This is a genomic window from Actinocrinis puniceicyclus, from assembly GCF_018283645.1.
GTDB classification, from domain to species: domain Bacteria; phylum Actinomycetota; class Actinomycetes; order Streptomycetales; family Catenulisporaceae; genus Actinocrinis; species Actinocrinis puniceicyclus.
In genome coordinates this window covers 1-55760 of the sequence record NZ_JAGSXH010000025.1, presented here as the reverse complement: position 1 = coordinate 55760, position 55760 = coordinate 1, and the positions used below count along the sequence as shown (strand labels likewise).

The 55760-nt window shown below is 71.3% G+C and carries 55 protein-coding genes (1 of these 55 running past the window's edge); 22 read left to right on the top strand and 33 right to left on the bottom strand.

From position 1 onward, the window contains the following. Positions 1-152, bottom strand: partial view of an amidase gene (locus tag KGA66_RS10030; protein WP_211467034.1) — the 5' portion only. Its footprint begins 1252 nt before the window's first position; the window shows 152 of its 1404 coding nt (coding positions 1-152); its start codon is at positions 150-152; the stop codon falls past the left edge of the window. A 97-nt stretch (positions 153-249) separates the two neighbouring features. On the opposite strand from KGA66_RS10030, the gene aroQ reads away from it, so the two are divergent. Beyond that, positions 250-750: a type II 3-dehydroquinate dehydratase gene (gene aroQ / locus KGA66_RS10025; RefSeq protein WP_211467032.1), complete on the top strand. Its 501-nt coding sequence runs from the start codon at positions 250-252 to the stop codon at positions 748-750. Between the two features lie 65 nt (positions 751-815). On the opposite strand, the gene KGA66_RS10020 is transcribed toward aroQ, so the two are convergent. The 4 genes from KGA66_RS10020 to KGA66_RS10005 all read right to left on the bottom strand — a co-directional run bounded on the left by KGA66_RS10020 (position 816) and on the right by KGA66_RS10005 (position 5271). Beyond that, positions 816-1985 carry an acyl-CoA dehydrogenase family protein gene (locus tag KGA66_RS10020; RefSeq protein ID WP_246507357.1) on the bottom strand — a complete coding sequence of 390 codons (1170 nt, stop codon included), beginning with the start codon at positions 1983-1985 and terminating at the stop codon, positions 816-818. A 90-nt stretch (positions 1986-2075) separates the two neighbouring features. Continuing rightward, positions 2076-2954: a carbohydrate ABC transporter permease gene (locus KGA66_RS10015; protein ID WP_211467030.1), complete on the bottom strand. Its 879-nt coding sequence runs from the start codon at positions 2952-2954 to the stop codon at positions 2076-2078. A gap of 4 nt (positions 2955-2958) precedes the next feature. After that, a complete protein-coding gene (locus KGA66_RS10010) occupies positions 2959-3963 on the bottom strand; it encodes a carbohydrate ABC transporter permease (RefSeq protein WP_211467028.1) in 1005 nt (334 codons plus the stop codon). A gap of 6 nt (positions 3964-3969) precedes the next feature. Continuing rightward, complete coding sequence (locus KGA66_RS10005; protein ID WP_211467026.1) at positions 3970-5271, bottom strand: extracellular solute-binding protein; 1302 nt, start codon at positions 5269-5271, stop codon at positions 3970-3972. Between the two features lie 132 nt (positions 5272-5403). Here KGA66_RS10005 and KGA66_RS10000 point away from each other — a divergent pair, with 132 nt between their 5' ends. The 3 genes from KGA66_RS10000 (at position 5404) to KGA66_RS09990 (ending at position 9931) form a co-directional block, all read left to right on the top strand. Further along, a complete protein-coding gene (locus tag KGA66_RS10000; RefSeq protein ID WP_211467024.1) occupies positions 5404-6408 on the top strand; it encodes a LacI family DNA-binding transcriptional regulator in 1005 nt (334 codons plus the stop codon). 96 nt (positions 6409-6504) lie between these two features. Next, complete coding sequence (locus KGA66_RS09995; RefSeq protein ID WP_211467022.1) at positions 6505-8892, top strand: beta-xylosidase/alpha-l-arabinosidase; 2388 nt, start codon at positions 6505-6507, stop codon at positions 8890-8892. 187 nt (positions 8893-9079) lie between these two features. Further along, entirely contained in the window at positions 9080-9931 is an 852-nt protein-coding gene (locus KGA66_RS09990; RefSeq protein WP_211467020.1) for an amidohydrolase family protein, read from the top strand. A 96-nt stretch (positions 9932-10027) separates the two neighbouring features. Here the strand turns inward: KGA66_RS09990 and KGA66_RS09985 are convergent, their stop codons facing one another. The 3 genes from KGA66_RS09985 to KGA66_RS09975 form a co-directional block, all read right to left on the bottom strand. After that, on the bottom strand, positions 10028-11026 hold the full coding sequence (locus KGA66_RS09985; protein WP_281416533.1) for a zinc-dependent alcohol dehydrogenase family protein: 999 nt from the start codon (positions 11024-11026) through the stop codon (positions 10028-10030). A 53-nt stretch (positions 11027-11079) separates the two neighbouring features. Continuing rightward, positions 11080-12039, bottom strand: coding sequence for a sensor histidine kinase (locus KGA66_RS09980; protein ID WP_211467016.1), 960 nt, complete (start codon positions 12037-12039; stop codon positions 11080-11082). A gap of 160 nt (positions 12040-12199) precedes the next feature. Then, complete coding sequence (locus KGA66_RS09975) at positions 12200-12442, bottom strand: DUF1737 domain-containing protein (RefSeq protein WP_211467014.1); 243 nt, start codon at positions 12440-12442, stop codon at positions 12200-12202. Between the two features lie 401 nt (positions 12443-12843). Between KGA66_RS09975 and KGA66_RS09970 the strand changes: the two genes are divergently transcribed. Continuing rightward, on the top strand, positions 12844-14151 hold the full coding sequence (locus KGA66_RS09970; RefSeq protein WP_211467012.1) for a chymotrypsin family serine protease: 1308 nt from the start codon (positions 12844-12846) through the stop codon (positions 14149-14151). 145 nt (positions 14152-14296) lie between these two features. Here the strand turns inward: KGA66_RS09970 and KGA66_RS09965 are convergent, their stop codons facing one another. From KGA66_RS09965 to KGA66_RS09955, 3 genes are read right to left on the bottom strand one after another with little or no spacing between them, the layout of a single operon-like run. After that, complete coding sequence (locus tag KGA66_RS09965; protein WP_211467010.1) at positions 14297-15178, bottom strand: sugar phosphate isomerase/epimerase family protein; 882 nt, start codon at positions 15176-15178, stop codon at positions 14297-14299. Beyond that, entirely contained in the window at positions 15175-16308 is a 1134-nt protein-coding gene (locus KGA66_RS09960; protein WP_312886840.1) for a DUF993 family protein, read from the bottom strand. The genes KGA66_RS09965 and KGA66_RS09960 overlap by 4 nt, the downstream gene beginning before the upstream one ends. Further along, positions 16305-17408: a Gfo/Idh/MocA family protein gene (locus KGA66_RS09955; protein WP_438822029.1), complete on the bottom strand. Its 1104-nt coding sequence runs from the start codon at positions 17406-17408 to the stop codon at positions 16305-16307. The genes KGA66_RS09960 and KGA66_RS09955 overlap by 4 nt, the downstream gene beginning before the upstream one ends. A gap of 334 nt (positions 17409-17742) precedes the next feature. Here KGA66_RS09955 and KGA66_RS09950 point away from each other — a divergent pair, with 334 nt between their 5' ends. Further along, positions 17743-18414: a fasciclin domain-containing protein gene (locus KGA66_RS09950; protein WP_211467006.1), complete on the top strand. Its 672-nt coding sequence runs from the start codon at positions 17743-17745 to the stop codon at positions 18412-18414. 166 nt (positions 18415-18580) lie between these two features. Then, positions 18581-20218 (top strand): molybdopterin-dependent oxidoreductase, encoded by a 1638-nt coding sequence (locus tag KGA66_RS09945; protein WP_211467004.1) that lies wholly within the window; start codon positions 18581-18583, stop codon positions 20216-20218. A gap of 16 nt (positions 20219-20234) precedes the next feature. On the opposite strand, the gene KGA66_RS09940 is transcribed toward KGA66_RS09945, so the two are convergent. The 5 genes from KGA66_RS09940 to KGA66_RS09920 all read right to left on the bottom strand — a co-directional run bounded on the left by KGA66_RS09940 (position 20235) and on the right by KGA66_RS09920 (position 23939). Continuing rightward, entirely contained in the window at positions 20235-20471 is a 237-nt protein-coding gene (locus KGA66_RS09940) for a hypothetical protein (RefSeq protein WP_211467002.1), read from the bottom strand. Positions 20472-20521: 50 nt separating this feature from the next. Beyond that, positions 20522-20986, bottom strand: coding sequence for a GNAT family N-acetyltransferase (locus tag KGA66_RS09935; RefSeq protein WP_211467000.1), 465 nt, complete (start codon positions 20984-20986; stop codon positions 20522-20524). A gap of 79 nt (positions 20987-21065) precedes the next feature. Next, positions 21066-21608 (bottom strand): hypothetical protein, encoded by a 543-nt coding sequence (locus KGA66_RS09930; RefSeq protein ID WP_211466998.1) that lies wholly within the window; start codon positions 21606-21608, stop codon positions 21066-21068. A gap of 55 nt (positions 21609-21663) precedes the next feature. Beyond that, on the bottom strand, positions 21664-23451 hold the full coding sequence (locus KGA66_RS09925) for a chloride channel protein (RefSeq protein WP_211466996.1): 1788 nt from the start codon (positions 23449-23451) through the stop codon (positions 21664-21666). Beyond that, positions 23448-23939, bottom strand: coding sequence for a MarR family winged helix-turn-helix transcriptional regulator (locus tag KGA66_RS09920; protein ID WP_211466994.1), 492 nt, complete (start codon positions 23937-23939; stop codon positions 23448-23450). Before KGA66_RS09920 ends, KGA66_RS09925 begins: the two co-directional genes overlap by 4 nt. Positions 23940-24093: 154 nt before the next feature. Between KGA66_RS09920 and KGA66_RS09915 the strand changes: the two genes are divergently transcribed. Next, positions 24094-24615, top strand: a complete 522-nt coding sequence (locus KGA66_RS09915) for a MarR family winged helix-turn-helix transcriptional regulator (protein ID WP_211466992.1) — start codon at positions 24094-24096, stop codon at positions 24613-24615. A 63-nt stretch (positions 24616-24678) separates the two neighbouring features. Here the strand turns inward: KGA66_RS09915 and KGA66_RS09910 are convergent, their stop codons facing one another. Continuing rightward, on the bottom strand, positions 24679-25080 hold the full coding sequence (locus KGA66_RS09910; protein ID WP_211466990.1) for a CopD family protein: 402 nt from the start codon (positions 25078-25080) through the stop codon (positions 24679-24681). Positions 25081-25445: 365 nt separating this feature from the next. Here KGA66_RS09910 and ctaD point away from each other — a divergent pair, with 365 nt between their 5' ends. Further along, complete coding sequence (ctaD, locus tag KGA66_RS09905; RefSeq protein WP_211466988.1) at positions 25446-27155, top strand: aa3-type cytochrome oxidase subunit I; 1710 nt, start codon at positions 25446-25448, stop codon at positions 27153-27155. Positions 27156-27237: 82 nt separating this feature from the next. Here ctaD and KGA66_RS09900 read toward each other — a convergent pair whose 3' ends face one another. Further along, complete coding sequence (locus KGA66_RS09900) at positions 27238-27729, bottom strand: MarR family winged helix-turn-helix transcriptional regulator (protein ID WP_211466986.1); 492 nt, start codon at positions 27727-27729, stop codon at positions 27238-27240. 199 nt (positions 27730-27928) lie between these two features. Here KGA66_RS09900 and KGA66_RS09895 point away from each other — a divergent pair, with 199 nt between their 5' ends. Next, positions 27929-29713 carry a glycoside hydrolase family 15 protein gene (locus tag KGA66_RS09895; RefSeq protein WP_211466984.1) on the top strand — a complete coding sequence of 595 codons (1785 nt, stop codon included), beginning with the start codon at positions 27929-27931 and terminating at the stop codon, positions 29711-29713. 35 nt (positions 29714-29748) lie between these two features. Here the strand turns inward: KGA66_RS09895 and KGA66_RS09890 are convergent, their stop codons facing one another. From KGA66_RS09890 to KGA66_RS09860, 7 genes are all read right to left on the bottom strand, one after another. Further along, positions 29749-30243, bottom strand: coding sequence for a LapA family protein (locus KGA66_RS09890; RefSeq protein ID WP_211466982.1), 495 nt, complete (start codon positions 30241-30243; stop codon positions 29749-29751). Between the two features lie 106 nt (positions 30244-30349). After that, a complete protein-coding gene (locus KGA66_RS09885) occupies positions 30350-31315 on the bottom strand; it encodes a sensor histidine kinase (RefSeq protein ID WP_211466980.1) in 966 nt (321 codons plus the stop codon). Next, a complete protein-coding gene (locus KGA66_RS09880; protein WP_246507338.1) occupies positions 31312-32142 on the bottom strand; it encodes an MEDS domain-containing protein in 831 nt (276 codons plus the stop codon). Before KGA66_RS09880 ends, KGA66_RS09885 begins: the two co-directional genes overlap by 4 nt. Positions 32143-32348: 206 nt before the next feature. Then, a complete protein-coding gene (locus tag KGA66_RS09875) occupies positions 32349-32603 on the bottom strand; it encodes an antitoxin (protein WP_211466976.1) in 255 nt (84 codons plus the stop codon). 120 nt (positions 32604-32723) lie between these two features. Then, positions 32724-32978, bottom strand: coding sequence for a DUF3040 domain-containing protein (locus KGA66_RS09870; protein ID WP_211466974.1), 255 nt, complete (start codon positions 32976-32978; stop codon positions 32724-32726). A gap of 147 nt (positions 32979-33125) precedes the next feature. Then, a complete protein-coding gene (locus tag KGA66_RS09865) occupies positions 33126-33986 on the bottom strand; it encodes an SDR family NAD(P)-dependent oxidoreductase (RefSeq protein ID WP_211466972.1) in 861 nt (286 codons plus the stop codon). 138 nt (positions 33987-34124) lie between these two features. Then, complete coding sequence (locus KGA66_RS09860) at positions 34125-35210, bottom strand: MGDG synthase family glycosyltransferase (RefSeq protein ID WP_211466970.1); 1086 nt, start codon at positions 35208-35210, stop codon at positions 34125-34127. A gap of 125 nt (positions 35211-35335) precedes the next feature. On the opposite strand from KGA66_RS09860, the gene KGA66_RS09855 reads away from it, so the two are divergent. From KGA66_RS09855 to KGA66_RS09815, 9 genes are all read left to right on the top strand, one after another. Next, positions 35336-36100: a polysaccharide deacetylase family protein gene (locus KGA66_RS09855; RefSeq protein WP_211466968.1), complete on the top strand. Its 765-nt coding sequence runs from the start codon at positions 35336-35338 to the stop codon at positions 36098-36100. A gap of 342 nt (positions 36101-36442) precedes the next feature. Then, on the top strand, positions 36443-37249 hold the full coding sequence (locus tag KGA66_RS09850; RefSeq protein WP_211466966.1) for a SigB/SigF/SigG family RNA polymerase sigma factor: 807 nt from the start codon (positions 36443-36445) through the stop codon (positions 37247-37249). Between the two features lie 139 nt (positions 37250-37388). After that, positions 37389-38261 (top strand): DMT family transporter, encoded by an 873-nt coding sequence (locus KGA66_RS09845; protein WP_211466964.1) that lies wholly within the window; start codon positions 37389-37391, stop codon positions 38259-38261. A 248-nt stretch (positions 38262-38509) separates the two neighbouring features. Continuing rightward, positions 38510-40333 (top strand): thiamine pyrophosphate-requiring protein, encoded by a 1824-nt coding sequence (locus tag KGA66_RS09840; RefSeq protein WP_211466962.1) that lies wholly within the window; start codon positions 38510-38512, stop codon positions 40331-40333. Between the two features lie 194 nt (positions 40334-40527). Next, positions 40528-40938, top strand: coding sequence for a hypothetical protein (locus KGA66_RS09835; protein ID WP_369015844.1), 411 nt, complete (start codon positions 40528-40530; stop codon positions 40936-40938). Next, positions 40935-41603, top strand: a complete 669-nt coding sequence (locus tag KGA66_RS09830) for a gluconate 2-dehydrogenase subunit 3 family protein (protein WP_211466958.1) — start codon at positions 40935-40937, stop codon at positions 41601-41603. The genes KGA66_RS09835 and KGA66_RS09830 overlap by 4 nt, the downstream gene beginning before the upstream one ends. A gap of 77 nt (positions 41604-41680) precedes the next feature. Beyond that, entirely contained in the window at positions 41681-43321 is a 1641-nt protein-coding gene (locus KGA66_RS09825) for a GMC family oxidoreductase (protein ID WP_369015843.1), read from the top strand. Continuing rightward, entirely contained in the window at positions 43318-44340 is a 1023-nt protein-coding gene (locus tag KGA66_RS09820) for an SDR family oxidoreductase (protein ID WP_211466954.1), read from the top strand. The genes KGA66_RS09825 and KGA66_RS09820 overlap by 4 nt, the downstream gene beginning before the upstream one ends. A gap of 119 nt (positions 44341-44459) precedes the next feature. Further along, positions 44460-44792, top strand: coding sequence for a hypothetical protein (locus KGA66_RS09815; RefSeq protein ID WP_211466952.1), 333 nt, complete (start codon positions 44460-44462; stop codon positions 44790-44792). 141 nt (positions 44793-44933) lie between these two features. Here the strand turns inward: KGA66_RS09815 and KGA66_RS09810 are convergent, their stop codons facing one another. The 4 genes from KGA66_RS09810 to KGA66_RS09795 form a co-directional block, all read right to left on the bottom strand. Continuing rightward, positions 44934-45824 (bottom strand): carbohydrate kinase family protein, encoded by an 891-nt coding sequence (locus tag KGA66_RS09810; RefSeq protein ID WP_211466950.1) that lies wholly within the window; start codon positions 45822-45824, stop codon positions 44934-44936. After that, positions 45825-46286 (bottom strand): NUDIX hydrolase, encoded by a 462-nt coding sequence (locus tag KGA66_RS09805; RefSeq protein WP_211466947.1) that lies wholly within the window; start codon positions 46284-46286, stop codon positions 45825-45827. It abuts the gene before it with no gap. Further along, positions 46213-46866 (bottom strand): radical SAM protein, encoded by a 654-nt coding sequence (locus KGA66_RS32040; protein WP_369015842.1) that lies wholly within the window; start codon positions 46864-46866, stop codon positions 46213-46215. Before KGA66_RS32040 ends, KGA66_RS09805 begins: the two co-directional genes overlap by 74 nt. Before the next feature lie 808 nt (positions 46867-47674). Next, positions 47675-48178, bottom strand: coding sequence for a PNPOx family protein (locus tag KGA66_RS09795; RefSeq protein WP_211466943.1), 504 nt, complete (start codon positions 48176-48178; stop codon positions 47675-47677). A gap of 156 nt (positions 48179-48334) precedes the next feature. Here KGA66_RS09795 and KGA66_RS09790 point away from each other — a divergent pair, with 156 nt between their 5' ends. Beyond that, a complete protein-coding gene (locus KGA66_RS09790; RefSeq protein ID WP_211466941.1) occupies positions 48335-48970 on the top strand; it encodes a TetR/AcrR family transcriptional regulator in 636 nt (211 codons plus the stop codon). A gap of 102 nt (positions 48971-49072) precedes the next feature. Here KGA66_RS09790 and KGA66_RS09785 read toward each other — a convergent pair whose 3' ends face one another. Further along, positions 49073-49924, bottom strand: coding sequence for an SAM-dependent methyltransferase (locus KGA66_RS09785; protein WP_211466939.1), 852 nt, complete (start codon positions 49922-49924; stop codon positions 49073-49075). Between the two features lie 196 nt (positions 49925-50120). Here KGA66_RS09785 and KGA66_RS09780 point away from each other — a divergent pair, with 196 nt between their 5' ends. After that, entirely contained in the window at positions 50121-50525 is a 405-nt protein-coding gene (locus KGA66_RS09780) for a type II toxin-antitoxin system VapC family toxin (protein ID WP_211466937.1), read from the top strand. A 67-nt stretch (positions 50526-50592) separates the two neighbouring features. On the opposite strand, the gene katG is transcribed toward KGA66_RS09780, so the two are convergent. After that, on the bottom strand, positions 50593-52839 hold the full coding sequence (gene katG, locus KGA66_RS09775) for a catalase/peroxidase HPI (protein WP_211466935.1): 2247 nt from the start codon (positions 52837-52839) through the stop codon (positions 50593-50595). A 32-nt stretch (positions 52840-52871) separates the two neighbouring features. Next, a complete protein-coding gene (locus tag KGA66_RS09770) occupies positions 52872-53309 on the bottom strand; it encodes a Fur family transcriptional regulator (protein ID WP_211466932.1) in 438 nt (145 codons plus the stop codon). Positions 53310-53416: 107 nt separating this feature from the next. Here KGA66_RS09770 and KGA66_RS09765 point away from each other — a divergent pair, with 107 nt between their 5' ends. Beyond that, positions 53417-55150 (top strand): aminotransferase class V-fold PLP-dependent enzyme, encoded by a 1734-nt coding sequence (locus KGA66_RS09765; RefSeq protein ID WP_211466930.1) that lies wholly within the window; start codon positions 53417-53419, stop codon positions 55148-55150. 273 nt (positions 55151-55423) lie between these two features. Here the strand turns inward: KGA66_RS09765 and KGA66_RS32035 are convergent, their stop codons facing one another. Then, positions 55424-55660, bottom strand: a complete 237-nt coding sequence (locus KGA66_RS32035; RefSeq protein ID WP_369015841.1) for a cellulose binding domain-containing protein — start codon at positions 55658-55660, stop codon at positions 55424-55426. Positions 55661-55760: the final 100 nt, after the last annotated feature.

Below are 55760 nucleotides of genomic sequence, written 5' to 3'. Positions count from 1 at the left end.
ATCACGCGGAACGCGCACAGCCGCGCGTTGAGCCGCTCGATCCGCTCCAGGTGCTCGAGCGCGACGTCACGGGGCTTTGCGCGGCCCGCACGCACGGCATCGGCGATCTGCTGCGCGCTGCGGCCTATCCACGTGTCCGGTTCGGTGTCCATTCCCGTAGGCTCGACCGGTCGCGCCGTCCCGTCAACGGTGCGGGCCCCCGGAGCCCGGATCTGTGCAAAGGCGGGCCGTTCGCGGGAGGATCTGGCCATGTCCTCGGTACTGATCCTCAACGGCCCGAACCTGAACCTGCTGGGCACCCGCGAACTGGGCGTCTACGGCGCACAGACGCTCGCCGACGTCGAGGCGCTGTGCCACCGCAGCGCTGCCGCGCTCGGGCTGGAGGCCGAGTGCCGCCAGTCCAACCACGAGGGTCACCTGGTGGACTGGATCCAGGAGGCCGGAGCCGAACAGCGCGCCGGCCGGCTCATCGGGGTCGTACTCAACGCGGGGGCGTATTCGCACACTTCGATCGCGCTGCACGACGCGATCAAGGGCGCGCGCACACGCGTCGTCGAAGTGCACATTTCCAACGTGCACGCACGCGAGGCGTTCCGGCACCACTCGTACATCTCACCGGTCGCCGCGGGGATCGTGGTCGGTTTCGGCGTGGAGGGTTATCCGCTGGCGATCCAGGGGTTGCGCCGGCTCGCCGAGGCGGGGGAACCCGAACAGCGCGGCGATTCACCGGCCGGCGCACTCACCTCCTGATCAACGCGGAACCTCGGCGGCCGGGCCGAGCCGGCGGTCGAGCCGGCGGGCCGAGCCGGCCGGGCTCAGCGGTAGGCGGCCCGGCCGGTCAGCGCCTGGCCGACCACCAGGGTGTGGATCTCCTCGGTTCCCTCATAGGTGAGCACTGATTCGAGGTTGTTCGCGTGCCGGATCGGGGGGTACTCCAGCGAGACGCCGTTGGCGCCGAGGATGGTGCGGCACTCGCGGGCGATCTCGATGGCCGCTCGCACGTTGTTGAGCTTGCCGGCGCTGATCTGCTCCGGCCGGATGCGCCCGGCGTCCTTGAGGCGGCCCAGGTGCAGCGCCAGCAGCATCGCGGTGTTCAGCGAGAGCGCCATGCCGGCCAGTTTGCGCTGGGTGAGCTGGAACGCGCTGATCGGCCGGCCGAACTGGACGCGCTGATCGGCGTAGCCAAGGGCGCTTTGCAGGCAGTCGCGGGCCGCGCCGACCGCGCCGAACAGGATGCCGAAACGCGCCTCGTTCAGGCACGAGAGCGGCGCACCGAGACCGCGGGCGTGCGGCAGGCGCGCCCGATCCGGCAGCCTGACCCCGTCGAACGCCAGCTCCGAGGTGACCGACGCGCGCAGCGACTGCTTGTTCTCGATGTCGCGGGTGGTGAAGCCCGGGGTGCCGCGCGGGACGAGGAAGCCGCGGATCCCGTCCTGCGTCTGCGCCCAGACCGTGGCCACGTCCGCGACGCCGCCGTTGGTGATCCACATCTTCGCGCCGTCGAGGATCCAGTCGCCCTGACCGTCGCCCTCCCGCACCGCGCGGGTGCGCATGTTCGCCGGATCGGAACCGAAATCCGGCTCGGTCAGGCCGAAGCAGCCGATCGCCTCGCCGGCGGCCAGCCGTGGCAGCCACTGCTGCTTCTGCTCCTCGCTGCCGTACCTGTGGATCGAGTACATCGACAGCGACCCCTGCACGGACACGAAGCTGCGCAGCCCCGAGTCCACCGCCTCGAGTTCGAGACAGGCCAGGCCGTACGCGGTGGCGCTGGTGCCGGCGCAGCCGTAGCCCTCCAGGTGCATGCCGAGCAGGCCGAGCGCGCCGAGTTCCGGCACCAGGTCGCGCGGGAAGTGCCCCTGCTCGAACCAGCGCCCGATGTGCGGCCGCGCGCGATCCGCCAGCAGATCGCGCACGGAGCGCTGGATGTCCCGCTCGTCCTGCCCCAGCAGGAAGGCCACGTCCAGCAGGTCGAGCGGGTCCGTCATCGGGCGCCGGGCTGCGGCGCCGCCGGGGTGCTTCATCGCGGTGTCGGTCACACACCCATCTGTATCACCGTGTGTTGACCGACGCGCGGGTCACCCCTTCACCGCTCCCGTCAGGCCGCCGACGATGCGGCGTTCCGCGACCGCCAGGAATGCCAGGGCGGGCACCATGGACAGCCCCGTGAACGCCAGGATCTTCGCGGTGTCCTGCGTGTACTGGGTCTGGAAGTTCGCCACACCCAGCGGCAGGGTGAAGTTGCTCTGGTCGTTGAACGCCAGCAGCGGCAGCAGGTACGCGTTCCAGCTGGTCACGAACGCCAGGATGGCGACCGTGATCAACGCGGGCCGGGAGAGCGGGAGCAGGATGCGCCAGAAGAAACCCAGCCTGCTCGTGCCGTCGATCATCGCGGCGTCCTCGATCTCCCCGGGGACGGCCCGCATGAACGGCCGCAGGATCACGATCGTGGCCGGCAGCGAGAAGGCCGCCTCCGGGATCGCCACGCCCCACCAGTGCTCCAGCATGTGCAGGTCGTGCAGCAGCAGGAACAGCGGCAGCGCCGCGACGCCGATCGGGAAGAGCAGGCCGATGACGAAGAACCCGTAGAACGCCTCGCTGCCTCGGAAGTTGTAGCGCGAGAGCGCGTAGGCCGCCATCGAGCCGACCCCGACCGCGACCGCGGTGGCCACCACGGCGATCAGCAGGCTGTTGTAGATGTTGCGCCAGAACTGCGCGTTGGTCAGCACACTGGTGTAGTTGGACCACACCCAGTGGTGCGGTATCAGCGCCGCCGGGTCCGAGTTCAGCTCCGCGTTGGTGCGGAAGCCGCCGAGGACCACGAACAGCAGCGGCACCACGGTGATCCCGATGACGACGATCGCCACCAGGTACGCCACCCAGGAGCGCCCTTCGCGCGGGCCGCGCCGGCGCCGGAGTGCGGCCGCCCCGGCCGTCGTGTTCACAGTCGCCGACATGCCGTCACCCCACCACCCGGGTCAGTGCGCCCTCGGTGTCGCGGCGCAGGACGAAGCGCTGGTAGACCAGCGCGAAAGCGAAGCAGATGATGAACAGGATCACGGCGACCGCGCTGGCGAAGCCGTACTGCTGCTGGCGGATGCCGAAGGTGTAGATGTAGGTCACCATCGTGTTCGACGCCTCGGCAGGTCCGCCGCCGGTCATGATCCACACCAGGTCGAACAGCTGGAGCGAACCGATCACGGACAGGAAGATCCAGATCCGGATGGTCGGGCCCAGCAGCGGCATCACCACGTGCCGGGTGATCTGCCAGGAGCTTGCGCCGTCGAGCGCGGCGGCTTCGCGCAGTTCGACCGGGACCCCCTGCAGTCCCGCGAGCAGCAGGATGATGCCGAACCCGATGTACTTCCAGGTGATCACCACGAACAGGGTGTAGAGCACCAGGCTGGTGCTGCCCAGCCAGTCGTGCACCTGACTGCCGAGGCCGAGCGAGACGAGCACCTGGTCGACGAAGCCGTTCGGCTGCAGCATCTGGTACCAGACCACGGCGGTGATCGCCTCGGACAGCACGTACGGCGCGAAGACCACCAAGCGCAGGAACGCGCGTCCCTTGATCCTGCGGTTGAGCAGCATCGCCAGGCCGATGCTCAGCGGCAGCTGGATGATCAGCGAGAGCCCGACGATGATCAGGTTGTGGCCGACCGAGTGCTGGAAGTTGGCGCCCCGGATCGCGCTGGTGTAGTTCGACAGGCCGGCGGAGGTCAGCGCCCCGTAGCCGTTCCAGTTGTAGAAGCTGTAGTACGCCGCCAGCGCCATCGGCGCCAGGACGAACGCGGTGAACAGCACCGTCGCGGGCGCCAGCAGGAGCGCGAGTTCGAGTCTTCTGCGCCGCCCGCCGGAGCGTCCCGCCCGCGCCGTGGCGGCGCGGGCGGGACGACCGGCGGTCCTGCCGCCCGCCACGGCGGGACCGGCCGAGGCCGCTCCCGCCGTGACATCTGCTCTGTTCATGAACTCTTACTTCCCGCCCGAACCGGCGTTCGTGACGCTCTGGACGATCGTCTGCGGCGTACCCTTGCCGGCGAAGAAGTCGGCTACCGCGTTGTCCAGTGACTGGCCCACGTTCGTCGGGAAGGCGGTGTCGAAGTACATCTGGATGTACGGCGCCTTGCCGGCGTAGGAGGAGATGGCCTGCAGGTTCGGGTCCGTCAGCTTGGAGGCCGAGGCCGGGTTCGCGGGCAGTGCGATGCCCTGCGAGGCGATCTTGTCCTGGACCGCGGTGCTCGCCAGGTACTTGAGGAAGTCCACACAGGACGCGCCCGCGCCGGTGGTGCAGGAGAACCCGTCGCCGCCGCCGAGCGCCACGGTCGGGTCACCCTGGCCGCCGGTCACCGCCGGGAACGGGAACCAGCCCATCTGCGACTTGAAGGTGCCGTTGGGCAGCAGGCCCTCCATGGTCGGCAGTTCCCAGTCGCCCTGCAGTTCCATCGCGGCCTTACCCGCGGCGATCATACCGGCCGAGCTGCCCACACCCTGCTGGGCCGGGGTGCCGAGGAAGCCGGTCTGGAACGGGTTGGTGGCCAGGAAGGCCTTGACGTCGTCGCCCGCCTTGGTCCAGCACGGGTCGCTCAGCTTCAGGTCCTTGGAGGCCTGCTTAAGCACGTCGGTGGAGCATTCGCGCACGGCGAAGTAGTCCCAGTAGAACGCGTCGGGCCAGCGGTCCTTGCTGCCGATGGCGATCGGCGCGATGTTCTTGGTCTTGAGCTTGGCCACGTCGGCGTTGAGCTCGTCCATCGTAGTCGGCGGGGCGGTGATTCCGGCCTGCGCGAACAGGTCCTTGCGGTACCAGAATCCGACGACGTGCTGGTCGTACGGGATGCCGTACTGCTTGCCGTTGACCTGCCAGCCCTGCGCGACGGGGCCGAGTTGGCCGATCCAGCTTGACACCGCGGAGGTCAGGTCCATCACCTTGCCGGAGGTGATCTGGCTGGCCTCCTGGCCACCGCCCCACTGCTGGTAGATGTCGGGAGGATTGCCGCCCGCCAGAGCGGCCGGCACCTTCGTGGTGAACTGCTCGTTCTGGATCGGGTCCACGGTGAACTTCACGTTCGGGTGGGCCGCGGTGTAGTCGCTCGCGGCCTGCGCCCAAAGGCTCTTGACCGGGTCCGTGGTCCCGTTGTGCCACCAGGTCAGGTTGACCGGCCCGGCGCTTGCGTTGTTCTTGGCGGCTGCACCGCCGCTGCTGCTGGAGCACGCGGAGGCGGTCAGTGCCAGAGCCGCGGCTGCGGCGACGAAGCTGACTGTGCGGATTTTGCGCATGACTGGTCCATTCCTGACGACGTCGGCCGAACTGGACCGGGCGAAGTGAGCCCAGGATGGCAGAGAGTTTGCGCGCTGCGGGTGATCGTGTCAATCGTTGTCGATAACGATTTACAACGCTATCCTGACCCGGTGCAGCCAAGCTCCCGTGTGACCATCCGCGACGTCGCGGCCGCCGCCGGCGTGTCGGTCGCCACCGTGTCCAAGGTCATAAACCAGCGCTACGGGGTGTCCGCGGACACGTTCGCGCGAGTCCAGGCCGTGATCAACGAGCTCGGGTACGAGGCCAGCCTGGTGGCGCAGAGCCTGCGCAACCACCGCACCAACGTCATCGGAATCCTGGTCGCCGACCTGGAGCCGTTCAGCACCGAACTACTCAAGGGCGCGGGCGACGCGATCCGCGGCACGGGCTTCGAACTGGTCGTCTACTCGGCCGGCGGGCGCACCAGCGACCACGTCGGCTGGGAGCGCCGGTACCTGTCCCGGCTCAGCGGCACCCTCGTGGACGGCGCGGTGCTGGTCACCCCGACCGTGGTGGACGTGCAGTACGGCGCCCCCGTGGTCGCGGTCGACCCGCACACGGGCCCCAGCGACCTGCCGACGATCGACTCGGACAATCTGCGCGGCGCGCGGCTGGCCACCGAGCACCTGCTCGATCTCGGGCACCGGCGCATCGCGTTGCTCGGCGGCCGGCCCGACCTGCAGTCGGCTCAGCTGCGCGAGCAGGGTTACCGGGAAGCGCTGACCGCGGCCGGGGTGCCTGTGGACGAGCGGCTGGTGCAGGTCGGCGCATACGACCCGGAGGTCTCGGTCAAGCCGGCCAGGGAGCTGCTCAGTTCACCCGATCGGCCCACGGCGGTGTTCGCGGCGAACGACCTGTCGGCCATCGCGACCATCGAGGTGGCTCGGGAACTGGGGCTGCGCGTGCCGCAGGACCTGTCCATCGTCGGCTTCGACAACATCCCGGAGTCGGTGCTCAGCACTCCCCCGCTGACCACGGTCGAGCAGCCCATCCGGACGATGGGCCAGCACGCGATCGAGATCCTGGTCCAGCTCATCCGGGGCGAATCGCCGCCCCGGACGCACATAACACTCGCGACGAGGCTGGTCGTGCGCCAGTCGACCCGCGCGCTGTGACGCAATACCCACCGCACCAACGAAAACCACCACATCGACAAACGCCAGCTGCTTCGACGAACGCTCTGTGCACGGTGAAGGACGGATGGACCGTACGTGGCTATCGACAATCAACTGACCGCTGAGGTTTGGCGCGACGCGGCGGCCGACGTCGGCGCGCGAGTCGGCGACCTGATGGCCCGGATGACCGTCCGGGAGAAGGTGGCGCAGCTCTTCGGAGTGTGGGTCGGCATAGACAGCGCGGGCGGTGACGTCGCCCCGCACCAGCACGAGCTGGCCGTCATCGCCTCCGACTGGGACGAGCTGATCCGCGACGGCATCGGGCAGCTGACCCGCGCCTTCGGCACCGTGCCGGTGGAACCGCTGGCCGGGGCCCGGGCGGTGGCGCGCACCCAGCGGCAGATCATGCAGGCCGGGCGGTTCGGCATCCCGGCCGTGGTGCACGAGGAGTGCCTGACCGGGCTGGCCGCCTGGCAGGCGACCGTCTACCCGTCGCCGCTGTGCTGGGGCGCGAGCTTCGACCCGCAGCTGGTGGAGCGGATGGGCGCACGCATCGGGCGCACCATGCGCCGCCTGGGCGTGCACCAGGGTCTGGCCCCGGTGCTGGACGTGGCCCGCGACCTGCGGTGGGGACGGGTCGAGGAGACGATCGGCGAGGATCCGTACCTGGTCGGCACGATCGGCAGCGCCTACGTCCGCGGGGTCGAGTCGGCCGGCATCGTGGCCACGCTCAAGCACTTCGTCGGCTACTCGGCCTCGCGAGCCGGGCGCAACCTGGCTCCGGTGTCGATCGGCCCGCGCGAGCGGGCCGACGTGTTGCTGCCGCCGTTCGAGATGGCGCTGCGCGCGGGCGTGCGGTCGGTGATGAACGCGTACACGGACATGGACGGCATGCCGGCCGCCTCCGATCCGGGCATTCTCACCGACCTGCTGCGCGGCACCTACGGCTTCACCGGGACGGTGGTGGCGGACTACTTCGCGATCACTTTCCTGCAGACGCTGCACAACGTGGCCGGTTCCGAGGCTCAGGCCGCGGCGCTGGCGCTGCGCGCGGGCATCGACGTGGAGCTGCCGACGGTCAAGTGCTTCGGGCAGCCGCTGTTGGACGCGGTCGAGTCCGGCGAGGTGGAGCCGGCGCTGATCGATCGGGCGCTGGAGCGGGTGCTGCGGCAGAAGTGCGAACTCGGGCTGCTGGACGCGCACTGGTCGCCGCAGCCGGCGGCGCTCGAAGAGGGCGACGGCGAGATCGACGACGCGGAGAGCCGCGCGCTGGCCCGGCAGCTGGCGCAGCGCTCGATCGTGCTGCTGCGCAACGAGGGCGGCGCGCTGCCGCTGGCACCGGGCCGCCGGATCGCGGTGGTCGGGCCGCGGGCCGACGAGGCCGGGGCGCTGATGGGCTGCTACTCGTTCCCGCTGCACGTGGGCGTGCACCACCCCGACGTGCCGATGGGTGTCGAGGTGCCCACGGTCCTCGCCGCGCTGCGCGAGGACCCGGCCGGATATCAGGTTACGTACGCGCAGGGCGTGCCGGTGCTCGGCGGCGACGAGGAGGGGATCGCCGAGGCGGTGCGCGCGGCCCGCGAGGCAGAGGTCTGCGTCGTGGTGCTCGGCGACAAGGCGGGCCTGTTCGGCGCCGGCACCTCGGGCGAGGGCTGCGACGCGACCGACCTGCGGCTGCCCGGCCGCCAGGAGCAGTTGCTCGAGGCGCTGCTGGAAACCGGCACGCCGGTGGTGCTGGTGCTGCTGGTCGGGCGGCCGTACGAGCTGTCCCGGCAGGCCGACCGGCTGGCCGCCGTGGTGTGCGGGTTCTTCCCCGGTGAGGAGGGCGCGCACGCGCTCGCGGACGTGCTCAGCGGCCGGGTCAACCCTTCGGGCCGGCTGCCGGTCAGCTTCCCCGCGGCGGGGGTCAACCAGCCGTGGACTTACCTGGCCGCGCCGCTCGGGCACGGTGGCGGGGTCAGCAACATCGAGCAGAGCGCGCTCTATCCGTTCGGGCACGGTCTGTCGTACGCCCCGGTCACCTGGGTCGAGGCGGGTCAGGGCGGCGGGCTGTGGCCGACCGACGGGACGTATCGGCTGTCGGTCTCGCTGCGCAACGACTCGCCGCTGCCCGCGTCCGAGGTGGTGCAGGTTTACTTGCACGACCCGGTGGCGGATGTGGCGCGGCCGGTGCAGAAGCTGATCGCGGCGCCGCGGGTGGATCTGGAGCCGGGCGCGGCCCGCACGGTCACGATCGACCTGCACGCCGATCTGACCGCGTACACGGGCCGGGACGGGCTGCGGCAGGTCGATCCGGGCGAGGTCGAACTGCGCGTCGGCGCTTCGAGCGCGGACATCCGCCGTACGGTCAGCGTCACCATGACGGGTGCGCGCCGCGAGGTCGGGTTCGACCGGGTGATGGAGCCGGTGGTGACGGTGGCGGACGGGATCGGCGGCGTGGACGGCGCGGCGGCGCTCGGGAACGGCAGCCTGTCGGCCCGGTAGTCGCGAGAGAGCCGATCTCCTGGGCGAAGCGGCGGTGGCCCGGTACAGTCCTGCCCATGGCTTCTCAGCGTGCTTGCGGATCGGTTCCGGGGTGCGGCGCGGCGGCCGGCTGCCCGCGCGGCGGCGCGCCCGGCCGATCCGCCCCCGCAGTCCGCCCGAACGCCGGCCGAGGCGGGGCGGCCGGCCGATGAACACGATCGACGCGCACCACCATCTCTGGGACCTGAGTCGTCGCGCGCAGCCGTGGCTGGACGGCCCGCGGATGGCTGCGATCCGTCGGACCTTTGCGGTGCGGGACTACGCGGCAGTCGCGGCGGCGGCCGGCGTGAGTCGCAGTATCCTGGTTCAAGTGCTGCCGGACGCGCAGGAGACCCGTGAGTTCCTCGCCGTGGCGGCCGGCTCGCGGCTGGTCGCGGGAGTGGTGGGCTGGCTGGATCTGACCGCGGCGGACGTCGCGCAGACGCTGGCCGGGCTGCGCGAGGCTCCGGGCGGCGACCGGCTGGTCGGCGTGCGCCACCTGGTGCAGGGCGAGCCGGACCCGCGGTGGCTGTGCCGGGCGGACGTGCGCCGCGGCCTGCGGGCACTCGCCGACGCAGGGCTCTGCTACGACCTGCTCACCCTCCCGCACCAGCTGCCGGCGGCGATCGAGACGGTACGGGCGCTGCCGCAGCTGACCTTCGTGCTCGACCACCTCTCCAAGCCGCCGATCGCCTCGGGCCGGCTGGAGCCGTGGGCGACGCTGCTGCGCGAGCTGGCCGCCGAGCCGAACGTGTACTGCAAGCTCTCCGGCATGGTCACCGAAGCGGATCAGGACCACTGGACGGTCGCCGACCTGCAGCGATACGCACAGACCGGGTTCGAGGCATTCGGCGCGCACCGGTTGATGTTCGGCTCGGACTGGCCGGTCTGCCTGCTGGCGGCCTCCTACGGGCAGGTCGTCGACGCGGCGCGGGAGCTGACCGCCGGGCTGTCGCCGGGCGAGCGGGCCGCGGTTTTCGGCGCAACGGCGGCGCGCGTCTACGCGCTTGCGGAATCCTGACAGTACCCGGGCCAGGCGGCGTATCCCAGAGCCGCGTGCCCGCGCGGCACGGCAGAGGGCTGAGAGCCAGAGCGCAGAGCGTCAGAGCGCAGAGCGTCAGGGCACGAGGACGGCGACACCGGTGACGCGGTCGGCGGCCAGGTCGGTCAGCGCCCGGTCCGCCTGCGCGAGGGCGTACCGGGTGACCGCGATGCGCGGTCGCGCCGATTCGGCGGCGGCTAACAGCTCCCGGCCGTCCTCGCGGGTGTTGGCCGTGACGCTGCGTATCGAACGTTCCTGGAACAGGTGCCTGTCATAGTCGAGCGAAGGGATGTCGCTCAGGTGGATTCCCGCGATGGCCAGGGTGCCGCCGCGGTCGAGGGCCGCGAGCGCGACCGGGACGAGGTCGCCGACCGGGGCGAAGAGGATCGCGGCGTCGAGCGGCTCCGGCGGGGCGTCGTAGGCTCCGGCCGCCGAGGCCGCGCCCAGGTCGAGCGCGAGCCGCCTGGCCTCGGCGGAGCGGGTCAGCACATGGACCGTGGCTCCGGCGTCGATCGCCAGCTGCGCGGTCAGGTGCGCCGACGCTCCGAATCCGTAGATGCCCAGGCGGCCGTCCGGCGGCAACTCCGCTCGTTTCAGGGCCCGATAACCGATGATTCCGGCGCACAGCAGCGGGGCGAGTTCCTCGGCCGGCGGCTGCTTCGGCAGTCTGTATGCGTAGTCTGCGTCGACGGTGGCATAAGGCGCATAACCCCCGTCCACGTCCCATCCGGTGTAGCGGGACCGCGGGCACAGGTTCTCATCGCCACGGACGCAGTACTCGCACTCACCGCAGGTCCAGGCGAGCCAGGCGATGCCGGCGCGGTCGCCGAGGGCGAACCCGAGCGCCTGCGCGCCCAAGCCCACGACCCGCCCGACGACTTCGTGCCCGGGCGCGCACTGCGGGCGGCGCGGTTTGAGGTCGCCTTCGGCCAGATGCAGGTCCGTGCGGCACACACCGCACGCTTCGACGCGAAGCAGCAGATCCCGCGGCCCGGGCCGCGGCACCGCGCGGCTGACTCTGCGCAGCGGCCTACCCGCCATCGGGCCCGGATCGTGTACGACCCAGGCATCCATCGTGTCGGGGATCTCGCCTGGAGCGTCCCGCGCGCCGGCCCCGCCGCGCCCGTTCACGCCGCCTCCTCGCGCGCCAGGTTCATGTGCAGGCGCACGCTCGTGCCGACGCGCGGAGCGGAACGGATCTCCACCAGATCGCACAGCTGGTGCGCGAACCACAGTCCGCAGCCGCCGATCTGGTCCGCCATGGGGCGCCTGCGGCCGACCATCGGGTCGGCGATCAGCCCGTCGTCGCGGAACTCGCACACCAGGGCGCCGTCCTCTGCCCAGGTGCGCAGCACGCCGCGGCCGCCGCCGTGCCGGATGCTGTTGGAGGCTATCTCGGTGACCGCGAGCAGCAGGTCGCCGGTCCGCGCCTGCGCCATGCCCCGGCAGGAGGCCCAGGCGCCGATGTGTTCGCGGACCCTTGTCAGGTCGTCGATCGTGTACGGCATCTCCTGGTACGAGTCTCGCGGATCAGGGAACGGCTCGTATGGGTACGGCCCGGGGTCGTACTGCGTTCCGGTGACGCTCGTCGCGCCGTCCCAGATCAGCGGGTGCGAACGGCTCAGCGCCCGTGCGGTGGCCTGAGACTGGTCGGCCGTGTCGAACGGGCAGAGCAGCGACCACGCCGGATGCCGGGTGAACGCCTGGTTGAGCAGCCATTCGTGGTACCACAGCTCGGACAGGTGTGCGGCGCTGCGTCCGCGCCAGACCGACTCGGCGATGCCGTAAACCGGCCCCTTCCGGCCGCGCTGGTCGACCCAGTCCTTCCACATCGGGATCAGCCGCCCGGGGTTGGCGTCGAGCGTACCGGCGTCCATGTAGGCGACCGCGTCGTGCGCGGCCACGTGCTTGCGCAGCAGATGGACGCGCTCCTCGGGCGCGCACACGACGACGCTCGCGCCGACGGCGAGCGCCTCATCCACGTACGCGAGCAGCCCGGGCAGGTAGTTCTGCGCACCGGTGTAGGGGTAGAGCAGATGGCGCAGCCCGGTCTCGAGCGGGTCGGAGGGGACGGGTGTGTCGCTCACCGTCAGGTCTCCCGCGCCATTTCCACGTCAGAGCCGCCTCGGATCAACGCCCTGCCGGGCGCGAAGTCGCTCCCGACCATAGCGCACGGTGGGCCGTACCGACGCCGGGGCTCGGCAGCTTGGCACGGATGTACCATTGCCGGCCGCCGGGGCGGCGGGTTCAGCCGCGCCCCGCGGCACCGCTCGCGGTGGCGGCGAAGCCGACGGTCCGCACCGCGGCGGCCGGCTCGGGCCAGACCACGGCCTGGGCGACGATGATCTGCTCGTCGTTGGCGGCCAGCGCCGGACCGCCGTGCAGGACGTAGCCGAGGTCCAGCGCCTCGCTGACCCGGCGACAGAAGGTCTCGTCGTCGGGGCCGGTCAGAACGCGGTAACGGGGAAGGTCGTTCGGAGGTTTCGCCATGAAACGAGCATGCCACGGGGGCGCGCCGCGAGGGCCGTAACGCGTTCGCTGTCGGCGAATGCGCGCGACGCTGCACATCCGAGTATCACTCATACCGCCGCCTACCCGGATCATTCGGGCGCCGGTCGCGGCGTGCCGATCCGGTTGGACCCCAACCCGGCACCCCCGTGCCTCCGCAGTCGGTCTCAGACCTTTTGCATTCTCGCGCAAAAGCCTAGCCGCCCGGCTTCTCACGAGGCGATCGTTGTACCAGCTCTTCGGTTGTGGCCCGCGCATCGCCGGTCCACAGCCCAGGCGCACCATCGTCAGAGCACTGTGAAATCGGGGAATGATCCATGCACATGATCAAAGGCAGACGTGTCGGGCTTCGCAGAACGCGCACGCCTCGGCGGTGGCTGGCGGTGGGCATAGCCGCCGCAGCCGTCACCACCGCCCTGGGCACCGGCGCCGCGAGCGGCGCTGCCGCACAAGCCGCGCCGGTCACCGACAGCATCGCGCTGAACAAGACCTTCGACCTGGGCGGGTTCGGGCAGGCCGTCAACGGCGACACGAAGCATTTCGCCGGGCTCTACGTGGACGAGGCCCACCACACCATCACCGTCTACACCGCCGGGGCCTCCGCGGTCGCCGAGGCCCGCTCCGCGCTCGCCGCGCAGCACAACGCCAGTCCGCGCCTGGCCACCCGCGAGAGCCCGGCCCTGGCCGCCACGACCAGTTACCGCGTTCAGTACGTCGCGGTGAAGCACTCCCAGCAGGCCATGCTCGCGGCGCAGGCCGCGATCACCGCCCACAGGACGATCGACGGCGTCCCCTGGAACGTCGTCGGTCCCAACCCGAAGGCCAATCAGGTCTTCGTCGGCGTCACCAACCCCACCGCGAAGCTCGCCGCGCGGCTGCGGGCCCAGTACGGCGACCTCGTCCGCGTGGTCAAGCAGGGCCCTGTCTCCGACATGGTCAAGCGGATCCAGTTCCCGAACGCGGCGGCCGCCGACGCGTACGTGCACCGCGACCAGCGCGCGCACACCGTCAGCCCCCACGACAGCAGTTCGTACAGCCGTTACAGCGACGCAGCCCCCTGGTTCGGCGGCGACCGTATCGACACCTTCACCAACAGCCACACCGCTGTCGTGTCCTGCACCGCAGGATTCGGCTACACCGACCCGTACTACGCCCCCGCGCAGATGCTGTTCGCCGGCCATTGCGGCGCCTCCGGCGCCTACTGGTGGAACGCCAGCCAGAACAACGGCTGGACCGGGCAGTTCATGGGCATCACCGGCTGGCAGAGCTTCAACAACGGCCACACCGACGCCGCGCTGATCACCCTGCAGGGCACCACCCTGGCCCCGGACATCTACACCCGCAACAACACCTACTGGCCCTACGTCGGCGAGGCGTACAACTTCGCCGGCAACCAGTTCTGCACCGACGGCTCCTACAGCCAGGAGATCTGCACCGGGCAGATCGACGCCTGCGGCCAGACCGTCTCCGTGCCGGCAGACGGAGCCACCGAATACGACATGTGCACCGGGCACCCCGTCGGCGGTACCGGCCCGCTGTCCCAGCCCGGCGACTCCGGCGGCCCGGTCATCTCCGGCAGTCCCATGCAGGTCCGCGGCGTCATCGCCGGCGGCGACGGCGGCAGTTTCTTCTTCTTCACCCCCTGGGAAGCCGTCAACCGGATGATAGGCGGGCATCCCTGCCCCTGCTGATCCGGCAACGCGAGTACCGCTGACAAGCACGCAGGCTTGGCGCAGCGGCGGCAGACCGGGCCGCCGCTGCGCCAAGCCTGGCCGCCGCGAACGCGGCTCCGGCTTCGCGACGGCGACCGGGACGCAGGCACCCTGGCAGAGCGCCTCAGGAGGCGAGGTACTCTTCGTAACGCTCGATGAGCGTGTGCAGGGTCTCGTCACCCGGCGTGTCCCACACCCGTTGACTGAAGATCTCAACCTCCGTATAACCGGTGTATCCGGCCTTTGCGACCGAGTCCGCGATCTCGCGCACGTCGATGTGCCCGTCGCCGACGTGGCCTCGGCCCAGGAGCGCGTCGGCGGGCAGCGGCACGGTCCAGTCGCCGACCTGGAAGGCGAGGATGCGGCGGCCGGCGCGCGCGATCTGCTCGTGCAACTGCGGGTCCCACCACACGTGGTAGGTGTCCACCGCGACGCCGACCGCCAGGTCGCCCGCGGCCCGCCCCGCGCCGTCGATCGGGCCGTCGAGCACGCCGTCGACCTCCTCGGCCAGGTCGAGCGCCTGCCCGAGCGTGCACACGACGCTGCGATCCGCGCAGAACATGGGGTGCAGCGGCTCGATCGCCAGGCGCACGCCCTGCTGCTCGGCGTAGGGGGCCACCTGCGCGATGCCGTCCGCGACCATCCGCCGCGCCCCGGCCAGGTCCCGGCTGCCGGGCGGCAGGCCGCCGCAGACCAGGATCAGCACGTCGGTGCCGAGTTGGGCCGCCTCCTCGACCGCGCGCAGGTTGTCCTCGATCGCCGCGCGCCGGCCGCGCTCGTCGGCGGCGGTGAAGAAGCCGCCGCGGCACAGGCTGGAGACCTTCACCCCGGTGGTCCAGATCAGGTCGGCGGTCCGCTCCAGGCCGCTCGCGGCCACCTGGTCGCGCCACAGCCCGATACCCGGGATGCCCGCGCGGGCGCAGCCCTCGATCGCCTCGGCAGCGCTCCAGCGCTTGGTCGTGGCGCTGTTGAGCGCCAGGCGCGCCGGCGCCGGCAGTGCGCTCATAGCACCTCTCTCCCTTCCAGGGCGCAGCCCGCGAGCGCGGTGCGCATACGGGCCCGGGCGCGCTGCGGATCCGGGAAGATCCCGGCGTCGCGGCCCAGTTCGAATAGGCCGGCCAGGTGCGCGGCGGACCGCTCGCGCTGCGCGCCGCCGACCATCGTGAAATGGTCCTGATACCCGGCGAGGAAGGCCAGGAACACCACTCCGGTCTTGTAGTGCCGAGTCGGCGCCGCGAACAGGTGCCGGGCCAGCGGCAGGGTCGGGCCGAGCGCGGCGTCGAAGCCCTCTGCGTCGTCGTGGTCGAGGGCGGCCAGCGCCGCGGCGGCCTGCTCGGCGATCGGGTCGAAGACGCCGAGCAGGGCGTCGCTGTGCCCGTATTCGTCGCCCTTGATCAGTTCGGCGTAGTCGAAGTCGTCGCCCGTGTACAGGCGCACCCCGGCAGGCAGCGCGCGGCGCAGCGCGATCTCACGCGGCGCGTCCAGCAGCGAGAGCTTGACCCCGTCGACCTTCCCGGGGTGCTCGCGGATGATCGCCAGCAGGCTCTCGGCTGCGGCGTCCACGTCCGCGGCGCCCCAGTAGCCCGCGAGCTGCGGGTCGAAGGCGGGGCCGAGCCAGTGCAGGATCGCGGGGCGCGCGAGCTGCGGCAGCAGGCGGCCGTACACCGCGGCGTAGTCCTCGGGGCCGCGGGCCGCGGCGGCCAGCGCCCGGCTGGCCATGAGCACCACCCGAGCCCCGGCGTCTTCGACCACTGAAATCTGTTCCTCGTAGGCGGCGGCGATCCGCGCGAGGTCGGGCTGCGCCGCGGGATCGAGCTGGTCGGTGCCCGCGCCGCAGGCCAGCAGGCCGTTGACGCTGCGGGCCTCGGCGCCGCAGCGCTCGATCAGTTCCCTGGTCGCGGCCCAGTCGAGGCCGGCGCCGCGCTGCGCGGTGTCCATGGCGTCCGCCACGCCGAGCCCGAGCGACCAGAGGCGGTGGCGGAAAGCCAGGGTGGCGTCCCAGTCCAGCGCCGCCGGCACGCCGGGCCCCTGGGGTGCGGTGGGGTCGGCGACGACATGGGCGGCGGCGAGGAAGACCCGGCTGCGGGCCGGCGGCCGGTGCACCGCGACCCCGTCCAGAGGCTGCGTCCCGGTCACCGCGGCAGCTCCGGCACCTCGACGCGCCTGCCCTCTCGGGCGGAGCGCAGCGCGAGTTCGGCCAGCTGCACGCCGCGGGCCCCTGAGCGCAGATCATGCGGGAACGGCGTGCCGGCCACGACGTGCGCGAGGAACTGTTCCCACTGCGCTTTGAACCCGTTGTCGAATTCCTGGTTGTCCGGCACCCGCGCCCACTGTCCGCGGAACGATTCACCGTTCGGCACGTCCGGGTCCCACACCGGCCGCGGACTGACCGCGCGGTGCTGGACCCGACACTCGCGCAGTCCCGCGACGGCGCTGCCCTCGGTGCCGTCGACCTGGAACTCGACCAGTTCGTCGCGGTACACGCGCACCGCCCAGGAGGAGTTGATCTGCGCCACGGCTCCGCCTTCGAGCTCGAAGACCGCGTACGCCGCGTCGTCCGCGTCGGCCGTGTACGCGCGGCCCTGCTCGTCCCAGCGCTCGGGCAGGTGTGTGACAGCGTGCGCGTACACCGACCGCACCGGGGCGATTAAGCCTTCGAGGATGTAGCTCCAGTGCGGGAACATGTCGAGCACGATCCCGCCGCCGTCGGCGCGGCGGTAGTTCCACGAGGGCCGCTGCGCCGGCTGCCAGTCCCCCTCGAAGACCCAGTAGCCGAACTCGCCCCGCACGGACAGCACCCTGCCGAGCGCGCCGCCTTCGATCAGACGTCTGAGTTTACGCAGCCCGGGCAGGAAGATCTTGTCCTGCACCACCCCGCCTTTCACTCCGGCGCGGTCGGCGAGCGCGGCGACGTCCAGCGCCTCGGCCAGCGACTCGGCCAGCGGCTTCTCGGTGTACACGTGCTTGCCTGCCGCGATCGCCGCATTCAGTGCCTTGATGCGCGCGGAGGTCACCTGCGCGTCGAAGTAGACCTCGACAGCGGGGTCGGCGAGAGCCTCGTCCAGCGATGTGGTCCAGCGCTCCAGACCGTGGCGCGCGGCGATCGCCCGCAGCTTGTCGGCGCTGCGCCCGACGAGCACCGGTTCGGGCCACAGCACCGTGCCGTCCGGGAGTTCGAGCCCGCCCTGCTCGCGGATGGCGAGCAGCGAGCGCACCAGATGCTGCCGGTAGCCCATGCGCCCGGTCACACCGGCCAGCGCGATACCGATCGTCCTGCGAGACAAGGCGACTCCGCGATGACAGTGGGGATGCGAAAGCGAGGAAAGCGCTTTCCAGTTCGGCTCGGTCACAGGCTAGAAGCGGACGGCCATGGGGTCAAGACCCGCCCGGTTCCGGGCCCGTCGCCCGATCGAGGGAACGGCAGGGCGCGGCCAATCCGCCGCGCCGCCCGTACCGAATCAGTGATCGTGAGACGCCGGACGGCGGCCTGATCCGGAGCGGGCCGCTCCATGCAGAGGCGTCCGCTGTTCGTAAATCCACGCCCGTACACCTGACTTGGAGTGACGTTCCATGCGCGCATTCACCGCCCGTCGCCTGTCGGCCGCCGTCGCCGCCGCCGCGCTGGCCACAGGGCTCGCCGCCTGCTCCTCCAGCGGCACGAACCCGACCGCCTCCGGCACCCCGGGCAGCGCCGCGTCCAGCCCGATGGCCGCAGACAGCCCGTCCATGGCGGCATCCGCCGCGGCGGCCGGCACCGAGTTCGGCCCGGCCTGCTCCGCCGTGCCCGCCGGCGGCGCCGGCAGCTTCACCGGGATGGCCCAGGACCCGGTGGCGACCGCCGCCTCGAACAACCCGGTGCTCTCCACCCTGGTCACCGCGGTCAAGGCGGCCGGACTCGTCGACACGCTCAACAACGCCCAGGGCGTCACCGTGTTCGCGCCGGCCAACGACGCGTTCAAGAAGATCCCCGCCGCGACGCTCAACGGCGTGCTGGCCGACAAGGCCGAGCTGACCAAGATCCTGACCTACCACGTGGTCGCCGGCCGTCTGGCCCCCGGCCAGCTCGCGGGCACCCACGCCACCCTCAACGGCGGCACCGTGACCGTCGCCGGCAGCGGCACGAACTTCACCGTCACCGGCGGCTCCGCGGGCAACACCGCGAACGTCGTGTGCGGCGACGTGCAGACCGCGAACGCCACTGTCTACATCATCGACTCGGTCCTGATGCCGGCGGCGAGCTGAGCCTCGCCGGCCGATCGACGCGGCCACGCGTCACCACGATCGCTGCCGGCGCGCGGATGTGAACCTGCCGCGCGCCGGCAGCCCAGTGAACCAGCGGGGTTCGCGGTCCGCTTTCGGGGCGGACGCAGAGCTCTCCGAGAGTCGGGTGAGCACGAAGGTGGACACGATGCGGGACTCCCAGACCGGGCCGCGAAGGTCGCGCGACGCGAAACCGGCGCGGCTGGCGCGGCTGGGAACCGCGGCGCTGCTCGGCGCGCTCGCGGCGGCCGCGGCGCTGGCCGCCGGCCAGGTCGTCGCGATCTTCACCGGGGCCTCCAGCGCCCCGGTATATGCGGTGGGTGCCGCGGCGGTGAACCTCACGCCCGCGCCGCTGAAGGATTACGCCGTCGCTCACTTCGGCGTTCACGACAAACAGTTGTTGATCGCCGGGATCCTGGCCGCGTTGACCGGGATCGCGCTACTGGCAGGGATCGCGGCGATGCGCGGCTTCGCGCTCGGCGCGGCGCTGATCGCCCTGTTCGGCGCCGTCGGCGTGGCGGCCGCGGAGACACAGCCGCAGAGCGGACCGTCGTGGGCGCTGCCCAGCGTCCTCGGCGCAGCCGCCGGGATCGGCGCGCTGCGGCTGCTGACGCGCGCGTATCACGCAGCCCGGACACAACTTGATCGCAGTGCCGGGATACAGCCCGATCACAGCACCCGGACAGAGCATGATCACAGCACCCGGATACGGCATGACCCCGGTCGGCGCCGGTTCGTCGCCACCGCCGCCGGGCTGGCGGCCGGATCGGCTGTGGTCGGCGTCGGCGCCGATCTGATCGCCACGCGGCGATCGAGTGTCGCGGCGGCGCGCGCCGCAGTGCGAATCCCGCGCCCGGCCTACCCCGCCGCCCCGCTTCCGTACGGCGTGCATCCGAATGTGGCGGGCCTCAGCCCCTTCTTCACCGACAACGAGGTGTTCTACCGAGTCGACACCGCGCTGGTCCTGCCGCAGGTGCGTCCGGATTCCTGGACACTGCGGGTCCACGGCATGGTGGACCGTCCCATCGAACTGAGTTTCGCCGACCTCTTGCACCTGCCGCTGCACGAGCACGACGTAACAGTGTCCTGCGTTTCCGACCCGGTGGGCGGCCCGTACGTGGGCAACGCGCGTTGGATCGGCGCTTCGCTGCCCGATCTGCTGCGCGCCGCCGGCGTGCGGCGCGGGGCGGACCAGTTGCTGGCGCGCTCGGTGGAGGGCATGACGATCGGCACGCCGCTCGGCTCCGTGCTGGACGGGCGCGAGGCCCTGATCGCGGTGGCGATGAACGGCGAGCCGCTGCCCGTTGCGCACGGCTTCCCGGCTCGGGTGGTCGTACCCGGTTTCTACGGCTACGCCTCGGCATGCAAGTGGGTGACGGATCTGTACGTCACCACCTTCGCCGCGAGCACCGCGTACTGGGTGCAGCGCGGCTACGCGCGCGTCGGCACGATGAAGACCCAGTCGCGCATCGACGTGCCCAAACCCTTCGCGCGCGTGGCGGCCGGGCCGGTCACCGTCGCGGGTATCGCATGGGCGACCGGCCGGGCGATCCAGGACGTGCAGGTCCGGGTCGACCAGGGCCCGTGGCAGAGCGCCCGCCTCGCGGCCCAGGACGGCCCGGACACCTGGCGGCAGTGGACCTACGACTGGCACGCCACGCCCGGCAGCCATGGTCTCCAGGTGCGTGCGGCCGACTCCAGCGGCCGGTTTCAGACCGAAGCGCGGGCGGACCCCTTGCCCGACGGCGCCAGCGGATGGGAGAGAGTCGTCGTCACCGTGGTCTGACGTGGAGCGCGTTCGGTTACGGCAGGTCCTCCTCGCGGCTGTCCCCCAGTGCCTTGTCGGCCCGGGGCTGCTTGGTGCCCATGACGTTCGGGGTGACCGCGCCGGGTTCGCCCATCACGTCGGGGATCGGCGCTTCGCCCTGGTCGCTGAGCCGCTCGCGCGTCTCGTCCGCGTCCGTCGGATCGCCGGGTCCGAACGCGTCGTGCGGCGCGCCTTCGTCGCGGACCGTCTCGTCGGGGTCGCTCTCGTGCATCGTGATCCGCCTTCTTCCGTCTCTCGTGTCACTCCTCGTGTTGCCGCCGCTCAGGCGGTCTGTCTCGTTCCGGCATCCATCGCACTAACCGGGCCGGCCCGGTTCGAATCCGCCGGGGTCTCGGTGAATTCGTCAAGTCGCCTGCGCGTGCGCGCGGCCAGCAGCAGTGCGCGGACGGCGGCGCGTTCGCCCCATCTCGGCTCCCGGGCGATGTCCCGGTAACCCGGGTGCAACTGCTTCCAGCGCTTCGCGAAGGGACACAGCGCCAGGACGGTACGGTCGCCCGCTCGGGCGTCGTCGAAGATCCGGCGCAGCAGCAGGGAACCGATGCCCTTGTCGTGGTCCGCCGGGTCGACCCGGACGTAAGGCACCAGCACGGTGTCCCGGACGAGCACGCATTGCGCCCAGCCGACCAGCCGGCCGTCCAGGTACGCGCTGTAGCGTTCGCGGTCTTGCTCAGCCTTGATCTCGAATGCCATGGCTGGGCGCGGGGTCGGCGATGGCCGGACGGTCATTCGTCGGGGCCCGCTCCTCCTCTCCTCGGTCGGTCCGTATTACCCGTATAACCCGTATAACCCGTACAACCCGTGATCGTCAGTCCCAGGGCTCGCCGCAGGCCGGGCACACCGCCGGCTTGGCTCCGGCGGCGACCTCTCCGCAGTGCGGGCACAACCTCGGCAGCAGGCACGCGGCCTCGCCACCCTCCTGTTCCTCTTCGCGCTGTTCCAGCCGCGCCAGTGCCTGCGGGTCGGTCGGCAGCCGGATGCGCAGGCCGGTACGGGCGCGGTGCACGGTCAGATAGGCCAGGCCGTCCGGACCCGCCGTGATCGACCGTCGCGAACCGCGCGGCAGCCATGTCAGCGCGTGCGCCGTGAGCGCGATCTGGCCCTGTTCGGTACGCAGCGTGCCGTGGCCCGCGACGGGCAGCAGCAGCACGTCCACGTCTGGCTCGGTGTGCGGCTCCACAGTGGCTCCCGGGGGCAGGCGCACCAGGTTGGCGTCCAGTTGCCGTCCGGGCTCAGCCAGCCGCCACAGCGCTCCGCGCTGGTCGTCCGCGGCCTGAGCCAGGCACCAGTCCAGGTCCGCCAGCAGCCTCGGTCCCTGGTACGCGGCGGTGCCGCGATCTGCGGTCTCCATCAGTACCTCGACAGTGTCGTCCGGGTGTGATTGCGGTATTCATTATATGATCATGTCATTTATATTCTGCGCCTACCTTCTCGTCCGGTGCACCGGAACTGTCGCCGGCGCCCGGTGCCGCCTCGGAAACCTTCACCGCTCTGGCGGACCGCCGGGTCGGCAACAGGCGCTCGCGGTGCAGTTCCTCGTGCAGGTCGCGGCGGCGTGCGTGCAGTAACTGGTCGAGGGTGATCAGGCCGGCCAGCCGGTGCGGGGCACGGCGGTGGACCACCAACGCCCGCGTCACGTTGTGGTGCGCGAGGATGTTCGCGACCTCGCGCAGCGTGTGATCGGCGAAAACCACGGCGCGGCCGGGCAGCGCCGGGCGTCCGTTGCCCGGCGGCCCGAAGCCGTCGCGCAGCGCAGCGCCGTCGCGGGCCCCGGCCGATTCACCGGGCACGGTCAGGTCAGCGGGCCGTTCGACCGGATTGCGCGTCATCACCTCGTGTGCGAACAGGGCCTCAAGCGGGTCGGTGCTGTACTCGCGGGTCAGATGCAGGCCGCGGCGCGCGATCTTCTCGGTGAGCACCGAGCGCTTGAGCACCAGCGCGGACAGGGCGTACGCGCTGACGGAGGCGATGAGCAGGGCCGGCAGTACAGACCAGGCGCGGGTGAGTTCCAGGGTGAACACCACCCCGGTGAACGGGGAGCGCATCACGCCGCCGACCACCGCGGCCAGGCCGGCCATCGCCCAGAAGCCGGGGAACACGTGCGGTAGTACGGTGCCTTCCAGCGCGCCGAGCGCGCCGCCGATCATAAACACCGGGGCGAGTACTCCGCCCGAGGTCCCGGAGCCCAGCGAGAGCGACCAGATCAGGGTCTTGACGACGAGGATGCCGAGGATCAGCGAGAGCCCGGCCCGCCCGGTCAGCAGCTGGTCGATCACGTCGTAGCCGACGCCCAGCGCCCGCGGCTCGACCAAGCCGCCGAGCCCGATGACCAGGCCGCCGACGGCCGGCCACCACATCCAGTGCAGGCGCAGCCGGCTGAAGGCGTCCTCGGCCAGGTACACCAGCCCGGTCGCGCCGACCGCCAGCAGTCCGCCGGTCAGCCCGGGGATCAGCGTGAGCAGCTGCTCGCCGGCTCCCGGGCGCACCACGTGCTCCACCGGGAAGATCGCACCGGTGCCCGACATGAGCCCGCGGCAGATCGTGGCGATCGACACGGCGGTGGCGACTGGTATCAGGCTTCGGGGACGCCATTCGAACAGCAGGAGTTCGACCGCGAGCAGCACCGAGGCCAGCGGCGCGTTGAAGGTCGCCGCCATGCCGCCGGCGGCCCCGGCCACCAGCAGGGTCTTGCGTTCGTCGGCGGACAGCTTCAGGCCCTGCGCGAGGATCGAGCCAACCGCGCCGCCGGTCATGATGATCGGCCCCTCGGCGCCGAACGGCCCGCCGGTCCCGATGCTGACCGCCGCGGACACCGGCTTGAGCACGGCCACCCGCGGGGCCACCCGGCTGCCGCCGATCAGGATCGCCTCGATGGCCTCGGGCATGCCGTGGCCACGGATCTTCTCCGAGCCGTAGCGGGCCATCAGCCCGACGACCAGGCCGCCGCCGACCGGCGCGGCGAGCACGAGCCAGCCGGGGTGGTGCACGGCGCCCGGGGCGATCAGGCCCGTGGCGACGCGCTGATAGAACACCAGGTTCGTGATCAGGCCGATCAGGCGCAGCAGCAGGAAGGCGGCCACCGCGCTCGCCCCGCCGACCGGCAGGGCCAGCAGCGCGATCAGCAGGACCCGGGGGCCGAGCGTGAAATCGCCCAGGTGCGCCGGGCGCTCACTCGCGGCGCGGGACGCGGTCACAGCGGCACCGGACCGTTCACACCGAGTGCCACCGCGTCACCGGCCAGGTCGACGAATGCGGCGGCGAGGTTTCGGGCGAGTTCCCGCTGCCGCGGCTCCATCCGGTCGAGCACGTCCTCCAGAATCGCGCGCCGCCGGTCCAGCACCGCGGTGACCAGGTCGCGTCCCCGAGCGGTCACCTCGACGGTGACGATGCTGCGGCTGTGCTCCACACTGCCGCGTTCCACCAGGCCGGCCGCCTGCAACCGGTCGGCCAGGCGCGTGACCGAGGAGGCCGCCATGCTCAGCGCCTCGGCCAGCGCCGAGGACGGCACCCTGCCGAGCCCGTCGAGCGCGAGCAGCAGCCGGAACTGCGGCACGCTCACCGCGCCGTCCAGCACGCTGAGGCTCTTGAGCGTGATCCCCACCAGGGCCCGGGCCAGCTGTTCGAACGCGGCGACGTCCGCCCGCGGCGTGGTGCGCGTTTCAACCTGGGAAAAACTATTCACATAGACAAGGCTTGCTTAGTGCAAGTCTTTCTGTCAACCGCGAACGAGCCGCGCGGTACGGCGCACGGGAGCAGACTGGAGCACGCCGCGGCGGGAGGGGGAGTCCGGGTGCGAGCGCCGGATGATCGGCTTTAGGGCGTGCAATGATTGCGACATGCACTCTCAGGACGGGGACCGCGCGGACGCGGACTCCCGCGACGAGGTCATCGAGGCGCTGCTGCTGGCCAGCCGCGCCATGGTGGCGCTGGCCGCGCGCACACTGGCCGACCTCGATCCGGAGGTCACCCTGCCGCAGTCGCGGGCGCTGATCGTGCTGGCCTCCCGGGGCCCGCAGCGCGTGACGGACATCGCCTCGGATCTCGCGGTGGCTCCGTCCACGGCGACGCGCATGTGCGACCGCCTGGTGCGCAAGGGTCTGATTCGGCGGTACCGCACCGCCGCCAACCGGCGCGAGGTGCGGCTGAGCCTGACGCCGAACGGGCAGAACCTGGTTCTCGCGCTGGCCGACCGCCGCCGCGCCGAACTCGCCCACTACGTCGAGTCGATTCCGCTGCAAAGCTACCGGCACGTCACGGCGGCTCTCCATGCCTTCAGCGGCGCGGTCGGCGAGCCGCCGGAACGCGACTGGTGGTTCGACGCGGGCACGGACCGGGAATCGCAGCGGCGCGGCGAGTAGCCGCGACCGCGGGCCGGCTCGGCCGGCCGGTGGTTCATGGTCGGCCCGGAGGGTGTCCGATACTCAGCCCGCGAGCAGGATGCCGACGAACAACGCGCCGAGGGCGCTGAGCCCGGTCAGCGCGCCGAAAACGGCCAGAGCCGCGGAACTGCGGGCGCGTGTGTGCACGAAAGCGCTGACGCCGGAGAGCACCACCAGGACCAGCTTGAGCATCAACGTATTGTTGTAGGCGCCGTCGAGCTTGTCCCGCTCGGCGATCACGTTCCACACGCCGGTGGCGACCAGTACCGCGAAAGCCGGCCAGGCGACCTGGTTGAAGCGGCGCGCCGCCGTCGCCGGCACTTCGGTGCCGACGCCGCGCAGCACGGGTACCAGCGCGGCCAGGGTGAGCTGGCCGCCGACCCACACCGTGGCCGCCAACACGTGCAGAAACAGCCTTACCGTGTCCCAGGAAACCGCAAGCATGTCGCCGCGCCCACCCATTCCGCCGTCGTCATCAGCCGCCGGACGCCCACCTTACGTGGCCGGCGAGCAACCCGGGACCGGCGGGTCCCGGGCACGACAGGGTTGTGCCGGGTCAATCGGCGCGGGGGTGATCCGCCGCCGTGCGATCGCGCGCGCCGGCGGCCGCGAGCACTCCGATCCGACGCTGCTTCTCGGAAGCGACACAGGACACGGCACGCCGAAACGGCACTGATACGCGGATGTCCGGATTCATCGGCTCTAGTCTGGGCAATACGCGCCGCGGCCCGCGGTGCGCGCTCGGCGGCGGCCGGCGCGCGTGGCCCGCGCCGGCCGCCCGATTCCGTCCGACCCAGAGGCGCCAACCGATGACGACTGTCCACCCTGCGGCTTCAGCCACCGCACCGGCTCCCACGACCGTCACCGGCCGTGAGCCCGGCTCGCTGTTCACCAAGCTGCTCACCTCGACCAATCACAAGACGATCGGTTATCTCTATCTCACCACCGCCTCGATCTACTTCGGCTTCGGCGGCCTGCTCGCGCTGCTGCTGCGCACCGAACTGGCCCGGCCGGGACTGCAGATCCTCAGCCCGGAGCAGTACAACCAGACCTTCACCATGCACGGCACGATCATGCTGCTGCTCTTCGCGACGCCGCTGTTCGCCGGGTTCGCCAACGCGATCATGCCGCTGCAGATCGGCGCGCCGGACGTGGCGCTGCCACGCCTCAATGCCCTGTCTTACTGGCTGTTCCTGTTCGGTTCGCTGATCGCGGTCAGCGGCTTCCTCACCCCGCAGGGCGCGGCTGACTTCGGCTGGTTCGCCTACTCGCCGCTCTCCAGTTCGGTGCACTCCCCCGGCGTCGGCGGCGACCTGTGGATCATGGGCCTGGCGATGTCCGGCTTCGGCACCATCCTCGGCGCGGTGAACTTCATCACCACCATCATCACGATGCGGGCGCCCGGGATGACCATGTTCCGGATGCCGATCTTCGTGTGGAACACCCTGTTCACCTCGGTGCTGGTGCTGCTGGCGTTCCCGGTCCTGGCCGCGGCGCTGTTCGCGCTGGAGGTCGACCGGCGCATGGGCGCGCACATCTTCGACGCGGCCAACGGCGGCGCGATCCTGTGGCAGCACCTGTTCTGGTTCTTCGGGCACCCCGAGGTGTACATCGTGGCGCTGCCGTTCTTCGGCATCGTCTCGGAGATCTTCCCGGTGTTCAGCCGCAAGCCGATCTTCGGCTACAGCGGCCTGGTGTTCGCGACCATGGCGATCACCGGGCTGTCGTCCACGGTCTGGGCGCACCACATGTTCACCACCGGAGCGGTGATGCTGCCGTTCTTCTCGCTGATGAGCTACCTGATCGCGGTGCCCACCGGGGTGAAGTTCTTCAACTGGATCGGCACCATGTGGCGCGGGTCGCTCTCCTTCGACACCCCGCTGCTGTGGTCGGTCGGCTTCCTGGTGACCTTCCTGCTCGGCGGCCTGACCGGCATCATCCTGGCCTCGCCGCCGCTGGACTTCCAGGTGCAGGACTCGTACTTCCTCGTCGCGCACTTCCACTACGTGCTGTTCGGCACGGTGGTGTTCGCCATGTTCGCAGGGTTCTATTACTGGTGGCCGAAGTGGACCGGGAAGATGCTCGACGAACGGCTCGGGAAGATCCACTTCTGGACGCTGTTCATCGGCTTCCAGACCACGTTCCTGGTGCAGCACTGGCTCGGCGCGGAGGGCATGCCCCGGCGTTACGCCGACTACATGGCCTCCAACGGCTGGACCACGCTGAACACGATCTCGACGATCGGCTCGTACCTGCTGGGCCTGTCGACCTTCCCGTTCCTGTACAACGTCTACAAGACGGCGAAGTCCGGCAAGAGGGTGACCGTGGACGACCCGTGGGGCTGGGGCCGCTCGCTGGAGTGGGCGACCAGTTGCCCGCCGCCGCGGCACAACTTCAGTTCACTGCCGCGCATCCGTTCCGAGTCCCCGGCCTTCGACCTGCACCATCCGGACGTCGTGCGACGGGAACTGGAACGCGGCCGGCGCGACTCCGCCGGCGCGCAGGGCCCGACCGGTTAGGCAGTGTTGGGGAATGCCTCAAGGGGCGAATCCAGACAAAGCGGCGGTCGAATCGTTGCCTTGATACATTCCCCAACACCGCCTAGGGCCAGCCCGGCAACTGCGCGGGCGGTTCCTCGCCCGCGTCCGTGAAAGCGCGAAGGGCCAGCACCAGGTCCGCGCGCCGCTCGGCGGGCATCGCGGCCACGATCCGCCCGATCTCGGCCCGGCGCGCCTCGGTGACCTGCCGCACGATGCGGCGTCCGCGGGCGGTGAGCTTGAGCCGCACCTCGCGCCGGCTGCTCGGGCTGGCGGCTTTCTCCAGCATCCCGGCCGCCGACAGCCGCTCGACCATGCGCAGAGCGTTCGACGAGTTCACGCCCAGCCGCTCGGCCAGTCGCACCAGGCTGCTGGGGCCGTGTGTCTCAAGCACCACGAGCATCCGGAACTGCGCCACGGTCAGCGTGGCGTCGACCGACGCGACCGAGCGAGTGGCTATGGCGACGAACAGCCGCGAGGCGGTCAGCAGCGCGCCCACCAACTCCTGCGCGCCTTCGTCGGCCGCGGAAACGGACGACTCACCGGGTGCATGCATACGCACATTTCTACCGTTCGCCGGGCCAACCGGCCACACGGTGCCCGGCCACGCGGCAGTCAAGGATCCGCACGACCGCGCGGCCTGCCGAACAAAGCCGTTGGTCGCGGAGCACAAACCTTGCGGTGGCGAATAAAGCCGGGGCGACCGGTTACGTGCAGGGCATGGCTCACCAAGACTCGCTTGAGCGGATGCTGCGATGAACGGCACCGCGGACGACCTGTATTCTCCCACCTCACTGCGTGACTACGCGTTGATAGCGGACGGCGAACGCGGCGCGCTGATCGGCCCGCGCGGCGAGGTCGCGTGGCTGTGCGCGCCGCACTGGGATTCCGACGCGGTGTTCTCCAGGCTGATCGGCGGCGCCGGCACATACGCGGTCACGCCGGCGGGCCGGTTCGTGTGGGGCGGCTACTACGAGGACGACTCGCTGGTCTGGCGCAGCCGCTGGGTCGTCGGCGACCGCATCGTGGAGTGCCGTGAGGCGCTGGCGTTCCCCGGCGACCCGGGCAAGGCCGTGCTCCTGCGCCGGATCATGGCTCGGAAGGGGGAAAGCACCGTACGCGTCGTGTTCGAACCGGCGGCCGGATTCGGCGCGGACCGGGCACGGCGGCTGACCAAGGACGAGCACGGTCTGTGGACGGCGCAGGCGGGTTCGCTGCGTTTCCGCTGGAGCGGCGCGCAACAGGCACGGCATGTCAGTGGCGATCCCGCGCAGCGGCTCACCCTGGAGGTGACCGTGCCGGAAGGCGGGCAACACGACCTCGTGCTGGAGATCGGCGACCGGGCGCTCGGGGAACCGGTCGATCCGACCGAGGCTTGGCGTTCGACGGAACGCGCCTGGGCCGACCAGATCCCGCGCATGGACAACACGCTCGCGTCCCAGGACGCACGCCAGTCGTACGCGGTTCTGCGCGGGTTGACCTCGACGGGCGGCGGCACGGTGGCGGCGACCACGACGAGCCTGCCGGAACGCGCCGAGGAAGGCCGTAACTACGACTATCGGTACGTGTGGATACGTGACCAGTGCTTCATCGGACAGGCGATCGCGGCGGCCGGGCCTCATCCGCTGCTCGACGACGCGGTGCGCTTCGTGGCGCAGCGGCTCCTGGATGACGGCCCGAATCTGTCGCCGGCGTACACTGCGCGCGGCGAGCGCATCCCCGACCAGCGGCGGCTGGACCTGCCGGGCTACCCGGGCGGATACGACCTGGTGGGCAACTGGGTGACCAAGCAGTTCCAGCTGGACGCGTTCGGTGAGGCGCTGCTGCTGTTCGCGGCGGCGGCCCGGCACGGCCGGCTGGACACCGACGGCTGGCGCGCGGCCGAACTCGCCGCGCGGGCGATCCAGCGGCGCTGGCGCGAGCCGGACGCGGGCATCTGGGAGCTGGACGACAGACCGTGGACGCACAGCCGCCTGACCTGCGCGGCGGGCCTGCGGGCGGTCGCGGGCGTCCCGGCGGCCGGCGCCGCGATCCGCGCGGTGGACTTCACGAGCCTGGCGGACGAGATCGTGGCGGACACCGCGAAACACGCGCTGCATCCTTCCGGCCGCTGGCAGCGTGCGCCGGACGACGACCGCCTGGACGGCGCCCTCCTGCTGCCGCCGTTGCGCGGCGCGCTGCCCGCGGACGACCCGCGCACGCGTCAGACGCTCGACGCGTACGTGCAGGAGCTCACGGTCGATCACTTCGCTTACCGGTTCCGCCACGATTCGCGGGCCCTCGACCAGGCCGAAGGCGCGTTCGTGCTCTGTGGCTTCGTGACCGCGCTGGCGCAGCTCCAGCAGGGCCGAAAGCTGGACGCGGCCCGCTGGTTCGAGCGCAACCGGGCCGCGTGCAGCGCGACCGGCCTGTTCTCGGAGGAGTACGACGTCAAGCAGCGCCAGCTGCGCGGCAATCTGCCGCAGGCTTTCGTGCACTCGATGCTGATCGAGAGCGCCGCCCGCATCGCGGAGCAGACTGACGGGCTCACTTCCGGGTGAGTGGGAGGGGGAAGCCGCGGGCGCGGCTGCCGAGGCTATTGCGGTGGGGAGTGTTGCGCTTCGGGCTGCCGGGGTCGGTCCTGCTGGGCCGGGGGCTGCGGCCGGGCGCGTCGGGCCTGCCGGCGCGCGGCCATGCGCAGCTGGACCATCCGGCCACCGCCTGGCACGACGACCAGCAGGATCCCGAAGATCGCCGCGAGCAACAGCGCCACACCGAGCGGCAGGTTGCCGTGCGCGCCGAAGAAGGCGATGTCGACGTGCTGGCCGTTCTCCAGGATGAAGATCAGCAACACCAGGAGCACGACCGCTCCCGAAGTCAGCACGACCCACAGGCCGCCGAGCCGGCTGCGCTCCACCGGCTTGGCCGCCTTGGTCGGCTTGGTCGGCTTGGTCGGCGCGGCCGGCGCAACCGGCGCCGGCGGCACGGCAGGACTCACCGGCGCGGTCGGGCTCACCGGGGCCGTCGCCGCCGGGGTCACGGGAGGCGGGGCGCCCTGCGCCGAATCAGCGAAATCCGGGTCACTCGTCATTGCCGCTCCTGACTCTCGCGCCTGCGGGCGCGCCTGACCGCCGCGCGTCCGGCTTCCGAGTGCCCGGATTTCGGCGGCGTACGCCTGCCCGTTCTCGCGGCCGGGCTCAACGCTCCTTCGGGTCAGGCAGCTCTATGTGCAGGCGCACGCGCGTGCCCTCGCTGCGGGTCGACCGGATCTGCACGAGGTCGCACAACTGGTGCGCGAACCACAGGCCGCGGCCGCCCATCTGGTCTCCGGTGGGGCGCAACCTCCCGGCCAGCGGATCGCAGATGTAACCCGAGTCGGTCAACTCGCACACGAGATAACCGCATCCGGCCCACGCGCGCAGCACGCCGCGCCCGCCACCGTGGCGGATGCTGTTCGACGCGACCTCGCTCACCGCGACCACGAAATCGCGCACCCGTTCCGGCGACAGGCCCAGCGCCGCAGCGCGCGTCGCCACGGTGTGACGCAACAGCGCCAGTTCGGAGATCGTGTACGGCATTTCCTCCACCGCTTCGGGCGGTTCGGAGAGCGGGTCGAATTCGTACGGGCCCTCGACGTAGTCGCGGCCCGGCGCGAACCCGGCGCCGTCCCACAGCAGCGGGTGGCTGCGCGCGATCGCGAGCACGTCCTGCGGCGATTGGTCGGCCGTGTCGTATGGACACAGCAGCGACCACGTCGGTGCCTGCGCGAACGCGAGGTTAAGCAGCCATTCGCGGTATCGCATCTCGGACAGCTGCGCACTCGTGCGCCCGGTCCACTGGTACTCGCTCAGCCCGCAGACCGCACGCCCTTCGCGGGTGCGTTCGCCGATCCAGTCCTGCCAGGCGCCGATCAGCAGGCCGGGGTTGCGGCCCAGCGCGGTGGGATCGAGGAAGCAGACGGTGCCGTCGTCCGGCAGCGCCTGGCGCAGCACGTGCGAGCGCGGCTCGGGAGCGCATACCAACACGGTCGCGTCGTCCGCACGCGCCATCTCGACATAGGAGACGATGCCCGGCAGGTACTGATCCTGGCCCTCGTAGGGATAGAAGACGTGGCGTAGACCGGTCGACTGCGATCCGGTGGCGGGCGGGCTGAGCGGGGTCACGCGATCTCCACCGCCACTGCCGCGGTGTTGAACCCGGAGAGCTGCCAGAGCCGGCGCACCGTCGTGTTCGCCCCCTCGACGCGTACTTTCGCGCCGCGCACCGCCCGCACCGCGTGTGCGAGTGCCTGGATGCCCGCCGCGTCGATCATGTCCAGTCCGTCGAATCGGAGCCGCACCAGCCCGTTGCGGGTCAGCGCCGCGCGCGTCGCGGTGCCGAAGGCCGGAGCGGCGACGAAGTCGATCACGCCGTCCACCCTCCAGCAGCCGGCCGCGACGTAACTCATCCGGAAGCTGACCGCGAGCCGCCGGTTACCCATCTGACCGGAATGCACGCACGAGACATCCCGCAAGATCGACTCCTGCCAGGCGTCCTGCCGGTAAGCGCATACCACGCTCGCTCCGCTGCTCGCGGCCCACTGACCCCAGCCGAGTTCGAGCTCGACCAGGTCGTTGAGGCCGCAGCCGGGTGGCACGAGGCGCTCCATCTGTGCCAACACCCGAAGCGTACCCCCGCGGCCGGCCCCGACGTCCATCCCGCCGACGCGGCGGTTTATGCGGCGGTTGATGAAATCCCATGGCGCGGTCGGCCCGTTTGCGGCCAGACGACCGTCGGCCACAGGGTCGATGACGACAGCGCCGCCAAGACGGGTGTGCTCGCCACCGGGGTGCCGACCGACGATGAGCAAACGCTCATCCAAGGACTTTCCCTGCGCCGCGAATGTCTCCGCGCCGAGCGCGTAATCCTCGCTCGAACCGACGAGCCAGCACACGTGCTCGCCTGGTCCAAGCGCGCGAAAACCCTCCGCAAGTCGCGCCGCCTCGACCATCTTCCGAAGCCACCGCCATCTCGGAGCCGTCGCTGCCGGCCACGGCGCTCAACAGCGAATGAGACAGCGACGCCCGCGGCCAACCCGGCCGCGCCAGGTCGCACCCGACAATAGCTCAACTGCGTTTGGTGCGAACGAGTCCATACCTGGCGTGGGTTCGGGCTGCGCCGCGGACGCGCGGTGCTTACGACGTGCCGTCTGCCGCGCTACCGGTCCTGCTGCTGGCCCTGCTCCGGCTGCGCGCCCTGGTCCTGCTGCCCGCTCTGCGCCTGGCCCGGGTCCTGGCCACCGCCGAAGCGCTGCTCGGCCTGCCGGCCGGCCGCGTCGATCTGCTGATCGAAGCGGTGATCGGTCCGCTGCTCGGCGAACTGCTCTCCCTTCTGGAGCGCCTGCTTCGCCTGCTCGGGGTGCTCCTTGGCCAACTGCTCGGCCTTGCGCATCTCCTCGGACCACTGGCTCATCGAATCTCCTCCTCGTTCCCACCGGCTGTCATCGGCGCCGTCTCCAGACCTTGAGCCGGACGACCGCGCGTACCCCTCCTGTGCCGGTTCATGCCGATTCGGGACATCGCGAGCATACGATCAGCGGCGGTGGCGATCGCGTCGGCGGGCGCGGCTGGTCATGACCGCCAGGGCGTAGAGAACAGCCGGCGCGAGCGCGGCGTACCGGACGCCGGCGGCGGCCAATGCGGCTACGCAGGCGAGGGCGAGCAGAACGCTCGCGAGCGTAAACGGACCGATCCCGCCGAGCCTGCGGCGCGCGCGACGGCTCGGCGCGTCCTGAGCCAGGCCGCGCTCGATCTCGGCGAGCCTGCGCCGTTCCCAGTCGCTGAGCATCCACGCCTCCGCGCGGGCGAGCCATCCTGCACGTACGTCGTGCGGCCGGCCGGGGCGATGCGGCGCCACGCTTCGCGAGACCCCCAAACCGCCCGCACTACTCGCCCTGCCCATATATGCATACGGCAAACGTTGCGGTGCGCATGATCAACCGAAGCGTGCGGCCAGCGTGCGGTAAAGCCTCGGAGCGGCGCCGCGGACCCGCCCGGGCAGTCCCATCCAGCGCGGCACGTAGACCTCGTCGCGGCCGCGCAGGATCGCGCCGATCGTCGCGTCGGCGACCCGGACGGCCGGCACCGGCCGGGGGAACGTGCGCATATAGGGCACGCCGCGCCGCTCGAAGAACCGCGTGTCCACGACTCCGGGCACGACGAGCGTGACCCGCACGCCCGTGCCCGCCAGCTCGAAGCGCAGGCTCTCCGCGAAGGCGCTCAGCCCCGCCTTGGCCGCCGAGTACACCGCTTCCCGGGCGACCGCGGCGCAGCCGGCGACCGACCCGACCAGCACCACGTGACCGCTGCGGCGCGCGATCATGTGCGGCAGCAGCAGCCGCACCAGCTGGATCGCCGCCACCAGGTCCACCGCGATGACCCGGTCGATACTCGCCGGAGGCATCGACTCGAAGGGGCCGCACCAGCCGATCCCGGCCGCCGCGACGACCATGTCCACCCGCCCGGCCGTGCCGAGCGCGCTGAGCGCGAGCCGTTCGCCGCTGCCCGCGGCGGCCAGGTCGGCGTGCAGCGGCGTCGCGCCGAGGCGATCGGCGATCTGCTTGAGCTGCCCCCGATCCCGGCCGCTGAGCAGCAGCCGCCAGCCGTGCTGCTCCGCCAGCCGCTGCGCGAGCGCTGCGCCGATGCCGGACGAGGCTCCGGTGATGAGCGCCACGCGCCGCGCGACGGGATCCACGGCCGGATGCTCGCGCCCGCCGCGCGGGTCGGCGATACGCCGCGGCCCGCCGCGCACCGCGGTCGGGCCGGACTGCTGCGCCGACCACAGGAAATGCGACATCAGTGTTCTCCGATTCAGTGTTCTTCGATCACCTGGCTGTCTCCAAGCCGTCCGGGAGGCGCCCGAATTCGTTCCCTACGCAATGACTCGCGGCCGTTGCCCGCGACGCGGCCGGCGAACCCCGGCTCGCCAGCCGCTTCACCGCTGCGCTCCGAGCCGGCGTATCTCCTCGGCCGCGTCCGCGGCGAACAGCGAGCGTCCGGCGCGCACCCGCTCCTCGCGCAAGCGGCCCGGACGCGTCAGACGCGCGAGAGCGTCGAGCAGTTGATCGCGGTCCGCGGCGTAGTCGGTGACGCCGAGCCGCGCCATGCGCAGCACCCCGGCACGCCCGTGCCCTGCGATCGGCCGATAGCCGATCACAGGCAGGCCGGCGGCGAGCGCCTGCACGGCGGTCTGTCCGGCCGCGTTGTCGATCAGCGCGCCCGACGCGGCCATGAGCGCCTCGATGTCCTCCACCCACCCGCACGCGAACACGCCCGGGATGCGCGCCATCTGCGCGCGGACGCGCTGGTCGCGGCCACAGAGCACCAGCGGAAGGTAGCCGTCGCGCCGCAGGGCCCGCGCGGTCCGCACAAGGCCGCGCGCGACACCCCACGAGCCGGTCGATATCAGCACCGGAATCCTGCCGTCGCCGGCGCGCCGCAGCATGCCGGCCCAGCGGCCGCCCCCCGTCGCCGCGGCGCGATGGAACCGCTGCGGCACCACCGGACCGGGCGCGTAGGCCGGCCGGCCGATCCCCTCACGCACTTGTTCGGCCGCGTCGGCGCTCACACACAGGTAGATGTCGTTGCCCGGGTGCAACCACTGCCGGTGCACGGCGAAATCGGTCGCCAGCACCGCCGTCGGCGCCGCCAGTTCCCCACGCACCCGCATGCGGCCGGTGACCTGCGCCGCGAGATGAAAGACCGGCACGACGAGATCTGCCTCGCACGCGTCGACGGCTTCGCGCACCCCGCTCGCGGCGAGCGCGGCCAGCGGCGTGCTGCGCGGTCCGCGCTCGGATTGGAAGAAGGCTGCGTAGATCCCGTCGTAGAGCCAGGGCGCGCGGCGCACGGCCGTGCGATAGAAGCCGCGCAGTACGCCGCCCACGCCGGGCGGCAGCAGTTCGAGGATGTCGGCGCGGTGGGCGCGGTGGCCGCCCGCGCGCAGCCGAGAGGCCAGCTCCTCCGCGACCACCCGGTGCCCGGCCCCCATCGCCGCGTCGAGGATCAACACCGAATCCATTCAGCTGCACCCCTCTCCGCCTCCGCAACGCCTCGGCGGCAACGCCGGGTTACCCCGGTAGCGCCTGGGTAAGGCGTTGCCTGTCGAGACCTGTCGCCAGGCCGGTGATAAGTGCGAGGAGTGCGATGGCCGACCTGCGTTTGCCCCGCGCACTGCGTGCCGCCGGGTTGCTCGCCCTCACCGCGCACGTGCTGCCGGCCGGCACGTGGCTGCCACCGGTGCGCCGGACACTCTTTCCGGCGCTGGCCGGACTGGGCGCGCCCGGCCATGTGGCGCTGACCTTCGACGACGGACCCGACCCGGCCTCCACCCCGTTCTTCCTCGACGAACTCGACCGGCTCGGGGTGCGCGCCACCTTCTTCCTGCTCGGCGAGCACGCCGCGCGGCACGTTCGGCTGACCCGGGAGCTGGCCGAACGCGGACACGAACTGGGCGTGCACGGCTGGACCCACGACTACCCGTGGCTCGCCTGCGATCCACGGCAAGGAGCCGGGATCCGGCGCACCCAGGAGACGATCGAGCTGGCGACCGGGAGCCCGGCGGGCTGGTACCGGCCGGCCTACGGGATCCTGACCGGCGAACGCTGGGCCGCGGCCGCGCGCTGCGGGCTGCGAACCGTGCTGTGGTCGGCTTGGGGCAGGGACTGGACGGCTCAGGCGACCGCGCGCTCCGTCTACCGGACGCTGCGGCCCGGCCTGCGCGGAGGCGCGACGCTGCTGCTGCACGACAGCGACCGGACCGGTGCCGCCGGTTCCTGGCGCGCCGCCCTCGCGGCTTTGCCCCTCGTGGTCGGCGCTTGCCGGGCCGCCGGACTGGCGGTCGGACCGCTGGGCGCACACGGCATCCGGGGCTCGGTAGGCGGTGCGGCTGAAGGCCACCCCGAATCGTGACGACATTCCCCCACGTTCTCACCGGTCTCTGCGTGACGCGCGCGGCGTGACGCGCGGCCAGCCCGTACCTTCCGGCGATACGGCCATGTGGGCGATCGGTGCTGCGAGGCGGCGCACAGCGTGCCACCCGGGCCGCGCCGGCCCCATCATCCCTTCGATCGATCTGCGGCACGCGCAAGACGCCGCCGTCGCCGGACGAAGGCGCAGGAAGCGAAGCCCGTTGATTGCGCACGGTCACATTTGCGCAATACAGCGATCTGTTGGATCTTACTACCGTGGTCCTCATGCAAGCGATGCACACAGCCACACCGTCACGGTGGCCGACTCGGAATCGTCGCTGCCGTGGCATGTAACCAAGACCCGAACGCGCAGGCCACCGCCCGGAACACGGGCGCACGCGCCGAGCAGCGCGCGGAGACGCTACGCCGCTTCCGCAGGCTGCGCGCGCTGAACGACGACGATCCGGAACGCGGCGCGCTGCGCGCCGCGCTGATCGAGGACCATCTGACCTATGCGCGCCACATCGCGCTGCGCTACGGCGGCCGCGGAGAACTGGTCGAGGACTTCGTCCAGGTGGCCTACCTGGCGCTGGTGAAGGCAGTGGACCAGTTCGACCCGGAGCGCGGCACGGCGTTCCTGGGCTACGCCACGCCGGTGATGCTCGGCGAGATCAAGAAGTACTTCCGGGACGCGACCTGGGACGTACACGTGCCGCGGTCCGTCCAGGAGTTGACGCGCACGGTGCGCGCCGCCGCCGAACAGCTCACCCGGCAGTTGGCCCGCTCGCCGTCCGTCGCCGAGCTCGCCGAGCACGTCGGCGCGCCCGCCGAACTGGTGACCGAGGCGCTGGTGGCGCTGGACGGCTACACCGTCGCCTCGCTGGACCGGCCGCTGCGCGGCGAACCGGGTGCCCCGAGCCTGGGCGACCTGATCGGCGGCGAGGACGCGCGCTTCGAGACGGTGGTGAACCGTACGGCGCTCAAACCGCTGATCGCGCAGCTGAACGAGCGGGATCGCAGCATCCTGATGATGCATTTCTTCCACGGGATGACCCAGCGGGAGATCGGGGCGCGCCTCGGTTGTTCGCAGATGCACATCTCGCGGCTGCTCGCCTCCGTGCTCGCCCGACTGCGTACGGCGCTGTGTTGAGAGCCCGCCGAGTAGAACCACCCGTGCCACCGGGAGCCGTGTCACAGGAGCCGTGTCACCAGGACGAAACCGGTCAGTAGTGATCCGTGCCGATTCCTCCCGCTGACTCCCCTTCCGCTGCCGGCCGCGGCGCCTGGCCGTGAGCTCGCAACTGGCCGCGGTCCCGGCGGCGCTGGGAGCCGCGGCGGCCAACGCGACTGCCTCCGTGCTGCAACGCCGCGCCGCGCGGCGCTCCCCGCCCGAGCAGGAGAGCCGCCGTAACCTGATCACGGAGCTGATCCGCCGCCGGGTGTGGCTCGCCGGGATCGGATGCCTGATCGCGGCCTTCCTGTTGCAGGCGGTCGCGCTGTACCTCGGCGGGCTCTCGCTCGTGCAGCCCCTGCTGACCGCCGAACTGCCGTTCACGCTGCTGCTCGCGTCGCGGCTCTCGCGCACCCCGCTGGACCGCGCCGGCTGGCACGCCATCGCGGCACTGACCGCGGGGCTCGCGCTGCTGCTGGTCGGCGCGGCGCCGTCGCCGGGCCAGCGCACCCCGTCGACGACGATGTGGGTGATCGCCGCGGCCTCGACAGGAGCGCTGGCCGGCGCCTTGACCGCGATCGGGCACCGCCGCGACGGACCGCCGCGCGGCGCGCTGCTGGGCACCGGCTCGGGCGTCGGCTTTGCGCTGACCGCGGCGCTGATGAAGGACGCGACGCAGCGCGCGTCGCACGGGTTCGGCGCGCTGTTCGGCTCCTGGCTGCTCTACGCGATGGCCGGCGCGGGCGTGGGCAGCCTGCTTCTGCTGCAGTACGCCTTGCAGAGCGCCACGCTTGCCGTCACCCAGCCGGCGCTGACCACAAGTGACCCGATTGCCAGCACTTTGCTGGGCGTGACGATGTTCGGCGAGCGCATCCGGCTGGGCGGATGGATAGTGCTTGAGGCGGCCGGGATCGGCCTGATGCTGTGGGGCGCGATGCGACTCGCGTCGAACTCCGCGTCGTCGCGACAGGCCGGGCGCACCCGGCTGTGACGACGCTCGTCGCGGCGGGCGCGGGCGCTTCCGGCCGTGAGGCACGGCCCGCCGCCGCCGGTACGCCGATCGTTGCGGTGGCGAATGATTCCGGCGGACCGGGGCAGTACTGGCCGGTCAGCCGGACCGCGCAGTTTTCGGCAGCGCCGGCCGGTTACCCGGGATGGACCGCGTCATTGCCGCGCGTCCCCGAGCGACGCCGACTGATGATCACCACTGATGATCACCGGAGGGAGTGCCAGAAAACGATGGCCGAGAAGGTTTCCGACTTCGTCCTCAACCGCCTGCGCGACTGGGGGGTCGAGCACGTCTTCGCATATGCCGGAGACGGTATCAACGGCCTGCTCGCCGCCTGGGGGCGCGCCGAGAACCGGCCGATGTTCGTCCAGGCCCGGCACGAGGAGATGGCGGCGTTCCAGGCCGTGGGCTACGCGAAGTTCTCCGGGAAGGTCGGGGTGTGCGCCGCGACCTCGGGGCCGGGCGCGATCCACCTGCTCAACGGCCTCTACGACGCCAAACTCGACCACGTTCCGGTGGTGGCGATCGTGGGGCAGACCAACCGCAGCGCGATGGGCGGCTCCTACCAGCAGGAGGTCGACCTGCTGAGCCTGTACAAGGACGTGGCGTCCGAGTACTGCGAGATGGTCACCGTTCCGCAGCAGCTGCCGAACGTGATCGACCGGGCGATCCGGATCGCGTACGCGCGGCACACCGTCACCGCCGTGATCATCCCGGCGGACGTACAAGAACTCGAATACGAGGCGCCGGAGCACGCGTTCAAGATGGTGCCCTCCAGCCTGGGCCTGAGCCGTTACGCCCCGGTGCCGCACGACGCGGACCTGCAGCGGGCCGCCGACCTGCTGAACGCGGGCGAGAAGGTCGCGATGCTGGTCGGGCAGGGCGCGCGCGGCGCCCGGCAGCAGGTGGAGCAGGTCGCCGACCTGCTTGGCGCGGGCGTGGCCAAGGCGCTGCTGGGCAAGGACGCGCTGTCGGACGAACTGCCGTATGTCACCGGTTCGATCGGCCTGCTGGGAACGCGCCCCTCGTACGAGCTGATGCGCGACTGCGACACCCTGCTGGTGATCGGGTCCAGCTTCCCCTACACGCAGTTCCTGCCGAAGTTCGGCCAGGCGCGGGCCGTGCAGATCGACATCGATCCGTCGATGATCGGACTGCGGTACCCCTTCGAGGTGAATCTGGTCGGCGACGCGGAGCAGACGCTGACCCGGCTGATTCCGCTGCTGCGCCGCAAGGAGGAGCGTGCTTGGCGCGAGGGCGTGGAGCAGAACGTCGCGCGCTGGTGGGAGGTCATGCAGCGGCGCGCCGCCGTGGACGCCGAGCCGATCAACCCCGAGTACGTCGTGCACGCGGTGGACGGCCTGCTGCCCGACGACGTGATCCTGGCCAGCGACTCGGGTTCGTCCGCCAACTGGTACGCGCGGCACATCCGCATGCGCGGGCGGATGCGCGGCTCGCTCTCGGGCACGCTGGCGACGATGGGCCCCGGCGTGCCGTACGCCATCGGCGCGAAGTTCGCGCACCCGGACCGGCCGGTGGTCGCGCTGGTCGGCGACGGGGCGATGCAGATGAACGGCATGGCCGAGCTGATCACCGCGGCGAAGTACTGGGAGCAGTGGAGCGACCCGCGGATGATCGTCGCGGTGCTCAACAACCAGGACCTGAACCAGGTGACCTGGGAGATGCGCGCGATGGAGGGCGCGCCGCAGTTCGTGCCCTCGCAGGCGATCCCCGACGTGCACTACGCGGACTTCGCCCGCTCGATCGGCCTGGACGGGGTGCGGGTGGAGAAGCCGGACCAGGTCGAGGCGGCCTGGCAGCAGGCGCTGGCCGCGGACCGGCCGTTCGTCATCGATTTCCGCACCGACCCCGCGGTGCCGCCGATCCCGCCGCACGCGACGCTCGAGCAGATCGAGGCGGCCGCCGCCGCGGTCATCCACGGCGACCCGGATCGCGCCGGGATGGTGCGGCAGGGCGTCAAGGCCAAGATCCAGGAGTTCCTGCCGGGAGGCCGGGACCGCCAGGACCGGCCGGGCGCCGAAGAAGGCCAGTGAACGTGAGAGGCGAGGGGACCATGGGTCTGCTTGTTCACCCGAGGACGGTGCTCGCGGAGGCTGCCGCGTTGCGTAAGGGTCCTGCTACCGCGGGGAGCGCGGCGGCGGTCGGGGCGGCGGTCAAGGGCGTCGGCGCGGCGGTCAAGGGTGCCGCGCTCGCCGAGGGCGGCGAGGCGGCCGGCCTCGCGGCGCGGCTGCTGTGGAACGTGCGCCACGGCCGCTTCGAGCGCACGCTCTCGCTGCTGACCGCGGCCGGTTCGATGGTCACCGCGGCCGAGATCTACCTGGAGCACGACCGGGCCAGCTTCGGCAACAAGATGATGTGGTGGCCGGTGGTGCTCGGCCCGCTCGGCGCGGCCGCGGGCGTGGCCGGTTTCCGCAGCGACCGGGCGGCCCGCACGGTGCTGCCGCTCGCCTCGGCGGCGATCGTGGCGAACGGGTTGCAGGGCACTTACCTGCACGTGCGCGGCATCGCGCAGAAGCCCGGCGGCTGGTCGATGGCGCGCTACAACGTGGAACTGGGCCCGCCGCTGTTCGCCCCGCTGCTGGTGACGATGGTCGGCGGGATGGGCCTGGTGGCCTCCGTGCTGCGGCGGGAGCGATGAGCCGGGCGTCCGGGCGCGAGCTGCGTGCCGCGGAGCGCGAGCGGGTGCCCGGCGGCGGTGAGAACGAGCGCTTCCCCGGCTTCGACGTCATCGAGCAGGCGCACACCTGGGACGCGACGACCTCCGGCGTGGTGCTGGAAAGGCTCGGCCTGCAACCGGATCTGCGGTTCTTCGGACCGGCCGAGGAGGCGGCCGCCGGCGCCCTGTTCGATCACCTGCTCGCGCAGTGGGAGGAACCGAGGGTGCCGGTGGTTCAGATGGTGGACGCGCGCCTGGCCGAGGGGCAGACCGACGGCTGGCGCTACGAGGACATGCCCGAGGACGGCGAGGCCTGGCGCCGCTCGCTGGCCGCGCTGGACGTGGACGCCCGCGCCGCGGCCGGTGAGGACGGGGTCTGCTTCGCGAACCTGAGCCGGGAGGAGCAGGCCGACATCATCCGCACGGTGCAGAGCCTGGAGAGCAAGCCCTGGCACGGCATGCCGGCCGGGCATGTCTGGAGCCTGTGGACCAGGTACGCGTGCACCGCGTTCTACTCGCATCCGTGGGCGTGGAACGAGATCGGTTTCGGCGGCCCCGCCTATCCGCGCGGCTACATGCGGCGCGGCGTCGGGCAGCGCGAACCCTGGGAGGTCGCCGACACGCATCCGGAGGAAGATCCCCTGTGAGTTCGTTCACTGACGTCAATGCTCTGACCGAGAGGCTCTCGACGCGGCGGGTGCGGGCGCGCAACGAGTCCGCGTGGCTGCTGCCGAACGACGGCACCCGCTTCGACAAGGCGCTGATCGAGAACATGCGGCGGCATCGGGACGCCGACGAGGTGGACCTGGTGATCGTCGGGTGCGGCGCGGGCGGCTCCACGCTCGCGCAGCGGATGGCGCGGGCCGGCTGGTCGGTGGTGGTTCTGGAGGCCGGTCCGTTCTGGGATCCGGACGCGCACTGGGTCAGCGACGAGGCCGGTTCGCACCACCTGTACTGGACCGAGCCGCGGGTGATCTCCGGTTCGGATCCGGTGCCGCTGGGTTCGAACAACTCCGGGCGCGGCGTCGGCGGCTCGATGGTGCACTTCGCCGGGTACGCGCCGCGGCTGCATCCCTCCGACTTCCACACGCGCACGGTGGACGGCGTCGGCCAGGACTGGCCGATCGAGTACGCGGACCTGCGGCCCTACTACGAGCGGATCGAGCGGGAACTGCCGGTGGCCGGGCAGCACTGGCCCTGGGGCGACCCGCACGGTTATCCGCACGCGCCGCACCCGGTCGGCGGCAACGGCGAGGTCTTCCTGCGCGGCGCCGCCGCCCTGGGCATCGAGGCGCGGGTCGGTCCCGTGGCGATCACCAACGGCCGCTTCGGCAACCGGCCGCACTGCATCTACCGCGGCTTCTGCCTGCAGGGCTGCAAGGTCAACGCCAAGGCTTCGCCGCTGATCACGCACGTGCCGGACGCGTTGGCGCACGGCGCGGAAATCCGCTCGGACGCGATGGTCAGCGCGATAGAGACCGATCGTGAGGGCCGGTACGTCACCGGGGTGCGCTACTTCCTGCGCGGGCGCGAGCACTTCCAGGCCGCGCGGATGGTCGCGGTGGCCGGGTACTCGCTGGAAACGCCGCGGCTGTTGCTGAACTCCGCGAACAAGCACCACCCGGACGGCCTGTGCAACGAGCACGATCTGGTCGGCCGCTACCTGATGGTGCAGGGCGCGCCGCAGACCGCGGGACGGTTCGCCGAGGAGGTGCGCATGTACAAGGCGCCGCCTCCGGAGGTCAGCTGCGAGGAGTTCTACGAGACGGATCCGGCCAAACCGTACCGGCGCGGGTTCTCCGTTCAGAACGTCTCGCCGCTGCCGATCACCTGGGCCGAGCACGTCTCGGCGCAGGGGCACTGGGGCGAGAATCTGCGCACGTACATGAGCGACTACGTGCACTGGTCCACTCTCGGCGCGCTGTGCGAGTTCCTGCCGCTGCCGCAGAACCGGGTGACCCTGGCCGACCAGCGGGACCGGTACGGGCTGCCGGTGGTCGACATGTCGTACAGCATGTGCGACAACGATCGAGCGCTGATGAAGGCGGCTCAGGCCAGGATGGAGGAGATCCTGCACGCGGCCGGGGCCGCCGAGGTGATGACCATCCAGCGCTTCGCGCACCTGGTCGGCGGCGCGCGGATGGGCCGCACCGCGCAGGAGGGTGTGGTGGATGCCAGCCTGCGCACCTTCTCGATCCCGAACCTGCTGATCACCGACGGCAGTGTGTTCCCGACTCAGGGTTCGGTGAATCCGGCCCTGACCATCATGGCGCTTGTCGACCGCGCGGCCCGGCTGCTGGCCGACGGGGCCCGCGCGGGCATGCGCTCCCCCGATCCGACGCAACACGAGGAGTATTCAACGTGAGCCAGACCATTGTCATCACCGGGGCCAGCGGCGGTATCGGGAGGGCGAGCGCGCGCGAGTTCGCCCGGCGTGGCGCCCGGATCGGGCTGATCGCGCGCGGCGAGACCGGTCTCGAAGCCGCGGCCAAGGAGGTCGAGCAGCTGGGCGGCACCGCGCTGGTGCTTCCGGTCGACGTGGCCGACCCCGAGCAGCTGGAGGCCGCGGCCGCCCGGGTGGAGCAGGAGTTCGGCCCGATCGACGTGTGGGTGAACGTCGCCTTCACCTCCGTGTTCGCGCCGTTCACCGAGATCGAGCCGCAGGAGTTCCGCCGGGTGACCGAGGTGACGTACCTCGGGTCGGTCAACGGGCTGCGCACGGCGCTGCGCCGGATGCAGCCGCGCGACCACGGCGTGATCGTCCAGGTCGGCTCGGCGCTCGGGTTCCGCTCGATCCCGCTTCAGTCGGCCTACTGCGGGGCGAAACACGCGGTCAACGGCGTGGTCTCGTCGATCCGCACGGAGCTGATGCACCAGGGCAGCAAGGTGGGGTTGACGATAGTGCAGATGCCCGCGGTCAACACCCCGCAGTTCTCCTGGGTGCTCTCGCGGATGCCGAACCATCCGCAGCCGGTTCCGCCGATCTACCAGCCGGAGGTGGCGGCGCGCGCGGTGGTGTTCGCGGCGGACCATCCGCGACGCAAGCAGTACTACGTCGGGCTGTCCACGGCGTTGACGATCACCGCGGAGAAGTTCTTCTCGCCGGTACTGGACCGGTACCTGGCGAAGACCGGGTTCGATTCCCAGCAGACGGACCAGAAGGCCGCCGCGGACCGGCCGCAGAACCTGTGGGAGGCGGCCGACGGCGATGACGGCCACGACTTCGGCGCGCACGGGGTGTTCGACGACCGCTCGCACACCCGGGATCCGCAGGTGTGGGTGTCCCGGCACGCGCGGCTCGCCGGGGCCGGCGCGGCCGCGGGCGGCGTGGCCGCCGGCCTGGGCGTGCTCAGCGCGCGAGTCCTCGGCGCGCGGCGCAGGTGAACGCGCCGATGAAGCTCACCGATGTGCGTGCTCTCGTACACGCGCCCGTGGGTCCTGCCGAAGCGCAGGTGCCGTTGGGCGCCGTACGGGGGCTCGCGCTCACGCGACTGGTCTACGGTGTGGCGCTGCTGGCCCGCCCGGACGCCTTGATCCGGTTCTCGTCGGCGCATCCGGCCGACCCGCAGGCCAGGCGGGTGGCGCGGATCCTCGGCGCGCGTCACTGCGCGCAGGCCGCACTGGTCGGCAGCACGCGCGCACCGCTCGCGCACCGGCTCGCGACGGCGGTGGATGTGCTGCACGCACTGTCGATGGCGGGCTTGGCCGTGGCCGACCGCAAGTACCGGCGCGCGGCGATCATCGACGGCTGCATCGCGGCGGCGTTCGCCGGCGCGCAGCAGGCAGCGTTGCGGCGCGTTTCCGGTGCCGCGGCTGCACCGGCACCGGCCCGCTGAGGTGATCTCAGCCGGCCCGGCCGGTCCCGGACCGTCCAAGCCGAGGGCTTGATGAACCGGTTGCGTCTGACCGGGGGCAGGCAGGTCTGAGCCGGTTGCGGCCGACCGTTCCGCAGCGCCCGCGGTCGCCGGCCGCGCCGCTCACGGCGCTTCCATCAGGTGCTTGACCATCTGGCGGATCGTCAGCCGGTCGCCGAATGCGTGCAGGTTCGCGGTGCGCGAGTAGCCGGTGAACGTGTGCACGGGCTTGCGGCCGGGGCGGAAGACCAGCGACTCGTTCGCGTTGTCACGGCCGAAGCGCAGGAAGAAGTTGCGCCCCGGAAGCGTCTCGGTCAGCGGTTCCAGGGTGGCCAGGACGCGGCCGAGGCTCGTGCGGCCTGGTCCGTCGTCGCCGCGATCCAGGCCGAGCAGGCGGCGGATCGTGTCGACCTCGGTGATCGCCGTGTGTACGTCGCGAAGCCACCCGTGGACCTCGTCAAGGTCGGCGAAGCGGTAGCAGTCGTGCGGCACCAGGTCGAACACCACGTGTACGCCGCCGCATGCCGCCGCGCTCAGCGCGCCGAGCACCGCGCTGCGGCGCGGTTCCCCGAGCATCGAGTAGCCGTCGGCGACGAGGAAGTCGGTGTCGGTCAGGCACGGTGCGTTCGCAGCGAGGTGCGCGCGGTCAAGGGCGCAGTTCGCGCTCGCTGGGCGGACCATCAGCAGCCTGGTCCCGCCGCCCGGGCGCGCGTCGCGGATTCCCACGGCCAGGCCGGTCGGCAGGTCCGGCGCCCGCTGCAGACGGGCGTCCACGCCTGCCTCGCGCAGTTCCCGCTCGACCAGTTCGCCGAGGCGGTCCTCGCCGATCGCCCCGAGCAGCCGCACCTTGGTGAAGGCGCCGCCGGCCGCGAGCGCGAAGTTGGCAGCCGTGCCCCCGATGGCGAGCCCGAGCGGCGCGTACACGAGCCGGTTGCGGTGGATGTCAGCGAACCGCTCGCCGATACGCCCGGTGATCTCGACATTGACGTCGCCGAGGACCGTCACCGCCGCCACTCAGCGATCCGTGCACTGACACTGCCGGTACAGCGCGAAGCACTCGCGCACGATCTCCTCCTCCGCCGAGACGGCGAGGCGCTCGTATTCGAACTCTTCCATGGTGACCCAGCGGTACTCGGTGTGCTCCTCAGACAGCCGCACGTCGTCCGGGGCCACGACGTGCGCGACGTAGAACGCCACCAGGATCGGCGCGCCGCTGCGATGCCGGTCCCACTTGAGCCAGCACAGCGGCGAGAGCAGGCGCAGCCGCAGCCCGGTCTCCTCGAACACCTCGCGGTGCAGCGCCTCCACCGGCGGCTCCTCGTCGGTGAGGGTGCCGCCGGGCAGGTCCCACATGTACTTGCGGGTGTCCGGGCGCTCGCCGAGCAGCAGGAACCTGCCCTTGTCATCGAATAGGAACGCGAACGCGCCGCCCAGGTACCGGCTGGACGGGTTGTGGTTCGCCTCGGTCTGCTGCATGTCTCCGCTCCGCGTGGAAGTGGGCCGCCGGTGTCCCGTCACGCCAACGGGGTCCAGACGGCGGTGCGTGCCTCGATCCGGGACCAAGTCTGCTCGTCGCGTTGCCAGGATGGATCATCGAGGTGGCGCCGAGGGGCATCAGCGTACCGGCCTCGTCGCCGAAGACCGCGCGGCGCTGCGCGTCGAGTTGCGCGACGGTGTCGAGGATCCGGCGCACTCCGTGGCGCGCCGGCGAGGTACCGTGCAGGGCGGCCCGGGTGGCGTCGGTGGCGGCGTTCAGGCTGATCCGCATGTAGGTGCGGGCACGAATGAACGCGGCGAACTGGCGCGGCGCGAGCAGGTCGCCCGCGGTGAGCACTGCCGTGCGCAGGCCCAGCGCGTCGCAGTGTTCGATGAGCGCCGGCAGGTCCGGGTGGGAGAGGGGATCTCCGCCTCCGTCGAACCTGATGAGCCGGACTCCTGCCGCGGCCCAGGCCTGCAGCAGGCTCTTGATCAGGTCCGTCGCCATGAGCCGCCCGCTCGTACGCGCCGCACGGTAGCCGGCGGAGAAGCAGAATCCGCACGAGGACGGGCAGGCCATGCTGACATCAAGGTCCACCTGCACCGGGGGCTGCTCGCCGTATCGCACCCCTCGCCGGATGCGGGCCACGTGGTCGGCGAGGGCGCCGGGGATGATCTCGCCGCCGTGCGCGGGGAACTGACGGCAGTGCGGAACGCGGCACGCGGCGACGAGGCGATTCCACTGCCCGAAGACCGCGTTGTCCGGACCGAATAGAAGGTCAGGCGCTCGAATCGGTCGCGACGCAGAGTGCCGACGTCGCCGAGTTCGATCCTTGAATTGGGCAGCCACGCGGCGAGGTAGCCGAACTCACGATGGAGTTCTTCGGTGTACCGCTCGTAGACCCTCGGCATACCGTGATGGTTTCACAGTCGCGGACATTCCGGGAGGTTTCCGGCGATGACCGATGGTGCACGTCAGACCCGTCGCGAACGCGTCGTAGGCGGATAATCGCCGACGCTGTCGGGCGGGGGTCAGTTCGCTGCCGGGGCCACGGACTTTCTTCCTGCGGCGGCTGACCCTGCTGCCCATATGTGCTGGGTTGCTGCCCGTAACGCGGGGTCGGCTCTGGCTTCGATCGGTGGATTGCGCACCGAGCAGGGTTACGTGATCAGAGAGGGTATATCGCTGAGACCATACGGCAGCGCAGGCTCACCACGCCGCAGGGCTCGTGCTTTCTGCTCGATCGAGACCGAGGAGAAAACACGAGCCCTGACAGGCGACGTCTTCGAGGCGGATCGTCCGGACATCGCGCAGCGTGGCCGACGGCGCCCGTATCCGTGAAGCGACTACCCGACCGCCGGGTTACGCGCCGTACGCGTCATCCGGTTCACCGCAGGGTCAGCCGGATGACGGCGCAGCCTTTCGCCCAGGCCTGATGCAGGTCGGCGAGGCTCGGCGAGCCGTCCGGCTCGAAGCCGATGCCGTTGAACTTGGCGTTGGTGTGGTTGTCCCGCGCGATGACGCCGAAGAGTTCGACGACGCCCTGCTCGTCGGTGAACAGTTCCCAGTCGGCCAGCCTTTGGCGACCCTTCACGCGCACCGTCGCCGGTTCGCCGGGGCGAAGGTTCTTGGTCCACGGCCAAAGGCGCGTGCCGACCAGCAGCTTGCCTTCGTGCCGCGTGTAGGCGACCGGGATGACGTACGTCTTGCCGGACTTGCGGCCCACCACGGTGAACGTCAACAGCCTGCTGCCGATCCCGCGCGAGATCACCGGCACGCGCAGCAGAACCTTCATGACGCCGTTGAGCGCGCCCTGGTACGACGCGAGCGGCTGCGGCCCCGTTGTGGTCGGCCTGCCGTACGCGGTGGCCGGCGTTGATTCGGATGACATGGCCCCTGCTCCTTGCCGCCGATCGATGATTTACTGAGTGTTACATCAGTAATGGCTACGCTAGACCCGGTCGGCGGGGCGTGCAACGCTTCGGTGCCGATCCACAGGCAATTACCAGCCGAACGGCGGCCGACCGAGCCGCGCGCAGGAGGTTCGATGCCCGAGCGCAGCACCGGCAGGGCCGGGCGCCCCTCGACGGGAGTGCGCGAGGCGCTGCTCGAAGCGGCGCAGGCGGTACTCAGCGAGTCCGGAGCCGCCCGGCTCACCACGCGGGCGGTGGCGCAGCGCGCCGGGGTAGCCGAGGCGAGCGTCTTCTACCACTTCGGCGACCGGCCGGGGCTGCTGCTGGCCGTGGTGGGCGAGTACCTTCCGCAGGTGGTCGAGCTCTTCTTCGGCGAGCGACTGCGGCACGGCACGCTGCGCGCGGACCTGCTTGCGCTGTTCGAGGGCCTGGAGTCCTTCTTCCTGCGCACCGCGCCCGTCGTCGCCGCCGTGCAGGCCGACAGCGAGGTGCGCGAGGCGTTCCGGGAACGCAGCCGCCGGCACGACATAGGGCCGCACCGCGCGATCGAAGGCACCGCGGCGTTCCTGGCGGCGCGACAGGCTGCCGGCGAGTTGCCCCCGGATGCCGACCTACGCGCGGCCGCGATGCTACTGGTCGGCGCCGCGTATCAGCGCGCGTATCACCGGCTGCTCGGTGCGGCGGGGGCGCAGCGGTGGCTCGCCGAACCCGCCGAGACCGTCGACCTGCTGCTGCGCGGGCTTCGCGCCAAGCAGACCGACCGGCCGTAGGACCCGGTGGGACGCGGCCGGGGGTGGGACGCGGCCGGGTGATCGCGCCGCTTTCGGCGTCGACCGGATCACCCCGCAGGAGGCCGCGCGCTCCCGCGACGGCTACCGCGCGGGTTTGATCGCGACGGCGGCGTATCCCCAGTTCTGCTCCGGGTCCGCGGTCACCTCGTGGTCCGGCTGCCACCACGGAAGGGCGACCAGCCCGGGCTCGACCAGTTCCAGTCCGGCGAAGAAGGGGGTGATCTGGGCCTTGCTGCGCAGGATCAGGCGCGCGGTGGCCCGGTCGTATGTCTGCGCCGCTTCCCGCGCGGTCTCGCTCTGCCCGTCGGCGGTGGCATGGGAAAAGGCCAGGTAGCTTCCGGGCACCACGGCGTCCATCAACTCGCGGACGATCTCGGCGGGACGCTCGGTGTCCTGGATGAAGTGCAGGACCGCGACCAGCAGCACCGCTATCGGCTGGTCGAAGTCGAGCACGGCGCGCACGCGCGGATCCTCCAGGATCGAGCGCGGGTCGCGCAGGTCGCCGTAGACGACGCTGGTGTGCGCGGGGTCGTGTTCCGCCAGCAGCGCGCTGGCGTGGGCCATCACGATCGGGTCGTTGTCGACGTAGACGACCCGCGCGTCGGGGGCGACCTCGCGGGCGGACTCGGTGGTGTTGCCCGGCGAGGGGATTCCGGTGCCGATGTCGAGGAATTGCCGTATCCCCTGGGCGGCGAGGAACCGGACGGCGCGGCCGAGGTAGGCCCGGTTCTCCCGGGCCAGCGCGCGTATGTGCGGGTAGATGGCCAGCGCCTGTTCGGCGGCGTCACGATCTACCTCGTAGTTGTCCCTGCCGCCGAGGTAGTAGTCGTACATGCGGGCGGTGTGCGCGACGCTGGTATCTATCTCGGCGACCTGCCAGCCGCCGGTGAGCAGTTCCGTGGCGTGCCACGGGGTGGACTGCGAGTCGGTCATAGCTGCCTCCACGCTGCTGCCGCACGAGTGTTCCTGCGCCGATAGTAGCCGACTACGCTCGTGTACTGACATCGTGGAGCGGGCCGGGAGGTGAGACGGTCCACGGCCCCGGCGCCGACGCCGTGGCCGGGTGATCCGGAGGTGCGCCGCGTCCGCTCTTACCGCGGATGTCAGCGCAGCCTGGCAATGTTGGAGCATGACTCGATTCGTCATCGATGCGCCGGTGGCCATCCGGATCGCCACCGACCGGGCGGTGATCCCGGTCGGCCATGCGCTGGTCGCCCCGACCCTGCTGCGTTCCCAGGTGCTGGCGCTCATGTACGCGGCAGTGCGCGAGGGCCGGATCGAGGAGTGGTCCGCCCGCAGGGTGCTCGACGGTATCCGCGCGCTGCGGATCCGGCTGCTCGGCGACCGTGTCCTGCAGGCCGGCGCGTGGGAAGTGGCGCGCCGGTTGGACTGGCCGGATACGTACGCGGCCGAATACATCGCGCTGACGCGCCTTCAGGCGGACGCGCTGGTCACCCTCGACGACGAGGTCGCCGACGCGGCGCGGGCGTTCGTCAGGGTCGCGCCGCTGCACGAACTGCTCGAACCGCCGTGACGTGACGGGCCGGTCAGCCCCGACGCGCGTCGGGGCTGACCGGCCCGGGCACCGGATCAGAACGCTGTCAGACCAGGTCGAAGCGGTCCAGGTTCATCACCTTGACCCAGGCCCGCACGAAGTCGTGCACGAACTGCTCCTTGGCGTCGTCGCTCGCGTACACCTCGGCGAGCGCGCGCAGCTCCGAGTTCGAGCCGAAGACCAGGTCGACCCGGCTGCCGGTCCACTTGAGCTCTCCGGTCACCGCGTCGCGGCCCTCGAAGGTGTTCGCGTCGCCGGAGACCGCCGACCACGTCGTGCCCAGGTCGAGCAGGTTCACGAAGAAGTCGTTGGTCAGCGCGCCCGGGTTCGCGGTGAGCACACCGAGCTGCGAGCGGCCGTGGTTCGCGCCGAGCGCCCGAAGGCCGCCGACGAGGACCGTCATCTCCGGGGCGCTGAGGGTCAGCAGGTTCGCCCGGTCGAGCAGCAGGTACTCGGCCGCCAGCCGGTTCTCCTTGCCGAGGTAGTTGCGGAACCCGTCCGCCGTCGGCTCAAGCGCGGCGAACGACTCCACGTCCGTCTGCTCCTGCGACGCGTCCACGCGACCCGGCGTGAACGGGACCTCGACCTCGACGCCCGCGTTCTTCGCGGCCTGCTGCACGGCCGCGGTTCCGGCCAGCACGATCAGGTCCGCCAGCGAGATCTGCTTGCCCGTGCCGGCCTGCGCCGCGTTGAACTCCTGGGCGACGCCCTCCAGCGTGCGCAGCACCATCGCCAGCTGGTCCGGGTCGTTGGCCTCCCAGCCGCGCTGCGGCTCCAGGCGGATGCGCGCGCCGTTGGCCCCGCCGCGCTTGTCGCTGCCACGGAACGAGGACGCCGACGCCCACGCCGTGGACACCAGCTGCGAGACCGACAGGCCGGCGGCGAGGATCCGGGCCTTGAGCCCGGCCACGTCCTGCGCGTCTACGAGCTCGTATGTGCGCTGCGGCAGCGGGTCCTGCCAGAGCAGTTCCTCGCCGGGGACCTCCGGGCCGAGGTAGCGCGCCACCGGGCCCATGTCACGGTGCGTCAGCTTGAACCAGGCCCGCGCGAACGCGTCCGCGAACGCGTCCGGGTTCTCCAGGAACCGCCGCGAGATCGGCTCGTAGACCGGGTCCATGCGCAGCGAGAGGTCGGTCGTGAGCATCGTCGGGGCGTGCCGCTTCGAAGGGTCGTGCGCGTCGGGCACGCTGTGCGCCCCGGCGCCGTCCTTCGGGCGCCACTGCCACGCGCCCGCGGGGCTCTTGAACAGCTCCCACTCGTAGCCGAACAGGATCTCGAAGAAGCTGTTGTCCCAGGCCGTCGGGGTGCTGGTCCAGATGCCCTCAAGGCCGCTGGTGATCGCGTCGCCGCCCTTGCCGGTGCCGAAGCTGTTGCGCCAGCCCAGGCCCTGCTGCTCGATCGGGGCGGATTCGGGGTCCGGTCCGACGCTGTCCGCCGGGCCCGCGCCGTGGGTCTTGCCGAAGGTGTGGCCGCCGGCGATCAGCGCGACGGTCTCCTCGTCGTTCATCGCCATGCGGCGGAAGGTCTCGCGGATGTCGCGGGCCGCGGCCAGCGGGTCCGGGGTGCCGTTGGGCCCTTCCGGATTGACGTAGATCAGGCCCATCTGCACGGCCGCGAGCGGGTTCTCCAGATCCCGCTCGCCGGAGTAGCGCTCGTCGCCGAGCCAGGTGGACTCCGGGCCCCAGTACACGTCCTCGTCGGGCTCCCACACGTCCTCGCGGCCGCCGCCGAAGCCGAAGGTGTCGAACCCCATCGACTCCAGCGCCACGTTGCCGGCCAGGACCATCAGGTCGCCCCAGGACAGCGCGCGGCCGTATTTCTTCTTCACCGGCCACAGCAGGCGGCGCGCCTTGTCCAGGTTCCCGTTGTCCGGCCAGCTGTTGAGCGGGGCGAAACGCTGCTGGCCGGCGCCGGCGCCGCCGCGCCCGTCGCTGATCCGGTAGGTGCCGGCGGCGTGCCACGCCATGCGGATGACGAACGGTCCGTAGTTGCCGAAGTCGGCCGGCCACCAGTCCTGCGAGGTGGTCAGCACCTGCCCGATGTCCTGCTTGACCGCGGCCAGGTCCAGTGCGTTGAACGCCGCGGCGTAGTCGAAGCGCTCGCCGAGCGGGTTGGCCACCGCGGGGTTCTTGGCCAGAATCTTCAGGTTGAGCCGCTGCGGCCACCACTGACGGTTCCCGCCGCCCTGGGTCGGGTGCGGGGCGCGCTCGTGCGCCACCGGGCAGCCGCCCGCTTCCTGCGTCGCCCCCTGCGTCTTGGCGTCTGTGACGATCGCGTCATGGTTCTCGGTCATGCGATTCCCTCCGGCTCGGCCGATCGTGGTGCTCAGGAGCTGCGGGCGGTGGAACAGCCGGGGCACAGGCCCCGGTAGACGACCTCGGCCTCGTCTATCAGGAAGCCGCGGTCGTCGGACGCGGTAAGGCAGGGAGCCTGACCGACCGCGCAGTCCACGTCGGCGACGACACCGCACGACCGGCACACGACGTGGTGGTGGTTGTCCCCGACCCGGCCCTCGAATCGAGCGGGGCTGCCGGGGGGTTCGATGCGGCGGACCAGGCCCGCCGCGGTGAGCGCGTGTAAAGCCTCGTACACCGCCTGAAGCGAGACGTGGCCCACCCGTTCGCGCACCCCGGCGGCGATCGCCTCGACGCCGAGGTGGTCGCCGGCCCGCACGGTCTCCAGCAGCGCCACACGGGCGGCGGTCACGCGCAAGCCGGCGCCGCGCAGCTCCGCGGCGATGCTCGGGTTCCGGGACGCGGTCACGGGGCCAACCTACCGCCATAAACACGAACTGTTCAAGTTAACGAATATGCCGTGTTTCGGAAACCCGGGTCTCACGCAGGCGGCCGGCAGGCCGTATCGTGAGCGGTGTGTCCACCGGTTCCCAGAGCGCATCGGTTCTGCCAAGTTCACCGCTGCTGGAGCGGGTGCGCCGCGGCCTGATCGGCGACGACGAGGTGCTCGACGGACCGTATGGTCCGTGCCGCGTCGTGTACGCCGACTACACCGCGTCGGGCCGCGCGCTGGACTTCATCGAGGACTTCATCCGCGGCCAGGTGCTGCCCCGCTACGCCAACACGCACACGGAGAGCTCCAGTACCGGCCGCGCCACCAGCGGGCTGCGCGAGGACGCCCGCCGGATCATCCGCGACGCGGTCGGCGGGACCGCGGACGACCTGGTGATCTTCACCGGCTCCGGGGCGACCGGCGCGATCAACAAGCTCGTCGCCATCCTCGAGTTGCGCGGGCTCGCCGCGGCGCAGCGGGTCGAGTCGGAGCCCGGCGAACCACGGCCCGTGGTGTTCGTCGGACCGTTCGAGCATCACTCGAACGAGCTGCCCTGGCGCGAGTCGATCGCAGACGTGGTGACCGTGCCGGAGGACCGGGACGGGCACATCGACCAGGAGTACCTGGCCGAGCAGCTGCGCAAGCACGCCGACCGGCCGCTGCGCATCGGCAGCTTCTCGGCTGCCTCGAACGTGACCGGCCTGCTGTCCGACACCGACGCGATCGCCGCGCTGCTGCACGAGCACGGCGCGCTGTCGTTCTGGGACTTCGCCGCGGCGGGGCCGTACGTGCCGATCCGGATGCGGGAGAGCGCGCCGGGCCGCGGGGACCACAAGGACGCGGTGTTCCTCTCCCCGCACAAGTTCCCCGGTGGGCCGCAGACCCCCGGCGTGCTGGTGGTGCGGCGGGAACTGGTGCGCAACGCCGTGCCGACCGTCCCCGGCGGCGGCACCGTGCTGTTCGTGGACCCGCTCGGACACCGCTACCTCGACGACCCGGTCGCCCGGGAGGAGGGGGGCACCCCGGCGATCGTGGAGTCGATCCGCGCCGGGCTGGTGTTCGCGCTCAAGCAGGCGGTGGGCACGGAGCTGATCCAGGCGCGCGAGGAGCGGCTGTGGCGGCACGCCCTTGAGCGCTGGTCGGCGAACCCGGCGATCGACATCCTCGGCAACCGCGACGCACGGCGCCTGTCAATCGTCTCCTTCCAGCTGCGCGCGGCGCGGCCGGAGATGTTCCTGCACCACAACTTCGTGGTCGCGGTGCTCAGCGACCTGTTCGGGATCCAGGCCCGCGGCGGCTGTTCCTGCGCCGGCCCGTACGGGCACCGGCTGCTGTCGATCGACGCCGAGCGATCGCGGGCTTTCGAGCACGAGATCGGCCTGGGCTGCGAGGGCATAAAACCGGGCTGGGTCCGGGTGAACTTCAACTACTTCATCTCGGACACGGTCCGCGACTACCTGGTCGAGGCGGTCGATCTGCTGGCCCGGTACGGGCACCGGCTGTTGCCGCACTACTCCTTCAACAGCGCCACCGGGCTGTGGCGGCACCGCGGCGAGATCACCGAGCCGCCGCTGCGGCTGGCCGACGTGCGGTTCACCGAGGACGGCCTGGACTACCCGCGCAACCGGACGACCGCCGGCGAGGAGGTGCTGCCCCAGCAGCTGGAGCGTGCGCGCCGGGTGTTCGAGGAGCTTCCCGACGCCGTCGACGAGGGACCGACCGGCCTTCCCGAGCACGTCGAGGCGTTGCGCTGGTTCCTGCTGCCGGCGCTGTGTGTGACGCCACAGCGGCCGGAGACGCCCGACGCGCAATCGTGAGCTGAGACGGCGGGCGTCGGGTCGAGCGCGAGTCGGCATCGTTCGGCGGGACGGTTCCACTCGGGCCACCGGTTCGCCGGGCCACCGGTTCGCCGGTTCGCCGGTTCGCCGGTTCGCCGGATGTGTTTCCCGGAAAGCAGACGACCGCGCCGCGGGCGCGGTCCCATCCTGGCGGGGGCCGTCGCGCGGCGCGAGGCCGGACGAGGCCGAACCGGTGCGGTGGGAACCCACCGCACCGGCCCGGTCGTCGGCGGCCGTCGTGTCAGTGTGCGATCACGGGCTCGTGCAGCTGACGCCGCTGGGGGCGAGTGACCCGTCACCGTTGGCGGTAAAACCGAACGACGTCGAGGCACCCGCACTGATCGTTCCGTTGTATGCGGCGTTCTTGACGCTTATCGATCCGCTGCTGCCGCTGTTCACCCCGCTCCACAGGCTACTGATGCTCTGTCCGCTCGCCAGGGTCATGTGCACGGTCCAGCCGTTCAGCGTCGACGAGCCGCTGTTGGCCACCACCACGTTGGCCTGGTAGCCGCCGGGCCAGCTGTTGACCAGCGAGTACGTGGCCTTACAGCCGCTGCCGGTGCCCGGGGTGCTCGGCGGCTACCAGGCC

Bases quoted from the DNA above. Each gene is read 5' to 3' on its own strand.
- aroQ (WP_211467032.1), top strand. From the start codon at position 250: ATGTCCTCGGTACTGATCCTCAACGGCCCGAACCTGAACCTGCTGGGC.
- KGA66_RS10020 (WP_246507357.1), bottom strand. From the start codon at position 1,985: ATGACGGACCCGCTCGACCTGCTGGACGTGGCCTTCCTGCTGGGGCAG.
- KGA66_RS10015 (WP_211467030.1), bottom strand. From the start codon at position 2,954: ATGTCGGCGACTGTGAACACGACGGCCGGGGCGGCCGCACTCCGGCGC.
- KGA66_RS10010 (WP_211467028.1), bottom strand. From the start codon at position 3,963: ATGAACAGAGCAGATGTCACGGCGGGAGCGGCCTCGGCCGGTCCCGCC.
- KGA66_RS10005 (WP_211467026.1), bottom strand. From the start codon at position 5,271: ATGCGCAAAATCCGCACAGTCAGCTTCGTCGCCGCAGCCGCGGCTCTG.
- KGA66_RS09990 (WP_211467020.1), top strand. From the start codon at position 9,080: ATGAACACGATCGACGCGCACCACCATCTCTGGGACCTGAGTCGTCGC.
- KGA66_RS09985 (WP_281416533.1), bottom strand. From the start codon at position 11,026: ATGGATGCCTGGGTCGTACACGATCCGGGCCCGATGGCGGGTAGGCCG.
- KGA66_RS09975 (WP_211467014.1), bottom strand. From the start codon at position 12,442: ATGGCGAAACCTCCGAACGACCTTCCCCGTTACCGCGTTCTGACCGGC.
- KGA66_RS09965 (WP_211467010.1), bottom strand. From the start codon at position 15,178: ATGAGCGCACTGCCGGCGCCGGCGCGCCTGGCGCTCAACAGCGCCACG.
- KGA66_RS09955 (WP_438822029.1), bottom strand. From the start codon at position 17,408: ATGGGCTACCGGCAGCATCTGGTGCGCTCGCTGCTCGCCATCCGCGAG.
- KGA66_RS09950 (WP_211467006.1), top strand. From the start codon at position 17,743: ATGCGCGCATTCACCGCCCGTCGCCTGTCGGCCGCCGTCGCCGCCGCC.
- KGA66_RS09945 (WP_211467004.1), top strand. From the start codon at position 18,581: ATGCGGGACTCCCAGACCGGGCCGCGAAGGTCGCGCGACGCGAAACCG.
- KGA66_RS09940 (WP_211467002.1), bottom strand. From the start codon at position 20,471: ATGCACGAGAGCGACCCCGACGAGACGGTCCGCGACGAAGGCGCGCCG.
- KGA66_RS09935 (WP_211467000.1), bottom strand. From the start codon at position 20,986: ATGACCGTCCGGCCATCGCCGACCCCGCGCCCAGCCATGGCATTCGAG.
- KGA66_RS09930 (WP_211466998.1), bottom strand. From the start codon at position 21,608: ATGGAGACCGCAGATCGCGGCACCGCCGCGTACCAGGGACCGAGGCTG.
- KGA66_RS09915 (WP_211466992.1), top strand. From the start codon at position 24,094: ATGCACTCTCAGGACGGGGACCGCGCGGACGCGGACTCCCGCGACGAG.
- KGA66_RS09910 (WP_211466990.1), bottom strand. From the start codon at position 25,080: ATGCTTGCGGTTTCCTGGGACACGGTAAGGCTGTTTCTGCACGTGTTG.
- ctaD (WP_211466988.1), top strand. From the start codon at position 25,446: ATGACGACTGTCCACCCTGCGGCTTCAGCCACCGCACCGGCTCCCACG.
- KGA66_RS09900 (WP_211466986.1), bottom strand. From the start codon at position 27,729: ATGCATGCACCCGGTGAGTCGTCCGTTTCCGCGGCCGACGAAGGCGCG.
- KGA66_RS09895 (WP_211466984.1), top strand. From the start codon at position 27,929: ATGAACGGCACCGCGGACGACCTGTATTCTCCCACCTCACTGCGTGAC.
- KGA66_RS09890 (WP_211466982.1), bottom strand. From the start codon at position 30,243: ATGACGAGTGACCCGGATTTCGCTGATTCGGCGCAGGGCGCCCCGCCT.
- KGA66_RS09880 (WP_246507338.1), bottom strand. From the start codon at position 32,142: ATGGTCGAGGCGGCGCGACTTGCGGAGGGTTTTCGCGCGCTTGGACCA.
- KGA66_RS09875 (WP_211466976.1), bottom strand. From the start codon at position 32,603: ATGAGCCAGTGGTCCGAGGAGATGCGCAAGGCCGAGCAGTTGGCCAAG.
- KGA66_RS09870 (WP_211466974.1), bottom strand. From the start codon at position 32,978: ATGCTCAGCGACTGGGAACGGCGCAGGCTCGCCGAGATCGAGCGCGGC.
- KGA66_RS09865 (WP_211466972.1), bottom strand. From the start codon at position 33,986: ATGTCGCATTTCCTGTGGTCGGCGCAGCAGTCCGGCCCGACCGCGGTG.
- KGA66_RS09860 (WP_211466970.1), bottom strand. From the start codon at position 35,210: ATGGATTCGGTGTTGATCCTCGACGCGGCGATGGGGGCCGGGCACCGG.
- KGA66_RS09855 (WP_211466968.1), top strand. From the start codon at position 35,336: ATGGCCGACCTGCGTTTGCCCCGCGCACTGCGTGCCGCCGGGTTGCTC.
- KGA66_RS09840 (WP_211466962.1), top strand. From the start codon at position 38,510: ATGGCCGAGAAGGTTTCCGACTTCGTCCTCAACCGCCTGCGCGACTGG.
- KGA66_RS09830 (WP_211466958.1), top strand. From the start codon at position 40,935: ATGAGCCGGGCGTCCGGGCGCGAGCTGCGTGCCGCGGAGCGCGAGCGG.
- KGA66_RS09805 (WP_211466947.1), bottom strand. From the start codon at position 46,286: ATGCAGCAGACCGAGGCGAACCACAACCCGTCCAGCCGGTACCTGGGC.
- KGA66_RS32040 (WP_369015842.1), bottom strand. From the start codon at position 46,866: ATGGCCTGCCCGTCCTCGTGCGGATTCTGCTTCTCCGCCGGCTACCGT.
- KGA66_RS09795 (WP_211466943.1), bottom strand. From the start codon at position 48,178: ATGTCATCCGAATCAACGCCGGCCACCGCGTACGGCAGGCCGACCACA.
- KGA66_RS09790 (WP_211466941.1), top strand. From the start codon at position 48,335: ATGCCCGAGCGCAGCACCGGCAGGGCCGGGCGCCCCTCGACGGGAGTG.
- KGA66_RS09785 (WP_211466939.1), bottom strand. From the start codon at position 49,924: ATGACCGACTCGCAGTCCACCCCGTGGCACGCCACGGAACTGCTCACC.
- KGA66_RS09780 (WP_211466937.1), top strand. From the start codon at position 50,121: ATGACTCGATTCGTCATCGATGCGCCGGTGGCCATCCGGATCGCCACC.
- katG (WP_211466935.1), bottom strand. From the start codon at position 52,839: ATGACCGAGAACCATGACGCGATCGTCACAGACGCCAAGACGCAGGGG.